We start from the raw sequence: 57,671 nt of genomic DNA on the forward strand, positions 1-57,671 counted from the left end.
GTTCGAAGAGTTCGATGGTGGTGCCGGTGGGCCACTGGGTGTCCGGGCCGGCGGCCCACTCCACCAGCAACCGCTCACGCTCCGCATCCGACAGGAACTCCACCGTGGAGAGTGGTGCCGCCGGGCTGGCGGTGAGCCCGGAGAGCAGGCGGACGTACTGGTCCGCCATGCGGGCGACGGTCGCGCGGTCGAAGAGCGAGGTGGCGAAGAGCAGTCGGGCGTTCAACGGGCCGTCCCGGACGTCCTCGACGTCCAGGGTGAGGTCGGTCTTGACGATCCGGTCGCCCGTCAGCGGCTCGACCGCGACGCCCGGTAGCCGCAGGGCGCCGTCCCGCTGCTCGCGCATGATGAAGTCGGCCTGGTAGAGCGGACTGCGGGAGAGGTCGCGCTCGGGCTGGAGCTCGTCGACCAGACGGGCGAAGGGGACGGACTGGTGGTCGTACGCGTCCAGGACCGTCCGGCGTCCTGCGGCGAGCAGGTGGTCGAACGACGGGTCGCCGCTCCAGTTGGCGCGGGCGACCAGCACGTTGATGCCGTACCCGATGAGCTTCTGCAGCTCGGGACGGTTGCGCCCGGAGACCGTCACGCCGACGGGGATGTCGGTGGTCCCCGTGTACTTCGACAGCAGGATCTGGAACGCGGTGAGGAGGACGACGAAGCGGGTGACGTCGCTCTCCCCGGCCAGTTCGCCGATGCGGGCGGACAGCTCGGCGGGGATCTCGAAGGCGATCCCGTCGGCGTTCGGGTCGCGCCTGGCGGGCCGCTGCCGGTCGGTGGGCAGTTCGAGGACCGGCAGCGCGGCCAGTTGACCGCGCCAGTAGGCGAGTTGGCGGTCGAGCCGCTCGCCGGTGAGTTCCTGGCGCTGCCATGCGGCGTAGTCCGCGTACTGGACGTCGAGGGCGTCCGGCTCCACGGTGCGGCCGGCGGTCCGGGCCGCGTAGAAGTGGCTCAGCTCGCTTGCGAACACGCCCATCGACCAGGCGTCGCAGGCGATGTGATGGAAGGTCACCGTGAGGAGGTGGTCCTCCGCCGACAGGGCGAACAACTTGGCGCGCACGGGCCAGTCCCGCGCCAGGTCGATCGGGGTGGACGTCTCCTCCAGGGCCAGCTCCATGGCCCGATCGGCCCGCTGGTCCGACGGAACCCCGGACAGCTCGACGACCGGGAGCTCCAACGGCGCCGGCGCGTCCACCACCTGGACGGGCTCCTCCCCGGCCAGGGTGTACCTGGTGCGGAGGATCTCGTGCCGCTCGACGACCTGCTCCCAGGCCGCGCGAAGCGCCGCGAGGTCCAGCGGGCCGCGCAGGCGTGCCGCCAGCGGTACGAGGTACTCGGGGCTGTCGGGCTCCATCTGGTGGAGGAACCACATCTGCTGCTGTCCGAACGACAGCGGCAGCGGCTGGTCGCGGTCGACTCGCGTCACCAGCGACCGGCGGCCGCCCCGCTGACCGGACAGCCTGCTCCGCAGCAGCTTCTCCCGCTGCTCGTCCCTGTCCTGTCCGCCGGACGGCTTGTCGCCGGTGCTCATGTGTCTTCCCCTCAACGGCCGTGTGCTGCTGGTTCCGGGTCAAAAAGGTGGGTCTGGGGGCCTCGCGCGCGATGACGCGGCCGCCGGGCGGTGACGCCGTCAGCTCGCGGCGCGCTCCGCCATCCGAAGGCGCAGGCTCAGGGGACGCATGTCGGTCCAGACCTCCTCGATGCGGGCCAGGCACTCGTCCTTGGTGCCGCTGGTGCCCTCCGACCGCCAGCCGTCCGGGATTTCGCGGTCGGCCCACCAGATCGAGTACTGCTCCTCGTGGTTGAGGACCACGAGGTAGGTCTGCGCGTCGGTGCTCTGCTCGGCCATGTCACTCCTAGATCGTGAGAGTTGATCGGGCTCACTGTGCGGACGCGCGCTATAGGGCTTCTATATCGCCGTACGGATTGATCCGGGAGGTGGATGTAGAGGGAATATAGGCGCCCTCGGCAGGGTATTTCGCGGGCGCCTCAGCGTCCCGCGAACCGACGTGAAGAGAGGGCAGGCCTTGAGTCAGGACGGTCACGGGTGGAGGCCCCTGGAGATAACTCCGGGAGATGCTCAGGTGGAACCGGGCGTCGACGGACTCCACAGCTATCTGGAGTCGTTGGAGGACCTCGCAGGCCTGCTGAGCAGGGAGAAGGCCCTGGTGTTCCGAGGGTTCGGGATCGAGGAGGGGACTCTCGGCCCGATTATGGACCGGCTGCTGGACAACCGGTTGGCCTATGTGCACGGAAATTCCCCGCGGACCAAGGTCGGTCAGAACGTCTACACTTCGACCGAGTATCCGGCGGAATTCGTCATTTCCATGCACAATGAGCTCTCCTACGCCCACCGGTGGCCGTCCAGGCTGCTCTTCTTCTGCGATCTCGCGGCGGAAACCGGCGGCGCGACGCCGGTCGTCGACGGGGCCCGGTGGCTCGCCTCGCTCGACGGCGAGGTCCGCGAGGCCTACTCCGGGGGGCTGCGCTACACCCAGAACCTGCACGGGGGCCGGGGCCTGGGCAAGAGCTGGCAGCAGACCTTCGAGACCGAGGACCGCGACGAGGTCGAACGGTTCCTCGCCGACGCCGAGGCGAGCTGGGAGTGGCTGCGGGGGGACACGCTACGGGTGACCCAGCTGCGGCCGTCCACCCTTCGGCACCCGGTCACGGACGCGGAGGTCTGGTTCAACCAGTCGGACCAGTGGCATCCCGCGACCCTGGGCGAGGACGCGGCCGCACTGGCGAAGGTCGTCCCCGCCGACCAACTGCCGCAGGCCGTCACGTTCGCCGACGGCAGCCCGATCCCCGAGGAGTACGTCCTTCAGGTGCGCGACCGAGGCCTGGACGCCGCGGTCGACGTCGACTGGCGTGACGGCGACCTGCTGCTGATCGACAACATCCTGGTCGGCCACGGGCGTCGAGCGTTCACCGGTCGGCGCCGGGTGCTCGTCGCGATGTCCGACTAGGCCGCCTGGCCTGCCTGGTCCGCCTGGCCCGCCTGGCGCGTCTGGCCCACTTGGCCCACCTGGCCGACCTGGCCCACCTGGCCCACGAGCACAGATCAGCCCACGGCTCCGCCGAGACCGTCTCCGCGAGCCGCACCGAGGAGGAGGTACACCAGCATGCTGTCGACGATCAGTCAGACCGCGACTTCGGGGCCCCACACCCTGACGCTGTCCGACGTGGAGCGGGACGAGTTCCGCGGACTGGCGGAGCAGTTGGCGACGACTGCTCCCGCGCTCATCGACCACCCGGCCTGGGTGGACGCGGCGCGGGAGCTGTCGTGCCGGATCCCGCTCAGCCTGAGAGAGGCGGTGCGCGCCTACCGGCACGATCCGGGCGAGGGCGGGACGCTCCTCCTGCGCAACCTCCCCGTCGACGAGGCGACCCTGCCGCCGACACCGGCGGTGGCCGAGTCGGTCGAGCGTGCGGCGGCCGTCCCGGCGGCGGTCGCGGTGCTGGTCACGCTGAACCTCGGCGAACTGGCCTCCTACCGGGAGGAGAAGGCCGGCGCCCTGGTGCAGAACGTGGTTCCGGTGCCGGGCAGGGAGACGTCCCAGAGCAACGCCGGCTCCCACCCGCTGGAACTGCACGTGGAGAACGCCTTCCACCCGCACCGGCCGGACTACGTCGGGCTGTTGTGCCTGCGCCATGACCGGGCCGGGACGGCCGGGACGCTGGTGTCCTCGATCCGCAAGGCCCTGGGGCTGCTTCCGGCGGACGTCCGGGAGGTCCTGCACGGCCGGCGGTTCACCACGGCCCCGCCGCCGTCCTTCCACGGGGGTGACGCCGTTCCGCTGCACGCGGTGCTGAGCGGTGACCCCGAGGACCCCAACGTCCAGGTGGACTTCCACGTCACCCACGCGGTCGACGACGAGGGGAAGATCGCACTCGAGCACCTGCGGGACGCGTTCATCGCCGCCTCGCAGTCGGTGGTGCTGAGCTCGGGTGACATGGCCTTCGTGGACAACCGGGTGGCCATCCACGGCCGTTCCGCCTTCCAGCCGACCTATGACGGCCGCGACCGGTGGCTGCACCGGACCTTCGCGCACCTGGACCGCCGCCGTACCCGTGGCCACCGGCCCGGCGACACGAACGTGCTCAGCTGAACGCTGGCCGGGCACCGACAGGAGGCCCCCCACTGGCCTCCGCGGAGTGGAGCGGCTACCCCCATGGCCGCTCCACTCCGTCCACCTGCCCCGGAGCGAATGTGCGGTGGCCGCAGGCGGGGTGAACCGTTCGCGGGCGGTCGGACGTATCCATCGGTGAGGTGGTGACCGGATGGTGTCGTCCAGTCAGCTCGGTTGCCGTGCGGCCGGGTTGGCGGTGAGTGGTGGCGGTGCGTCGCGTCCTGGAGCCCCTCCTCGCCGCACCTCGCCGCCCATCGATTCCCGGAGACACCCCTTGCGCAACAGCAGGTTCACCTCGGTCCTCCTGGCCGGTGCCACGACGGTGGCCGCCCTGGCCGTCGGCGTCGCTCCGGCGGTCGCCGCGCCGTCCGACCCGGTCGCCGCCGCCGCCTCCCCGAGGGACCAGGACGTCGAGGTGTTCGCGGAGGACGGGGCCATCAGCCGGGCCAGGGTGCCCGCGGCGTCCCCGTTCGTGGCCGAGCCGTCCATGGGGGTGGCCGCCGCCGGGGACGGTGCCGTCACGAAGATCGTCAACAACGGGAGCACGGACAGCAAGCTGGACGTGGTCATGATCGGCGACGGCTACACGGCTTCGGAGCAGGACAAGTTCCGCAAGGACGCCGCCGCGAGGTGGAAGGACATCAGCGCCGTCCAGCCCTACGCCACCTATCGCAAGCTGTTCAACGTGTGGGCCGTGAGCGCCGTCTCCGCGCAGTCGGGAGTCTCCGGGGATCCGCAGCAGAGCACCGTCCGCAAGACCGCCCTCGGCTCGCGCTTCTGGTGCAACTCCATCGAGCGGCTGCTGTGCGTGGACATCAAGGCCGTCGACACCTACGCCGCCAAGGCTCCGCAGGCCGACCTCGTGATCGTCGTCGCCAACACCGCCAAGTACGGCGGCGCCGGCTACGGGAGCACCCAGTCGCCGCTCGGGTACGAGGGCATCGCCACCGTGGCGGGCGGCAACGGCGCGTCCGGCCAGATAGCGGTGCACGAGACCGGCCACTCGCTGGGCAAGCTCGCGGACGAGTACGTCGCCGAGGGCCAGGAGCCCTACCGGGGCGCGGAGCCGGCGCAGGCCAACATCACCACCCTGAGCGCCGACCGGATGCGCCAGGACAAGGCCAAGTGGTACCGCTGGCTCGGGAAGTCCTCGCCCGACGGAGGTGCCGTCGGTGCCTACCAGGGCGCCGGCAACTACCCGTCCGGCCTGAACCGGCCGACCGACAACTCCGTGATGCGCTCCCTCGGCCGCGAGTTCAACCTCCCCGGCCGCGAGGCGATGATCGCCGGCTTCTACCGGCGCGCCTCCACCCTCTCCAGCGCCACGCCCGTCACCACCCGGCTGACCGCGACCGACCACCTCACCGTCGACCTCCCGGTGTCCGGCACCAAGCTGCGCTGGTACCTCGACGGCAAGGAGGTGACGGCCCTGCGCGACCGGAGGACGATCGCCGTCTCCGACCTCGGCCCCACCGGCCCCAAGCCCGCGGCCCACGAGCTCAAGGCCGTGGCGAACGACCCCACGTCGGCCGTCATCGACCCGGCCCTGACCCCGGCGCTGACCCGCAGCCTGGTCTGGAGCGTCACCCGGTAGTGCCGCCCGGATTCCGCTCTTCTCGCGGGAGAAGGGGAGGGTGGCACCCCCTGTGGGGGGAAGGGGTGCCACCCCTGGCCGGGCGCCCAGGCGCCCGGGTGATCAGGTGATGCCGACCACCTGGGGCCGGGCCAGTCGCCGGTAGTCGGCGGCCCGGATCGCGACCGACCGGTCCAGCCGGGCGGCGTTGAAGTACAGCTCCGGCTCGTCGAAGAGGGCCGGGTCGGCGAGGACCTGGAGGTCCGGGTGGAAGGAGAACGGGGTGATCGTCCCGCTCACCGTCGCACCCAGGGTCTCGGCCACCTGCTGGTCGGCGAACCGGGCCTTGCCGCCGCCGGCCGCCCGGGCGACCTGCTTGAGGTCGACCCGGCGGTCGCCGGGCACGACGGCGAGCACGTGGCGCGTCGGCCGGCCGCCCTTGGTGACGGTGACCACCATGCACTTGGCGGCGGCGGAGAGCTTGTGGCCCCGCAGCTCGCTGGCGAGCGTGGTCTGTCCCTCCGGCGGGTGGTCCATCAGCCGGTAGGCGATGTCACCCTGGTGGAACAGGTCGAGGAGTCGTCGATACGTGGACGTCGGAGCAGGTTCGGCCGGCTCGGCGCGGGACAGCACGCCTACCGCTGCGAACTGCTCTGACGTGTCATCGGGCATTGGTCCTCCACGCTTGGTTGGCTTGGGTCGGCCGATGGGCCGGCGCAGCGAAGGATCGACGATGATCTATCAGCACCGCCACAGTGGCGCCCGCTCCTATACCGCTCCCATATCGGGCGCCGGCCGCGGGTCCGCCGACCGCGGGTCGGCGTGCCCTAGTGCCGCGTCAGGCAACCTTCGCCCCGTCGCGACGCCCGGCACGCACTCTCGCCGCACCGGCCGAAAGCCCAAGTACGTCCAGTACGAGGACTTCCGGCCGGCACGCCGATAGCACGCACCGGACGCCGCTCCTTGACGGGCAAAAGTTGCCTGACGCGGCACTAGTCCGAGGTCGTGACCAGCCGGACGGCCAGGGCGCCGAAGACCGCGCCGCTGAAGACGTCGAGGCCGCGGGCGACCCGGCGGCTGTGGCGCAGCAGCGCCGCCAGCCTGCCCGCCAGCACGCCCACCGTGGCGTCGACGGCCAGGCCGACGACCACCAGGGTGAGGCCGAGGAGCAGGAGCTGACCCGTCACGTGCCCCCGCTCGGGGCTCACGAACTGCGGCAGGAAGGCGATGTTGAACATGATCACCTTGGGATTGAGCAGGTTGGTGACGGCGCCCCTGACGAACGCGCGCAGCCGGCCGGCCGGCGCCGGCCCGTCGTCCTCCCCGGCCAGCGGCGACCGGTCGCGGAACGCCTGGACGGCCAGGTACAGCAGGTAGGCCGCACCCGCCCAGCGCAGCACGTCGTACAGCACCGGCAGGTGGGCGAACAGCGACGACAGCCCCAGCATCGCGGCCAGGGCGTGCACCATCGCCCCGAAGGCCACCCCCAGGGCGGCCATCACCCCCGTGGCCGGTCCGCCGCGGCCGCCCATGGCCACCACGAACATCATGTCCGGCCCCGGGGTGACGCACAGGGCGAGGGCGGCGGCCACGAAGGCCAGGTACAGCGGGGTGTCGATCATGACGGGCATCCTTCTCTCCCCGTGGTTCACGGGCACCTGGGTTTCCACCGGCGGGCGCGGGCGCGGTACGGGGTCCGCCCGCCGCACGCGCGCGGCGGGCGGACCCCGTACGGTCAGGCCGGCTGGTAGGTCAGGTCCAGCACGCCAGTGGAGAAGGTGACCGAGCCGGTGAGCTTCAGCGGCACCCGGGGCGAGCCCTCGGGGAAGAGCCGCAGCCCGGTGCCCAGCACGATCGGGTGGACGAGCAGCCGCAGTTCGTCGACGAGCCCCGCCTCCAGCAGGGTGCGGGTCAGGCCGATGCTGCCGGTCAGGTTGATGTTCCCGCCCGGCTGCTGCTTGAGCTCCTTGAGGGCGGCGACGACATCGCCCTCGATGACGGCCGAGTTGTTCCACTCGGTGTCGGTCAGGGTGGTGGAGGCGACCAGCTTGCGGATGCCGTTGATGGCGTCGGCCAGCTCGCCGCTCTGCTGCGGCCAGACGGCGGCGAACGACTCGTAGGTCTTCCGGCCGAGCAGCAGCGTGTCCGCCTCGGCGTGCATCCGGCCGACCGCGGCGCCCATCTCGTCGTTCATGTACGGGAAGTGCCAGGTCTCCGGCGCCTCCACGACGCCGTCCAACGAGATGAACAGGCCGGTCACGATCCTGCGTTGTGCGGTCATGCGAATCCTCCTGGTTCGTGGGTGGTGCTTCGGGTCCCGCCGGGCCCCGCAGGGGAGGGGTCTCGGCGAAGCGTGTGGCGCTCCGCCCGGCCGGCGGCGGCGCGCCGACCGGGCGGGGGGTTCAGCGGAACGCGGGGGCGGTGCGGGCGGCCCACTCGGCGAAGGTCCGCGGTGCCCGGCCGAGGACGCGCTCGACGTCGGGGCTCGGCACCTGCTCGGCGGGCAGCGGCTCGCCGAGGATGGCGAGGGTGCCCTCCACCACCGGCTCGGGCATGAAGGCCAGCATCTGCGCGCGGGCCTCGGCACGGGTCTGCTCGGCGAACCGCACCGGGGCGCCCAGGGCCTCGCCGATCGCCTCGGCCCGCTCGCGCGGCGTGACCGGGGCCGGTCCGGTGAGCTCGTACGTCCGGCCCGTGTGGCCGTCCTCGCGCAGGACCGCGGCCGCGACCGCGGCGACGTCCGCCGGGTCGACGGTGGGCAGCCCGACATCGCCGAACGGCGCGGCGGCCGTGCGCTGCGCACGGATCGTCCCGGCCCAGGCGAAGGCGTTCGAGTTCAGGCCGCCGGAGCGCAGCACCGTCCAGTCGAGACCCGAGCGGCGCACGGCGTCCTCGAAGGCCGCCGGGTGGCCGTAGACCTCCGGCCGCGTCCCGGCGCCCTGCGAGGAGAGCAGGACGACGCGCCGCACCCCGCCCGCCGCGGCGAGTTCGAGGATGCCCTCCGGGTCGTCGCCGGCGACGAGCAGGAACAGTGCCCCGGCCCCGTCGAGGGCGGTGTCCAGGCTCTTCGGGTCGGCGAGGTCCGCCTCGACGTGCCGCACCCCGTCGGGCAGCGGGCCGGGCCGCCGGGAGACGGCGGTCACCTGCTCGCCGGCTTCGAGGAGGAGTCGCACGAGCTCCTGGCCGACGTTTCCGGTCGCACCCGTCACAACAATCACAAGAACCCCCATGGGAAAGGCGGTCGGGTGGGCCGACCGGGTAAGTTAGTTGGCTGACTTACTCGGAACAGTAGCCGACGCCGCGTCAGGCGTCTACAGTCAGTCAGGTGACTGACTCAAGGAATTCCCGGCGATCGTCGGGCAAGCGGGAGCGGCTGGCGGCCGCCGCGGCCCAGGTGCTGCACCAGAAGGGCGTCGAACAGACCACGCTGGCCGACATCGCCCAGGCGGCGGACGTCCCGGTCGGGAACGTCTACTACTACTTCAAGACCAAGAACGAGCTGGTCGAGGCGGCGATCGCCGCACACGCCCAGGGGCTCCAGGCCGTGATCGACACCCTCGACGCACTCCCCACCCCCCAGGAGAGGCTGAAGGCGCTCCTGGCGGGCTGGGTCGGGCAGCGCGAGCTCACCGCCCGGTACGGCTGCCCCACCGGAAGCCTCGCCTCGGAGCTCGACAAGCGGGCCGACGGCCTCGACGAGTCCATCGCCGAGGTCATGCGACAGCTCATCGACTGGGCGGCGGTCCAGTTCGAGGCGATGGGCCGCGACGACTCCCGCGAACTCGCCGTCGCACTGGTGGCCGCGTACCAGGGGATCTCGCTGCTCACCAACACCCTCCGTGCACCCGAGCTGATGGCTGTCGAGGGGCGCCGGCTGGAGCGCTGGATCGACTCGCTCACCTGACGTGCACCCGGTGCCCACCGGGCCGGATTCCTCCCGGGAAACGAAAACTATGGCGCGGGCGCGGCCCGGTCAATCGAGATGATGCCGTATTTCGGTGCCAAACCGGCCATATCCCGTCGGATTGTTGCAATGGAAATGCCGATGAATGCAACCGAAGCGGGCAGGGCTTTGCAATGACCTGTCGGTGAACGCACCGACCGCCACCAGCAAGGCCTCAACCCCTCGGGGCGGTCGGTCGCGCGGTCGGTCGCGCAGGGAAGCTGGGGTCGATCCGTCGGGGGCCGCGCCGGGCTGTCGTATTTCACCGACAGCCCGGCGGCGGCAATTCCCGGCGCAGGCCTTCGAGGATGTCCGTCCGATGCGGCGGCTCGCTGCCGAATGGCCGAACGCGCGATATCGCCGCGCCCGCGTCGGGAATGGCCCGACGCGAAAGCCCGACGCGAAAGCCCGACGCGAAAGGCGGAGGGTCGGCGGGCAGCGCAGGGCGTGCCCCGGCCCTCCCACCGGGGTGCCCTGCGCGGCCCGTCGTCAGCCGTCCTCGCCGGCGGTCCGCTCCAGGGCCGAGGCGAGGTCGGCGGCCCAGCGGGTGACGGTGTCGGCGTGGAAGAGGTCGGTGCTGTACTCGAACCAGAGGCGGATGCCGTCCGGGCCGGGTTCGGCGCGGATGTAGAGGTCGGTGCGGGACACGCCGGCGCTGGGCAGGGTGCGGAGCTCGGTGCGCAGGCCGGGCAGGTCGACGGCGGGCCGGGTGGGGTCGGCCACGGTCAGCATCACGGTGTCGAGCGGGGGTTCGCCCTCCTTCGGGGGCGCGACGGCGGCGAGCACCTCGTCCCAGGCCAGGGCCTGGTGTTCGAGGGCGGCGAACAGCGACCGCGTGGTGCGGGCGAGGGCTGCGTCGAAGGGGACGTGCGGGTTGGCCGACAGCCGCAGGGGCACCGGGCCGCCGAGCATGCCGACGGTGTGGAAGTGGGCCGGGTCCGGGCGGTTGGCGCTGGACAGGGCGAGGACCAGGTCGGACTGGCCGCAGAGCTCGCCCAGCCAGCGGGCGCACACGGTGGCCAGCAAGGCGGCCAGGGTGCTGCCCTGTTCGGCGGCCAGGCGGCGCAGCCGCTCGGTCGCGGCGGCCGGCAGGGTGGTGCCGACCACGGCTCCGCGGCCGGAGGGCCGGGCGGGGCGGGGGAGGTCCCGGGGGAGTCGCGGGCCGCCCGGGTCCCCGGCGAGTTCGGCCCGCCAGAAGCGTTCCAGGCCGGCGCGGGCGGTGCCGGAGGTCTGCCGGGTGCGCCAGGCCACGTAGTCGCGGTACGGCACCGGGGGCTCGGGCAGGACCGGTGCGGAGCCGGTGCGGGCCGCTGCGTAGAGGGCGGGCAGTTCGGACAGCAGGAGGGCCAGGGACCAGCCGTCGACGACCAGGTGGTGGAAGGTCAGGACCAGCGTCCACGTGTCCTCGCCGAGGCGGGCGATCCCGGCGCGCCACAACGGCGCCCGGTCCGCGCGGAACGGCCGGTCCGCCAAGCCCCGGCACCAGGCGTCCACCTCGTCCGGGCCGACCGACGCCACCCGGACCTCCGGCCGGGCCTCGGCCGGGATCTGCCGGCGGGGCCCCTCGGCGGTCTGCGTGAACCGGCTCCGCAGGGCGTCGTGGCGCCGGGCCAGCAGCCCGAGGGCGTCGGCCAGGGCCTGCGGATCGAGCTCCCCGGCCAGGTCGAGGCGGACGCTCGCGTTGCAGACCTCCGGCCGCGGATGCGTGAGGTGCCGCCGCCACATCCGCAGCTGCACACCGGACAGTTCGACGTCCTCCTCGGCCGGGGACGGCAGCCGGCGGGCCAGCGCCCGGACGGTCGGCTGCCGGAGGAAGCCGGAGAGGGAGCACTCCAGGCCGAGCTCGTCCCGGAGCCGGCCGAGCAGCCGGACCGCGCTCAGCGAGTGACCGCCGACGGCGAAGAAGGACCGGTCGAGAGGCACCGAGCCGAGGCCGAGCTGCTCGCACCAGACGGTGTGCACGGCGCGTTCCGCCGCCGTCAGCGGCTCGGGGCCGCCCTCGGCTCCTCCCGCGGCGTCCCCCTCGCCGCCGGACCAGTCGGGCTCCGGCAGGGCGGCCAGGTCGTGCTTGCCGGCGGCGTTGAGCGGCAGCCGGTCCAGCCGGACCCAGGCGCTGGGGACGAACGGGCCGGGCAGCCGGGCGGCGAGCCGGGAGGCGACCTCCGCCGGCCCGGTGCCGGGGCCGAGCGACAGGTAGCCGACCAGCCTCGGCCCGCCGTCGGGACCGGTGCGGACCACCACCTCGGCGTCGCGGACGGCCGGCAGGGCGAGCAGCGCCCGGCGGGTCTCGGCCGGCTCGATCCGGACGCCCCGGATCTTCACCTGCTCGTCGCGCCGGCCGAGGTGGCGCAGCTCCCCGGTGGCCGTCCAGCGCCCCAGGTCCCCCGTCCGGTAGAGCCGGGAACCGGGCGCCAGCGGGTCGGGGACGAAGGCGGCCGCGCTCTCGCGGGGCCGGCCGAGGTACCCCAGGGCCGGCGCGGCGCCGCCCGCGTGGATCTCGCCCACCGCGCCGAGCGGGACCCGCCGCCCGGACCCGTCCAGCAGCCGGACCACGACCCCGGCCACCGGCCGGCCGACGGCCGGGGCGTCGTCGCCCGGGTCCACCCGGTGGGAGGTCACCATCATCGACGCCTCGGTCGGACCGTACTCGTTGAAGAGGGCGCAGCGCGGGTGCGCGGCCAGGAAGCGGCGCAGGGCCGGGGTGGGCAGCAGCCGCTCGCCGACCGAGACCAGCTCGCGCAGCGCGGGCAGTTCGGGTTCGGCCTCCATCAGGTGGGCCAGGGCGCTCGCGGTGAGGCAGAGCCGCTGGACACCGTTCCCGCGGACGGCCGCGGCCATCGCGTCGGCGTCGTACCGGACCTCCTCGGACAGCAGCACCAGGGCCGCGCCCGAGCCGAGGGTGGTGAAGACCTCGAAGAGGCTGAGGTCGAAGCCGGCGGAGGCCCACTGGAGGGTCCGCAGCCGCGGACGGGTCCGGCGGAACCAGCGGAACAGGCTGACCGGTCCGCGGTGCGGCAGGAGCACGCCCTTGGCCCGGCCGGTGGAGCCGGAGGTGTAGAGGCAGAGCGCCGGGTCGTCGGGGCCGCCGGCCGGGGCCGGGGCCGGGGCCGGGGCCGGGGCCGGGGCTGGGGCGGGACGCGGGTCGGCAAGGGGTCCGGCGGTCTCGGCGGTCTCGGCGGGCTCGGTGGGCTCGGCGTCGAGGTCGAGGACCCGCAGCCCGGGGACGGCGGCGCGCAGGCCCGCCGGTTCCGCCGCGGCGGTGGTGACCAGCAGCACCGCCCCGCTGTCCGCCAGCATGTGCGCCAGCCGGGCGGCGGGCTGGGCGGGATCCAGCGGCAGCAGGACGGCGCCGGCCTTGAGCACGGCCAGCACCGCCGACACCGCGGCCACGCCGCGCGGCAGGCACACGGCCACCACCGCCCCCGTGACCTCGGCCCCGGCGCGGAGCCGGGCGGCCAGTGCCTCGGCGGCCAGGTCGAGTTCGCGGTAGCTGACCGGGGGCCCGGCGTCGACCACCGCCGGCGCCGCGGGCGTGCGGCGGGCCTGCCGTTCGAACGCGTGGTGCAGCAGCTCCGGGCGGTCCGGCAGCTCCGCGTGGTCCGGCAGCCCGCCGGGCGGGGTGTCCGGGTGGTTCTCGAAGCCGGCCAGGACGCGGGCCTCGGCCGCGGGCGGCGCCGTGAGGTCGGACAGCCTCCGGCCGACGGGATCCCCGGCGCCGAGCTCAAGCACCTGCTCCACGTAGTCCAGGATCCGGCGCACGGTCTCCGCCGCGAACAGCGCCGCGTCGTAGTGCGCCAGACAGTGCAACAGGCCGTCGCGGTACGACAGGCAGAGGCTGAGGTCGAAGGGAGCCCGTCCGTTGGGCAGATCGACCGGCTCGCCGTGCAGCGGGCCCGCGTCGAACCCCGGCTCGGCCGGGCCCTCGTACTCGACCATCACCTGGAACAGCGGGTTGCGGCCGGCCCCGCGCTCGGGGTTGACCGCGCGTACCAGCTCGTCGAAGGGCACGGCGTGGTCGTAGGCGTCGGTGCTGAGCGTCCTGATCCGGTCCAGCAGCTCCGCGAAGGCCGGGTCCCCGGCCAGGTCGAGGCGCAGCGGGACGGTCTCCACGAAGAAGCCGATCGTCCCGTCGCAGTCGGCGGGGCGGTTGCCCACGGCCGTACCGAGTACCAGGTCGTCCTGCCCGCCGAACCTCGCCAGGACGGTGCCGACGGCGGCCACGACGGCCATGAACGGCGTCGCCCCCTGGTGCCGGGCGAAGCCGCGCAGGGCCTGCCGGGTGGCGGGTCCGAAGGTGTGCGAGAGCCAGGCGGGGACCGGGGGGCGGTCCGCGCGCGGCCGGTCGGTGGGCAGCGCGGGGGCCGGGGCGTCGCCCAGCCGGTGGCGCCAGTAGGCGAGCCGGGAGGGGTCGGCCGGCTCCCGCTCCGGCGGCCGGGCGGGCAGGGCGGGGAGCGGCGCGGGCGGGTGCGGCCACGTGCACAGATGAGCGGCCAGGTCCCGCCCCAGGATGTGCAGGGAGGCGGCGTCGAACACCAGATGGTGGGTCAGCAGCAGCAGGACGTGTCGATCGGCGGACAGCCGGAGCAGCCGGGCCCGGACCAGGGGCGCCCGGGCGAGGTCCAGCGGTTCGGCACCGAGCTCGGCGAGGTGCTCGGCCACCGCGTCCTCCTCGGAGCGGCCGGAGCAGTCCAGCAGCGGACAGGCCAGGGCGGCCTGCGCCCGGACCACCTGCCGCGGCTCCCCGTCGCGTTGCCGGAACGCGGTGCGCAGCGCAGGCTGCCGCCGCACCACCAGGTCGAGCGCCGAGCTCAGGGCCGCCGGGTCCAGCGGGCCGTCCAGCCGGATCGCCCGCGGTTCCAGGTAGTCGGTGCTGCCGGGGTCGAGCTGCTCGATGAACCACACACCGCGCTGTGCGGGTGAGAGCGGGAACTCTGCCTCTGCCTCTGCCTCGGCCTCGGTCTGGGACGCGGTCGCGGACTCGGCCGGGCCGGTCGCGTCGGCGGCGGAGGAGGTGAACCGGCGCCGCAGCTCGTCGAGGCGGACCAGCCCGTCGAGCACCCGCTCGCGGCTCAGGCCGAAGTCGACGAAGCCGGCGATCTCGTCCACCCCGGCGGCCAGCAGGCGGGCCACCACGGGGGTGGCGCTGTCCACGGTGCCGATCAGCGCCCGGCCGTCGCAGTACTGCTCGTAGGCGCGGTGCAGGAGGAAGTCCAGGTCCTCGGGCGGGGTGTGCTCCAGGTCGACGGCCATCCCGAGGCTGTTGGCGAACTGGCCCAGCAGGGCCATCGACGACCGCAGGTAGGCGCAGAAGGGGTCGCGGGCCTCGGCCCTGGCCTGGTCCCGGTCGGTGCCGAGGAAGGTGTGGAGCAGGACCACCACCCGGCCGGCGGCGGGGTCCAGTCCGGCCTCGGCCCGGGCGGCGCGGTAGAGCGCGATGTTCTCGGCGAGCTGCTCCACGGACTGCGACATCAGGTTGGTGACGACCCCCAGCCCGTTCCGGGCGGCGGCACGGTAGCTGTCCGGGTTCTGCGCCACCGCCACGAACAGCGGGGGCTCGGCCTGCACCGGCCGGGGGAACAGCGCCACGTCGACGGGCTTGCCGTCGCCGGCCGTCGCGCCGACCGACGCCCCGGACCAGAGCGCCCGCACCGTGTCGAGCCGCTCGTACATCAGCTCCCGGTGCCGCCCGAAGCCCTCGGGGGCGAGTGCGAAGTCGCGTGCGTGCCAGCCGGATGCCACGCAGAGACCGGCCCGGCCGTCCGAGAGGTTGTCCACCACGGACCACTCCTCCGCCACCCGGACCGGGTGGTGCAGCGGCAGGACGACCGAGCCCGCGTGCAGCCGGATCCGGGAGGTGCGGGTGGCGAGCGCGGCGGCGAGCACCGAGGGGTTGGGGAAGAGGGCGCCGAACGAGTGGAAGTGCCGTTCGGGCAGCCAGACGGTGTGGAAGCCCTGCCGGTCGGCGTACGTGGTGGCGTCCAGGACCAGGTCGTACTTGTTCCGGCTGTCCTGGTCCGGATAGTCGCCGAAGAAGTAGAGGCTGAAGTCGCAGCCTCGCCCCGAGGGGGACGGGGTCGGGGTCGGGGCCGGCAAGGGTGAGGGCGAGGGCGGCGACGGGAGCGGGGCCGGGGCCGGGGGCGGTGGCGCCGAGGGTGGTGTCGCAGCGGCTCCCAGGACGGCGAGTTGGCGCTCGACCAGGTCGACCACCCGGTCCGTGAGCCGCAGTTGCTGGGCGATGAGCGCCTGGACCGGGTCGGCCGGAACGGAATCGGCGGCGGGAACGGCAGCGGCAATGGCGGCGGGAACGGGAGCGGCGGCGGCCGGCCGGTGGGACCGCAGCGCGTCGGCCAGCTTGCGGGGCGTGTCCAGGGAGTCGAACAGGTCGCGCAGCGCCACCCGGGTGCCGAAGCGGTCCGCCAGCTCGCGGCCCATCGCGGCGAGCGTCAGCGAGTCCGCGCCGAGCCGGACGAACGTGTCGTCGGGTGCCACCTCACCCGTGGTGCAGCCGAGATGGCGGGCCGTCAGGGCGACGACCCCGGCCAGGGACGTGTCGGGTGCGGCCGTCCCGGCGGGGCGGGGCGAAGGATCCCCGTCGTGGCGGGCGGCCTCCGGTTGGGCGGCCTCCGGTTGGGCGGCCTCCGGTTGGGACGGCTCCGGCCGGGGCGGCCTCGGTCCGGGGGAGGACGGTTCACGGGAGGAAGGCTCGCGGGAGTATGGGAAGTCCGTCCGGTGGAACGGGTAGCGCGGCAGCGGATCGGGCGGGAGCGCGCCCTCGCGCGGGAGGGCGAGCGGAGCGCCCAGACAGTACAGCGCGGCCTGTGCCATCGCGTCCCCCGACCCGGCCGGGAGGGCGCGCTGCTGGGAGGCGGTCCACGGGCGGTCCCGCGTGGTCCGGCGGCCCAGCCCGGCCAGCTCCTCGTCCGGTCCGATCGTCAGGTAGCCGCGGCAGCCGGAGGCCTCCAGCGCGGTCAGCAGCTGCCGGAACCGGACCGGCCCGCGGAGCTGGTCCGTCAGGTAGTCCGGCCCGACGACCGTGCCCGGCGGCAGGACGGTGCCGTCCAGCCCGCAGCCGAAGGAGGTGTGGACCGGCCGGTACTCGCACCGCTGCGCCTCGCGGCGGAACTCGGCCAGGACCGGGTCGAGCAGGGCCGAGTGGAAGGCCCGGTCCACCGGCAGCCTCCGCCAGGCCACCGCCTCGGCGTCGAGCAGGGCCGCGGCCCGGTCGACGTCCCCGGGCCGGCCGGAGAGCACCTGGCCGTCGGCCGCGTTCTCGGCCGCCACGGTGAGTCCGGTCGCCGCGGCGACCCGCCCGGCCAGGGCGCGATCGGCGCGCACGGCGAGCATCGCGCCGGGCTCGGTGGCCTGCATCAGCCGCCCGCGCAGCGTGGTCAGCCGGAGACCGGTCGCGGTGCTGATGCCGCCCGCGGCCCACAGCGCGGCGTACTCGCCGATGCTGTGGCCCAGCAGGTGGTCCGGTCGCAGACCGCGGCCGCGCCACAGTTCGGTGGCGGCCGCCTGGGCGGCGAACAGCGCGGGCTGGGCCAGCTCGGTGGGCAGCGGGCCGGGCGGTGCGGCCTCCAGCCGGGCCAGCAGCCCGGTGCCGGTGAGCCGGCGGAACTCCTCGTCGCACTCCGCGAGGAGGCGTCCGGAGGCGGGCCGCGTCCGCAGCAGGGCCAGCAGCGGCCTGGGGTCGCCTCCCTGGCCGGAGTAGGCGAAGGCGGTCGGGCCGAACCCCTCCGGGGGCACGCTGCCGCCGTGTCCCTCGGCGGTGGCGCCGGTGCGCTGCCAGGCGCCCAGCGCGTCGGCGAGTCCGGCCGCCGTCCGGCCGGTCACCGCGAGCCGGTGGGAGTACCTGGGGCGGCGGGCCAGTTCGGCCGCCACGGCGTCCAGTGGTGCCTGCGGCCGGGCGGCCAGCCAGCCGGACAGCTCCGAGGCCAGCTCGCGCAGCGCCTCGGGGTGCTGGGCCGACAGCGCCAGCACGACCGGCGGCCCACCGTCGGGGGTGCCGTCAGGGGCGTTGTCAGGGGCGTCGCCGGGCGCGCCGTCGCGGGCGCCGCCGGTCGGGGCGGCCTCGGGTGCCTCCTCCAGCACGACGAAGGCGTTGGTGCCGCCGACGCCGAGCGCGCTCACCCCGGCGCGCCGCGGTCCGGGACCGGCCGGCCAGGGGCGGGTGGCGGCGGCGAGGACGAACGGGCTGCCGGCCGGCTCCAGGGCGGGGTTCCAGGTGGTCGGGCCGGGCATGGCGACCAGGGTGCGGTGGCGCAGCATCAGCACCGTCTTGATCAGTCCGGCCATGCCCGCGCAGGTGTCCAGGTGCCCGATGTTCGCCTTGACCGAGCCGAGGGTGCAGAAGCCCGTCCGGCCCGTCGGGCTGCGCAGGGCGGCGGTGAGCGCGGCGAACTCGACCGGGTCGCCCAGCGGGGTACCGGTGCCGTGCGCCTCCAGGTGGCCGATGCCGTCGGCGGTCACACCGGCGCGGGCGAGGGCCCGGGTGATCACCTCGGTCTGCCCGGTCACGCCGGGCGCGCTGAAGCCGATCTTGGCCGCCCCGTCGTTGTTGACCGCCGAACCCGCGATGACCGCGTGGATCCGGTCGCCGTCCGCCAGCGCCCGGTGCAGCGGTTTGAGCAGGACGACGGCGACCCCGTTGCCGCCGACGGTGCCGTCCGCGGCGGCGTCGAAGGGGCGGCAGACGCCACTCGGGGACAGGACGCTGCCGGGGTGCAGCCGGTACCCGGAGTGCTGCGGCAGGTGCACCGCCGCCGCGCCCGCCAGCGCCAGCTCGGCATCGCCGTGCTGCAGGGCCTGGACGGCGAGGTGGACCGCCACCAGCGAGGACGAGCAGGCCGTCTGCACACCGACCGCGGGGCCGCGCAGGTTCAGCCGGTAGGCGACCCGGGACGCGAGGAAGTCCGGGGCCGCGCCCAGCGAGGACTGCATGGCGAGACCCGGGTCGGCGGGCGGGCGGCCGGCATCGCCCTGGTAGTCGAGCAGGTTCATGCCGGACCCGGCGAAGACGCCGATCCGCTCGCCCCGGGCGGGGTCGGCGTAGCCGCCCTCCTCCAGCGCGTGGTAGCTGCACTCCAGGAACAGGCGGTGGGCGGGGTGGGTGAGCGCCGCCTCGTGCGGGCTGACGCCGAAGAAGCGGTGGTCGAAGCCGGTGACGTCGTCGAGCACTCCGCCGAAGGGCCGCAGCCGGGGGTCCGCGGCCTCCTCGGGGGAGACGCCGGCCGAGGCCAGCTCGGCCTCGCCGAAGGTGGAGATGCGGGAGGTGCCGTCCGACAGGTCGGCCCAGAAGCCCTCCGGGTCCGAGGCCCCCGGGAAGCGCAGGGCCATGCCGATGACCGCGACACGCCGGTCGGGCGTCTCCGTCGGTGCTGCCGGCTGCGTTGTCGCGGCCGTGGTGGCTGCCGGGGTGGCTGCCGGGGTGGGGCCGGGGGCCGGGTGTGGCGGGGTGCCGCCGAGCAGGTCCAGCGCGGTCGCGAGGGAGGCGGTGGTGGGGTGCTCGAAGAGCAGGGTCCGGGGGAACTCGACGGCGAGGGCGCGCTCCAGCCCGACGTGCAGTCGGACCAGCGCCACCGAGTCGAGTCCCAGCTCGTGGAAGGGCGTCGCGTCGCCCGGGTCCTCGGAGGCCGGTCCGGGCCGGGCGGCGAGGACCTCGTGGACCGCTCGGCGGACGGTGTCCAGCGCGGTCCGCGGCGGCCGTGGCGCCTGCGGTGCCTGTGGCGGCGTCGGTGCCTGCGGCGGGTGCCCCGGGCCGGCGGCGAGCAGGATCTCGCGGGCGGCCCGGCGGAGCACCTTGCCGCTGGAGGTGCGGGGGAAGTCCCCGGCCGCCACCGGGAGGACGGCTGCGGCGGTCAGCCGGAGCCGGGTGAACAGCGCCGCGCGGATCTCCCGCGCGATCGCCTCGACCTCGCGCGCGGGGCCGTCGGGTACGGAGTCCTCGGGTACGGAGTCGTCGGGTGCGAACAGCAGGCCCAGGGCCTCGGTACCGCTCTGCGCACCGGGCAGGCCGCAGGCGGCCACCGCGCCGGCCAGGACGCCGTCGACGGAGGCCGCGACCTCCTCGATCTCGTGGCAGAGGTGGTTGTGGCCGTTGAGGATCACGATGTCCTTGTCCCGCCCGGTCACCACGAGTTCGCCGTTCCGGAGGAAGCCCAGGTCCCCGGTGTCCAGCCAGCTTCGGGGCGCCCAGTCACCCGTCGGGAAGGCCCGTTCGTCGGCGGCCGCGTCGTCGACGTAGCCCGGGGTCACCCGCGCCGAGCCGACCTGGAGGGTGCCGATCCGGCCCTCGGGCAGCACCGCGCCCTGCGGGTCGACGATCCGCAGCGTGGCACCCGGGGCCGGACGCCCGACCGACACGAAGTCCAGGCACTCCTCGTCCGGAGCCTCCGGTCCGGCGTACTCCAGTTCGCCCGCCAGACTGGCCCGGCGGATCCGGTGGGTGCTGCCCGGGGCGCCGAACCGGCCCATGGTGATGCCGGTGCAGGTCTCCGCCATGCCCCAGGCGGGCACGAAGGAGTCGCCCGGCAGCCCGAACCGGGCGGTCGCCGTCAGGAACCCGCGGACCAGCCCGGGAGTGATCTGCTCGCCGCCGCTGACCAGGGTGCGTACGGCGGAGAGGTCCAGGTCGGTCTCCGGACGCCTGGCCAGCGCGTCGCGGACCAGCTGGTAGCCGAACGCGGGGGCCCAGGAGTGGTTCACCCGGTGCCGGTCCATCAGGTCGAGCCAGTGCAGTGGGTCGGCCAGCACCAGGTCGGTGGGCACGTGGATCTGGGTGGTTCCGGTGAAGAGCGGCAGCAGGTGGTAGAGGAGCAGGGCGCCGCTGTGGTCGGTCGGGAGCCAGTTCAGCGCCGTTTCGCCGGGCTGCCAGCCGAGCAGCCGCCGCGAGCCGTGCCCGAACTCGGCGAGGCCCCGGTGGGTCAGCCGAGCGGCCTTCGCGGTGCCGGTGCTGCCGGACGAGAGCATCAGCAGGGCGGTCTCGGCGAGGTCCGGCCGGTGTGGGTCGGCGCCCTGGCGCCCGGTCAGGGCGCCGGGGTCGACGGCGGGTACCCCGGCCTCGGTGAGGGTGGCGACCCCGGCGGCGGAGGACAGGACCGCCGGGCGGCCGAGTCGCTGCCAGGCGGTGAGGAACCGGCCCTCTCCGGCGCGCAGGTGGGCGCTCTCCACCGGGTCGCTGATCGCCAGCGGCTGGACGCCCCCCAGCAGACAGGCCCAGAGGGCGGGGAAGAAGTCCGCCGGGGGCAGGCCGACGAGGATCGCCCGGTCCCCGGGGGCGAGGCCGTGCCGGCGCAGCCCGGTGAGCAACCGGCCGGCGGTGTCGAGGAGTTCCGGGTAGCGGACGGTGTGGGCCTCGCCGTGCCGGTCCAGGGTCACCAGTGCGGCCGAGGGGAAGCGAACCGCGGCCAGCCGCAGGAGTTCGGGCAGCGTACGGGGATCGTCGGCGGTGAGTTCGATGGGCTCGCCGTGGCTCAGCGCGAGTGGTATCCGGCTCATCAGGTCCCCCTTGGTCGGCCAGCGACCACGATGACACCACGGTGTGACCGGACCGTCAAAGGTCTGTTCGCGCCACCGAATCGGGCGTCAATTCGGCTTCTGCCCAAGAGGATCCGTGACTGTCGGCTTTGACTGGAAGCCTGTTTCCGTGACCGGCGGGACTCGTTGGTCGGTGAATTCGGCGGCCCCTTCGGCGGCCCCTTCGACGGGCCCCTCGCCGGGTGGCGGATCCGGCAGCCGGTGGCCGTGGCAGCGCAGCGCCTGCCGGAAGGCCCGGACGGCCGGTCCGTGGTCGCCGGCCCGGTGGAGCGCCGTGGCCAGCTCGGCCCAGGCGCCCGCGGCGCGGCGGCCGCTCGTCGCCCCGGCCAGCGCCTCGGCGGCCTGTCTCAGGGCGGCGCCGGCGGCTGCTGCCGCGTCCTCGTCGCCGGTGCCGGCCAGGGCCTCGGCGAGCAGCAGGAGGGCCCGGGCCCGTTCCGGGCCGGCCTCGGGCGGCAGGGCGGCGAGGGCGCGGTCGGCCAGCTCGCGGGCGGCGGCGGCCTGGCCGAGCAGCAGCTCGGCCCGGGCGGCCGCGACGGCGTGGGCGGCCCGGTCGGCGGGGGAGCCGTGATCGGCCAACGGTCTTGCGGTATCGGCCAGTTCGGCCCGGGCGGCGGCCGCGTCGGGCGGGTCCAGGCTGAGCAGGACCTCGGCGTGCAGGACGCGCAGCCGCCCGGCCACCCGCTCGTTCTCGCCCGCCGGCTGGGTCGCCAGCGCCCGCTGGAGCAGGGGCAGCGCGTCTCCCGGGTCGCCGCCCGCGTGTGCGGCGAGGCCGGCGCTCCAGTACGCGGCGCCGAGCGCTGCCGGGGTGCCGACCGACCCGGCGAGCCGGATCGCGGTGCCGGTGAGCTGCCGGGCGCGGTGGACGTCCCCCCGCTCGCAGTGGAGGGCGGCGAGGGAGGCCAGGAGCTCCACCCCCACCTGGGTCGGGACCAGCCCGAGCCGCTGCACCTCGGTCAGGGCGTCCTCGCCGAGCGTGATCGCGTGGTCGAGGTCGCCCAGCTCGCGGTGGCAGCGACAGAGCGCCACCGTGACGGCGAGCCGGGAGACCCGGCCCTGGGACTGCGCGGCGGAGGTCCGCAGCCGCTCGTAGCGGTCCACGGCCTCGGTCAGCCGGCCGGCCCGCTCCAGGGCGCGGGCGGCTCCCAGGTCGGCCGCGAGCCCGAGGTCCCGGAGGTCCGCGCCGGTGGCCCGCTCCCGTACGGACCGGTACCGGTCCAGGGCGGCCTCGGGGGAGCCGTCCCGCTCCAGCGCGGCGTCGGCGAGGCGGAGTTCGACCTCCAGCTCGCCGCGGTCGGCGCGGTCCAGGAGCCTGACGAGGTGCTCCGGGTCGGTGCCCAGCCGGGCGGCGAGCCGGATGAGGACGTCGGGTGAGGGTGTCCGCTTTCCGGCCTCCAGCAGGGAGATGTAACTGGGGGAGAAGTCCGGTCCGGCCAGGTCCGTCTGGGAGAGGCCCGCGGCGCGCCGGAGCCGCCGGATTCCCGAACCCAGTCGTTGCAGGTGTTCCACGGTGAACTCCCCCTGTGACTACGGAATGTGACTGAACCTAGTATGACCGTCTCCGTGGTCGCCCGCGCTGTTCCGCTCGACACGGATCGGCGGGAATCCGCGGGAATCCGTGCGGCCGTCCGTTGATCCGGGGGTTGAACGGATGTAGATCGCCGGGTGCGGGCGCGGGCGGCCGGTGGAGGAGGGGCGGGGGCGTCCGGGCGGCCGGGGATTCGTCCGCGGGAACCATTCGGGGACATGCCAAGTCCTGCATATATGAACGGAGAACAGGTGGACGAACGATGTTTCCAGGCACGCGAGCTCGGGTTCGGCGTGCTGGGATCCCTGCGGGCGCACTGCGGCTCGGTCCAGCTCGCGGTGGGGACCCCGCAGCAGCAGGCGATGCTGGCCGTGCTGCTCCTGAGCCCCAACGGATCCTCGACCATCGCCGGCCTGGTCGAGGCGCTGTGGGGCCAGTCGCCACCCGATGCCGCGGTCACCACCGTCCGGACCTACGCGTGGCGCTGGCGGCGGCTGATGGAACCGGACCGCTCCGTGGCACCGGTGGTCCTGGTGTCGGCCGGCGACGGCTACCGGCTGCTGATCCCGCCGGACGCTCTGGACCTCTGGCAGGCGGAGGAACTCGTGGCCAGGGCGGCCGAGGCCCGTTCGTCCGCGCGGTTGGAGCAGGCTGACGCCCTTCTCGAACAGGCCCTGGCACTGTGGCGGGGCGACCCGCTCGCCAGGATCCCCGGGCCGTTCGCGAAGCGCCAGCGGGCCCGGCTCACCGAGCTCCGGCTCACCCTGATCGAGCAGCGGCTCGACCTGGCGCTGGCGCTCGGCCGGCACGCCCTGGCCGTCCCGGACCTGACCGCCTTCGTCTCCGAGAACCCGCTGCGCGAGAGCGCCCACGGGCTGCTGATGCGGGCCCTGTTCGCGGGCGGCCGGCAGACCGAGGCGCTGCAGGTCTACCAGCGGATCCGCCAGCGCCTGATCTCCGAGCAGGGCCTGGACCCGGGCCCGGAGCTGACCGAGCTCCACCGCCGGGTCCTGGCCGGTGATCCCCTCCTGCTCGGTCCGGCGCGGGGGGAGGGCGGCGCCTTCGAGCCGGCCGGGCCGTCGGCGGCTGTGGCTGCGGCTGCGGCGGAGCCAGCGGAGGCAGCGGTGGCGCCGGAGCCGGAGGCGTCCGGGCCCGACGCGCGAACGGCCGCCCCGACCGCCCTGGCAGCCCCGCCAGCCCCGGCCGCCCCGCCCGCCCCGGCCGCCGACCGCCCGACCCCGCCCGCCGACGGACCCGGACGCGGGTTCCGGGCGCCGCTGCCCACGCCCGCGCAACTCCCCGCCGAGACCGCCGACCTGGTCGGCCGCACCGGGCCGGCGGCCCGGATGTGCGAGGCGCTGACCGGTGCCGGACGCGGCGCCCCGGCCGTCGTGGCCGTCGCCGGCATGGGCGGGGTCGGCAAGAGCGTGCTGGCCGTCCACGTCGCCCACCGCACCCGCCGGTGGTTCCCCGACGGGCAGTTGCACGCCGACCTCCGCGGTGTCGACCAGGAGCCGGCCGATCCGTCCATCGTGCTGGCCGACTTCCTGCTCGCCCTCGGCACCCCGGGGGACGCGATACCGGACGGGCTGGAGGCGCGGGCGGCCCTGTACCGGTCCTCCCTGGACGGCCGGCGCGTTCTCGTCCTGCTCGACAACGCCCGCGACGCCGCACAGCTGCGGTACCTGCTGCCGGGCTCGGCGGGCTGCGCGGTGATCGCCACCAGCCGGACCAGGCTGTTCGGCCTCCCCACCGACCTGGAGGTGGACCTCGACGTCTTCACCCCGGACGAGGCCCTCGAACTGCTCGGCCGGCTGGCCGGCCCGGAGCGGCTGCACCAGGAGCCCGAGGCCGCCGTCGACCTGCTGGCGACCTGCGGCTTCCTCCCGCTGGCGGTCCGGATCCTGGCCACCAGGCTGGCCTCCCGCCGGAGCTGGACGCTGGAGTCGCTGATCAGGCGGCTCTCGGACGAGCGGCGCCGGATCTCCGAGCTGCGGGTCGGCGACCTGGCCATCGAGGCCGCCTTCGAGCTGGGCTACCGCCAGTTGACCCCGGACCAGGCCCGGGCGTTCCGCCTGGTCTCCCTCGCGGACGGGCCCGACGTGGGGGTGTCCGCCGCCGCGGTGCTGGTCGACGCGGACGGGCCCGACACCGAGGAGCTGCTGGAGTCGCTGGTCGACGCGGCCATGCTGCAGAGCCCGGCCGCCGGGCGGTACCGCTACCACGACCTGCTGCGGGTGTTCGCCCGGCAGCGGGCCCGGGGCGAACGGCCCGGCGAGGCGGTCGCGGCCCGGACCAGGTGGCTGGACTTCCTGCTGGCCACCGCCTGTTCCGCGTTCCAGCAGGCGGTTCCCGGCGACCCGGTCAGCGGGATGCTCGGTCCGGCCCGCTCGGCCGGCGAGCCGCTGGCCGACGCCCGGGCGGCCCGCGCGTGGGCGGTCGCCGAGTTCGAGGGCGTGGTCGCCGCCGCCGAGGAGACCGCCCGCGGCGGGGACGAGTACGGCCGCCGTGCGCTGAGCGAGGCCACCGACCTGCTGATCGCCCTGACCCCGTTCGGCTGGGAGGTCCGGCACGGACTGCTGGCCCGCGGCGCCCGGGCCGTGCTGACGGCGGCGGCCCGGGTGGACGATGCCGGGACACTGGGCCGGGCCCGGTTCCTGAACGGCAACCTCGCCCTCCAGGCCGCCCGGCTCGCCGAGGCCGAGACCCACGCTCGGCAGGCGGTCGACCTGTGCCGGATCGCGGGGGACACCGCGATCCTCCGCCAGGCCCTCAACGACCTCGGGATGGTGGCGCAGTTCCAGCACCGCTACGACGAGGCGGTGGCCTGCTTCGACGAGGCGATCACGCTGGCCCACGAGCTCGGCCACCGCTCCGGGGCGATCGCGACGACGTTGAACGCCGCGCTGGCCCGGTCCTGCAGCGGGCGGGCCGACGAGGCGGTCGAGGCCTGCGAACAGGTGCTCGCGGAGCCGGACACCCGGTCCGACCCGGCCTCCGCCGGCTACGCCCTGTACGTGCTGGGCCTGGCGCTGCACCAGCTGGGCCGCCACGACGAGGCCGTCGCCCGGTACCGGGAGTGCATCGCGCTGTCCCAGCGGACGGGCATGCGGGGGCGGGAGGCCCGGGCCCGCTACCAGCTCGCCGACAGCCTGCGGGCGGTCGGCCGCACCCAGGAGGCCGTCGGCCACGCCGACACGGCGCTGCGGCTCTGCCGGGAGACCGGCGCCCGGCGGGACGAGGGCCAGGCCCTGCTGGCGCTGTCCCGGGCGCTGACCGCCCTCGGCCGCTCCGAGGAGGCCCGCCTCACCTGCCGGCAGGCTCTCGACCTGCTCCGGCGGCTGGACCTCCCGGAGGCGGCGCAGGCGCAGCGGCTGCTCGATGGGATGGGCGGCCCCGGGCGGACGGACGGACGGCCCGGGGCGGGCGCCGGCCCGTCACGCGCCGGCGAGCCGTACGGCTACTGCCGGAGCTGTCCCGGGGAGCAGCCGCGACCAGGCCCGGTCGAACCGGCCCAGGTCCAACCGGATCTGGTCGACCCGGCCCCGGCCGTCGAGGCCCCGGGTCACTTCTCCGCGGCCCTGCCGGTGCAACTCGCGCAGGAGCCCGTGGTGTTCCATTCGAGCGGGACCCCGCTGCGTCCCGGTGCCGGGGCGGCGGACACCGCCGAACCCCCGTCGACGGGGCCCGGGGCGCAGTACGCGGTGCCGAGGAGGAGCACGGCGCCGGACAGCAGGAGCGCCGCGGTGAGCCGGGTGCGGCGGGAGGGGATCGGGGAGCCGGCGGACATCGACGGGCACCTCTTTTCCGGGCAGGGGGCGGTGGACAGGAGGACTGTCGCAGAGTCCGCCTGACCGTCGATCAACTTCCGTTCAACGCGACGGACGCGGCCGGCGCCGGCCGACCCCTCGCGGCGGCCCGGCCACGCGCGCCGGCGCCGCCGGCCGGGGCGGCTGTTGAACGCGCGTCGATCCCCCGGAGGACCGCCGCCAGCACAATCGTGGCCATCGGGGGCCGCCGGAGCCGGATCCGCCGCCGCGGGCCCGCCCCGCAGCGTGCCGGGCCCGCCGCCCCCGGAACCCCGGCAGCATCGGCAGCACCCAGGAAGGACTGTGCGTGAACACCGCACCGCAGCACATCCCGCTCTCCGTTGGGCAGCAGGCCATGTGGGTGGCCTGGAAACGCGACCCGGCCCAGTGGACGCACATCATCCCGACGCCCTTCCTGGTGCAGGGCCGGATCGACCCCGACCGCCTGGCCCGGGCGGTGCGCGTCGTCGGCCGGGCCTGGCCGCACCTTCGCGGGCGGGTCGCCGAACACGGGGGCCGGCCGGTTCTGGACTGGTCCGGCGCACCGGAGATCCCGGTCCGCGAGTCGCACACCGAGGAGGCCCGCGAGGAGGCGGCGCGCCGCACCTGGCAGTCCCCGTTCGACCTGCGCACCGGACCGCTGGCCCGGGTGGACCTGCTGCACTGCCCGGACGGGACGGTGCTGCTGCTCGCCGTGCACCACCTCGTCTACGACGGCGCCTCCATCCTGCTGCTGCTCGACGCGCTGCGCCGCGCCTACGCGGACCTGCAGCCGCTGCCCGAGGCGCCGACCGGGCCGTCCGCCGCGTACGCGGAACGCTCCGGGGAGCTGGCCGACGGCCCGGCCGGAGACGGCCACCGGGCCTACTGGCGGGAGGCCTTGGACGGGGGCGCCCGGGACTTCCGGCTGCCGGCCGGCACCGAGCGGCCGCAGTACACCGTCGTCGCGCAGACGCTCCCGGCGGACCTGGCGGCCCGGCTGCGCGAACGCGCGGCCCAGCTCGGCATCTCGTACACCGCCGTCCTGCTGGGCGGGTACTTCGCGCTGCTCTCGCGCTGCACCGGATCGGCCGAACCGCTGGCGTTCGTCCCGTACCACGGGCGGTCCGACGCCGCGCTGAGGGACAGCGTCGGCTACTTCGTCAACACCCTGCCGGTGCGCTGCCGGGTCGGCGGGTCCGACTCGTACGCGCAGCTGCTGCCCCGGGCGTACCGCCGGCTCAAGGAGGCGCTGTCGCACGGGGACCTGCCGCTGCCCGCCATCATGCGGGCCGCGGGCCTGACCGGCCCGCAGGCCCAGGCCAGCACCCACCAGACGGTGTTCCAGCTGTGGGACGCCACCACCCGGGACGGGGTGGACGTGCAGCGGGTGCGGCTCACCGGTCCGGACACGGACGCGGTGCTGAGCCTCCAGCCGATGGAGAGCACCGCCGGGTTCACCCTGGCGGCGATGGTGCGCAAGGACAGCGCCGGAACGCACCTGCTGTGGAAGGACCCGCAGGGGGCCTGCGGGCCGACGCTGGTCTCGGCGATGGTGGACGACTACGTCCGGATCCTGCGGGACATCGCCGACGATCCGGGCACCGCGGTGGCGGCCACGCCCGTCCGGGCCACCGGGGCCGTACGGGCGGCGGGCGACTTCGGCAATGGCGGCCAGGAAACTGACGGTCAGGGTGACGGTGGCCCGGGCGTCGACGCCACCGGCCTGGACACGGCGACGCTGGCCGCGGTCACCGCCATCTGGGAGGAGGTGCTGGGCTTCGGCCCGATCCGTACCGAGGACTCCTTCTTCGAGCTGGGCGGCCATTCGCTGCTCGCCGACGCGCTGGTGGCCAGGGTCTGCGAGCAGTTCGGGACGGACCTCTCGCTGAAGACCCTGTTCGACTCCCCGCGGCTGGGGGAGTTCACCGCCGAGGTGCAGCGCGCGGCGGAAACGGCCGGGGCCGGGGCCGCGGCTCCGGAGCCGCAGGCGGATCCGGAGCCCGGGCCGTCGGACGGCTGGGCCGCACTGCCGCACCGGATGAGCCTGGGCGTGCGCCGGGGCGACCTCGTCGGCGGCAGCGCACCGGTCAGCGTCATCTGCAAGGTCTTCCGGTTCGCCGGGGCCTCGGTCGACCCGGCCCGGCTGGAGCGGGCGGTGGCGCTGGCGGTCCGGGTCAACCCGGCGCTGCGCAGCGGCTACCGGGACGACCCGGCGGCCGGCCCCCAGTACCGCGAGGAGCCGTGGACGCCGACGCTCGACCTGGTCGACCTGGGCGACGCGGACTGGGACGGGCTGTGCGCGGCGGCCCGCCGGATCGCGGACCGGGAGCTGGCCGAGGCCGGTCCGGCCGAGGCAGGCCCGGACGGCGACGGGCGGCGGCGCCACCTGCGGGTGGTCTGCGTCCGCCGGACGGAACCGGGCTTCGCCGTGGTGCTGAGGATCGACCACGCGGTCTGCGACGGCCTGTCCTACACCCGGTTCCTGGAGGACGTCGGCGCCGCGTACACCGCCGGGGAGGAGGCCTTCCTGCGGACCCGCGACCGGCCCTCGCTGGCGGCGGTCGCGGCCGCCGAGCGGCGGGTGCTGGACAGCGACCACACCCGGGACCTGCTCGACCTCTGGCGCAAGCGGCTGCCCACCGGGGTCCCGCCGGTGCTGCTGGGCGACGACTCCCCGTGGCCGGCCGGCCCGGTACCGGCGGCCTCGGTGCCGTTCACGGTCGGCGGCGAGGCCTACCGGCGGCACACCGAGCAGGCCCGGCGCCACCGGGTGACGAGCTTCGTCCTGGCGGGCGCCAAGGTCCTGCACGCCATGCGGCCCAGCGTCCGCAACGAGGAACTGGCCTTCTACTGCCCGTTCCCCGGCCGCTACGTGCCCGAGGCCGGGGAGGTGATGGGGAACTTCGTCAACCTGCTGCCGGTCCTCGTGGACACGCCGCGCGAGGGGAGCCTCGAAGCGACCGTGCAGGCCGTGCACGAGGGCGTGCGCTGGGCCCTGATCCACCAGAACGTCCCCTCGGACCGGGTGACGGAGGCGCTGCGCGGCGTCGGCCGGCCCGGCGCCGACCCGGCCGTGCCCGCCCGGGCCCTCTTCCTGGCCGGCAACCCGCCGGAGGCCTTCACGCTCGGCGGCCGGACCGGTGAGGCGGGCCTGCCCGAGCTCGACCGGGCGCTGTTCGACCTCAGCCTGTGGGTCACCGACACCGGCCGTGAACTGCGCGGCCTGGTCGTCCACCGGCGCGACCTGATCTCCCGGCCGCAGGTCGAGGAGTGGCTGTCCGCGCTGCACGAGCCGGTCCGGCCGCCGACGGGGCACTGACCGCCACCGGGCCGCGCAGGCCCGCCCTACGCCGACACCTCGTCGCTTGGAGAGCCAGGATGTTCGTGGAAGAAGTCGACCGGCAGCCCGGGGCCCGGCAGCCGACCGGAGCGCACACCGGGTCCACCGGACCGGCCCTGGTCGGGCGGGAGCTCCAACTCGCCGAGGTGGAGCAGGCCCTGACCCGGGCCGAGGGCGGCCGCGGGGCCGTGGTGTGCCTGGCCGGGCTGCCGGGCGCGGGCACCTCGGCCGTCCTGGAGGCCTCGGCGGACCGCGCCCGGCGGCGGGGCTTCACCGTCCGCGAGGCCGCCGCCGGGCCGCACCAGCAGGACTACCCGTACGGTGTCGCCCGGCAGCTCCTCGGGCACCGGGCGGCCGGCCCGTCCCTGCCGGACACCCCGGTGGACCCGGCCGCGGAGCGCGCCGCCGTGGAGCGGCTGCAGGAGGCGGTGCAGGAGCTCGTGTCCGACGCGCCGCTGCTGCTCGCCGTCGACGACGTCACCTGGGCCGACCCGCAGTCGCTGCGCTGGCTGCACTACCTCAGCCGCTGCCCCGTCACCACCCCGGTGGTGCTGCTGGTGACCCGCTGCCCGGCCGAGCGCGGGTCCGCAGCCGGGCCGCTCGCCGACCTGCTCGCGCGGGCCCGGCACGTCCCGGTCCCGGAGCTGACCGGGCCGCAGGCGGCCCGGCTGGCGGCGGCCCGCGGCGGCTCGGCCGGGCCCGCCCCGGAGGCGCTGCGGGACGCCGGCGGCAACCCGGCCCTGCTGCGGGTCCTGCTGGACTCGGAGGAGAGCGGGCCGCCGCTGCCGCCCGGGGCCGGCGTCCGCGCGGTGGAGCCGGCCGTCCGGATGGTCGAGCGCCTGCGGCGCCAGTCGCCGGACGCCGCGGAGTACGCCCGCTGCCTGGCCGTCCTGGAACCGGCCGCACCGCGCCTCGTCGGCGAGGTCGCGGCGCTCTCCGGGACGGACGCGGAGCCGCGGCGGGTGCTGACGGCGATGGGCGTGCTGGCGGCGGACGGTACGGGGTTCCGGCACCCGCTGCTGCGGGACGGCGTCCGCGCGCTGGTCCCCGACGCCGAACGGGCCCGCTGGCAGGCGGAGGCGGCCGTGCGGCTCTACCAGCAGTGCGCGCCGCCCACCGAGGTGGCCCGGCGGCTGCTGGCGGGTGCGCCGGTGCGGCTGCCCTGGGTGGCGCCGCTGCTGCGCCGGGCCGCCGCGGACGCCCCGCTGGACGACACCGCCCTGCCGGTCGCCTGCCTGCGCGCGGCCCTGGAGCAGCCGCTGGAGGACACCGAGCGGTCGGAGGTGCTCTGCGAGTTGGCGTTGGCGGAGGCCGGGGAGGAGCCGGTCCGGGCCCTGGTCCGACTGGACCGGGCGCTCGACGCCTCCGCCGGGCGGGCCCACGCCGAGCGGTTGGCCGCCACCGCGGCCCTGATCGTCTACGAGGCCCAGGCCCCCGAGGGCGTCGCGGTGCTGGCCCGCACGGCCCGGACCATGTTCGGGGACGCCTGCGGACGGCCGCGTGACCGTACGCCGGCACCCGCCCCGGGCGCCGACCCGGCCGCGGGCGCGGTGGCCGGGCTCCGGCTGCTGACCCGGGGCGCCGCGAACGGCGCCGGCGTCGGCGCGTCCGGCCGACCGCACGGCGCCCCCGCACCGTACCCACCGGTGGACCTCGGTGGGACGGGACCGTCCGCCGTGCAGCGGGCGCTGGCGCTGCTGACGGCCGCCGATCCGGCGCCGGCCGCGGGCCGGCCGGCGGACTGGGCGCGGCTCGGCCCCGGTGCGGCCGGCTGGGAGCACGAACTGCTGGTCAACGCACTGCTGTTCACCGGCGACACGGACACCGCGCTGGACCGCGCGCAGCAGGCGCTGGAGCACGCGCTGCGCCACCGCGCCGAGGACGACGCGGCGGCGGGGCACGTCCTGGTGGCGCGGGTGCGGCTGGCCCGCGGCGAGGAGGGCCCGGCCGCCGAGCACGCCCGGATCGCGCTGGACGCGGTGCTGGAGTGCCACGGGCTGCGCTCCCGGACGCCGTGGGCGCTGCGGAGCCTCGCGCTCTGGACCGACCTGGAGGTCCGCGGCGGACGGCCCGACACCGCCCGGGCGGTGCTGGAGCGCTACCGGCTGGCCGGGCGGCTCCCGTCGACCGCGGGCGGGCTGGCGCTGCGGCTGGCCCGGGGCGGACTGCTGCTGGCCGAGGACGCGCCGCAGGAGGCCCTGACCGATCTGCTGGACTGCGCACGGCGCCTGACCTCGGTGCATCCGGCGCACCGACCCCTCCTGCGCTGGCGGCCGTCCGCGGCGCGGGCCCTGCGCGCGCTCGGCCGGGCCGAGGAGGCCGCCGCCTGCGAGCGGGAGGACCTGGACGCCGGGCCGGCGCCGACGGGGGCGCACCCCGGAGCCGGGAGCCCGACCCTCCTCGTGCCGCGGGTCCGGTCGGGCGAGGGCCGCACGCCCGGCATGGTCGGGCACGGCTGGGCGCTGACCGCGCACGAGCGCCGGGTGGCCGAGCTGGCGGCGAACGGCCTGTCCAACCGCGAGATCGCCGAGCGGCTGACGGTGACCCAGCGGACGGTCGAGTTCCACCTCACCAACGTCTACCGCAAGCTCGGCATCTCCCGGCGCACCCAGCTGCACGCCTCCCTGGGGGGCCGGCCGGTGGCCGCGGAGCGTCCGGCGATCCGGCGTCCGCCCTGGTCGGCGGTCCCGGCGGACGCCCCCGCGGGCCCCGGCTTCCGGGGGGCGGCGCGGGGTCGCTCGGCCCTCCCGCGCCCCGTCCCGGCCCGACCCCGCCGGGCCGCGGGCTAGGGTCCGGCCGGATCCGCCGCGGCCGGGGTCAGGCGGGCTTGGTGCCGACCGCGAGCACCATCGGGGCGTGCGTCGCCTCGGGCGCCGCGTCGCCGCCGGGCAGCGGTACGACGGGCGCCCCCAGGGCCAGGGCGTCGGCCAGGACGGGCGTGCGGACGTCGACCCCGGCGAAGCCGGCCCCGGTCAGGACCTCGCGGTAGACGTCGAGCGGCCAGTGGTAGTCCTCGATCTCCAAGGTGTCGGCCGAGCCGAAGAGCTGGACCCGGCGGGTCTCGCCCGGGGCGTAGCGGCGCCCGGGCTCGCCGGTGCGGAAGGTGGCGAAGCGGATCCCGACGGTCTCCGGGTTGGAGTCCAGGACGGCGTAGCGGGCGCCCGGCCGCAGCACCCGGTACACCTCGGCCGTGACCTCCCGGACGGTCTCCAGGTCGCCGATGTTGATGAAGACGAAGCAGGACATGGCGGCGTCCACCGAGTCGTCCGGCAGGAACGACAGGTCGGCGCTCTCGATCCGCCGGTAGTGCACCCGCTCGTGGGTGCGCCGCTCCGCGGCGATGCCCAGCATGTGCGGGGAGATGTCGACGCCGGTGACCCGCAGGGCCGGGTGGGCCCGCGCGGCGAGCAGCGACACCCGGCCCGGGCCGCAGCCGTAGTCGAGGAGGTGGCCGGGACCGGAGGGGTCGAGGCCGGACGGGTCGAGGCCGAGTGCGCGGAACACCAGCGGGAAGCCGACGGCCTGCTCGGTGAGGTCGTCGTAGGCGTTGAAGTCGGTTGCCAGTTCGGCGTCCGAGGACCAGTTCTGGCCCATGGGGATCCTCTTCTCAGTCGGATGATGGAACCGGGTCGCCGGCCCAGGCCCGTACGGTCGGGTCCGGCGAGGCACGGAGGGCGGCCAGGACCCGTTCGGGAGTGAACGGGGCGTGGTCCAGCTCGGCGCCAGTGGCGTCGCGCACGGCGTTGGCGATGGCGGGGACGATGCCCATCGTCGGCGACTCGCCGAGGCCCTTGGCGCCCAGCGGGCCGACGGGGTGGGGCTCCTCGACCAGGTGCACCTCGACGGGGATCCGCCACGGCGGCCGGGGCACGCCCTGGGCCAGCAGCGCGGGCTGCTCGACGGCGCCGTCCGGGCCGAACCGGACGCCCTCGGTCAGCGCCATGCCCACGGCCTGCACCACACCGCCGCGGACCTGTTCCTCGGCCTGCGCGGGCTGGAGCACCCGGCCGGTGTCGTGGGCGGAGTCGATGCGCAGCACCCGGATCACCCCGGTGGCGCAGTCGACCTCCACCTCGGCCGCCTGGGCCCCGGCGGCCAGGGCGTTGTCCGGCGCGGCGAAGGCGCCGTCGACGGCCAGTCCGTCCAGGTCCGGCCTGAGCAGTCCGTCCGGGCCGAGCAGCCCGTCGGGGGCCTGCTTCCGGGCCAGGCGGAGCAGTTCCGCGGCGGCCTCGGCGACGGCGCCGGCCGTCAGGTACGACCCGCGCGAGGCGAACAGCCCGGCGTCGGCCTGTCCGAGGTCGAGCTCGACGTCGACCAGCTCCGCGGGGATGCCGAGGCGTTCCGCGGCGACCGAGGCGAGCACGGTGTGGATGCCCTGTCCGACGTCGGGGCAGGCGGTGAGGACCCGGAGGCGGCCGCGGTCGATCCGGCAGCCCGCCTCGGCCCGGTCGGTGCCGATCACGCCGGTGAGACCGCTGAGGTTCAGCAGGGCGGCGACCCCGGTGCCGCGCCGCAGCCGCGCGCCGGCCGGCTCCTCCCGGGGCTCCGGCACCGGGAGGGCGCGGAGGCAGGAGGGGAGGCCGAACGAGCGGACCGGCCAGCCGTGCAGGGGGTCGCGGTCGCCGGTGCGCAGGGCGTTCCGCTCGCGCAGGGCGACCGGGCCGATCCCCAGGCTCCGGCCGATCACGTCCAGCTGGCTCTCCACCGCGAACAGCACCTGCGGAGCGCCGTAGCCCCGGAACGCCCCGGACGGCACCCGGTTCAGCGCCACGCACACCCCCGTCGCCCGGGTGGCCGGGGCGGGGTACAGGGTCAGCGCGAGCGAGAGCCCGTTGGCGGTGACGCTGGGGGAGTGGCCTGCGTACGGCCCGCCCTCGAAGACCGCGTCGACGTGACGGGCGAGGATCCGGCCGTCGGGGCCGACACCGGTCACCACCCGCACCGTCGCCGCGTGCCGCAGCCGGAACGCGCCGGTCATCTCCCGGCGGTCGGTCTCCACGGTCACCGGCCGGCCGCCCGCCGCCCGGCTGCACAGGGCGGCCACCGCGTCCAGCAGGAACTCCTCCTTGCCGCCGAACGATCCGCCGACGGCGACCGGTTCGTACTCCACGTCCGCCTGGTCCAGGCCGAGCAGCCGGGCCAGCAGCGGACGGCTCAGCTTGGGGCACTGGGTGGCCGACCGCACCAGGCAGCGGCCCCGGCCGTCCCAGCGGGCGATGGCGGCGACGGGCTCCAGGAAGTGGTGCGGACCGGCGTCGATCCTGAAGCTGTGGTCGAAGACGTGGGTGCTGTCCGCCAGCGCCTGCGCGAGGTCCGCCTCCTCGCAGCCCATGGCGAAGCGGGCCAGCTCGTTGCCGGGGTGGCCGCGGTGCGCCGCCGGGGTGGCCGGGTCGAGCGCGGTGGCCGGGTCCAGGACGGCGGGCAGCGGCCGCTCGTGGACGGTCACGGCCGCGGCCCCGGCCCGGGCGGCGGCCCGTGACCCGGCGACCACGACACCGACCACGTCACCGGGGAACCGGGCCTCGCGGGTGAACACCGAGGTGTCGTCGCGGCTGCCGTGCGGGTTGGTGGAGTGGAGGATCCCGGGGTCGTCGTCCGGGGTGAGGACGTGGAGCACGCCGGGGGTCGCGAGGGCCGCCGCGCAGTCGAGGGTGACGACGGAGTGCGGCCCGCGGGCCCGCACCAGCCGGGCGAACAGGCCGCCGGGCGGCGTGCCGTCCGCCACGTACCGGACGAGCCCGGCGGCCCGGTCCCGGGTGTGGGTGTGACGGGTACTCATGCCGTCACCTCCCGGTCGTTCCCGGCGTCGACGTCGACGTCGGGGCCGGCGCCCGGGCACACCCCGCACAGGGCCCGGGCGGCGGCGGCCAGGCCGCCGCAACGGCAGAGGTGGCCGGCGAGCATGCCCCGGATCCCCTCCTCGTCGGCGGGCAGGGCGCCGTGCCGGTCCATCCAGGAGCCGCAGGACACCAGGACGCCGGGGGTGCAGAAGCCGCACTGGACGGCCGCCGCCCCGGCGAGCGCGCCGATCACCGCCCGGCCCCCGGGCCGGCCGGCCACGGCGGCGGCGGTGTCGACCCGGTCGCCGTCGGACAGCCGGGCCACCGGGACCAGGCAGGAGGGTACGGGCTCGCCGTTCAGGGACACCGTGCAGGATCCGCAGGTCCCCTCCTCGCAGCCGACCTTGACGGCGAGGTGGCCGCGGTCGCGCAGCCACCAGGCGAGGCTGTCGGTCGGCCGCGAGCCGTCCGGTGCGGGCCGCGCCTCGCCGTCGACCAGGACGGCGGCCTCGGCGGAGGGGGACGGCGACGGCGAAGGCGATGACGGTGACGGTGACGGTGACGGGGTGCGGTGCGGCCCGGGGCGGTCCCGCGTCGGGCGTCCCGTCAGGTCGGCCGGGTCGAGGTCGGCCGGGTCCGGTTGGTCGGTGCGGCCGGCCGCCAGCGCCTCGCAGGCCTCGGCCACCAGCAGCCGCATGATCCGGTGGCGGTACCCGGCCGAGGCCTCGCCGTCGTCCAGGAGTTCGCCCGGGCCGGGCAGCCGGTCCGGGTCGACCAGGCGGGGGCGGGGCAGCGCCGCCCCGACGCAGACCGCGACCCGGCCGTCCGGCCGCCGGACGGCCGCGACGGACACCAGGCTCGGCGCGATCGCCTGGTGCCCGGTGAACCGGCGGTAGACGCCGGGCATGCCCGGCCCCAGGTCCACCGCGAGCACGGCGAACGGGCCGGGAAGGTCGAACAGGTCCAGCGCGGGCAGCTCGCGGACGGTGCCGTCGGCCGCGTCCAGCACCGAGACCGTGGCCCCGGCGGCGGCCAGCGCGACCGGCAGGTCGGCGCGCGGCGAGCGGGCGCCGAGGACACCGCCGAGGGTGATCAGCCGCCGTACCCCGGGGTGGCCGGTGGCGGCGAGGGCCTGGGCGATCGCCGGGCGCCCGTCGCACAGCGGCGCCAGGCGGGACAGCCGGACCATCGCGCCGACCCTGCCGTCGGCGGCGCCGTCCAGCCCGAGTCCGTCCAGCCCGAGTCCGGCCAGGTCCACGGCGGTCCGGCCCCTGGCGTCGGCGAAGGCCGCCGACATCAGGCCCGCGCCACCGCCCAGCGGTACCGCCCCGCGCCGCAGGGCGTCGAGGAGGGCCTCCAGGTCCGCCGGGCGGAGCAGCTCCACCTCGTCACCTCGACTGTCCTGCACCTGGCGTCCCCCCGTCTTCCCCTGCCGCTGCGGTCGATTACCGCTCGAACGCTCCCAGGCGGCCGGTGGCGCGTCACTGCGGGAACCCGCAGCCCGCCGCGGCTGCGGGTTCCCGCAGCCGCGGGAGCGCCCGCGGTTGCCAGGCTTCGAGCAGCGCACCGCGAAGGAGCCCTCGATGTCAGACCCGTCGCCCGACCGTGACACCCTGCTCGCCACCTGGTACGACGCCACTCCCCGACGGCTCGGGGAGCACCTGCGGCTGACCGGGACGCCGTCCTGGCTGGACTCCCCGGCCGTCGCCTCCCGACTCGCCCTCGGCGTCGGCGGCAACGCCGGACGGCCCCGCCCGGACACCTGGGTGGCCGCCGGCCCCTGCCTCGGGGACTGCGCCGCGGGGCTGACCCTGGAGGCGCTGGCCGTCGTCTACGGCCTGTTCGCGACCGCCCGGGCCGCCGGGCTGCGGCCGCTGCTGCACATCGGCACCGCCGAACTGGAGATGACCGACCCGCAGTTGGCGTCGACCTGGCGGAGCGTGGCCGAGGAGGTCCGGGCCGTGGCCGAGCACTGCGCCCGGCTGCTCGGCGTCACCGAGTACCTCGTGTGCGAGACCGGCGAGCACAGCGGGCACCCGGCCGTGCGGCAGGCCGTCGAGGACTCCCGGGGCGTGGTGGCGGACGCGCGGCTGAACGGTGTCTACGACCTGTTCGGCACTCCCCGACCGCCGTCGCGGCGGCACATCGAGGCCGCCCGCTCCTGCCTGGCCTTCCATGCGCCCGACGTGCTGGCGCAGGTGCTGGGGGCGCCGGTCGGGGGGCTGGTGGTGCTCACCGACGTCCAACAGGCGGCGCTGATGGGCCTGGTGGCGGATTTCGACGCCGCCCGGTCCGGCGGCGGCCCGCTCGCGCCCGGTGAGATCGGGCCGGCTGCGCCCGGGCCCGGGGAGCTCGCGGCCGGGCAGGGCGGCCGCCTCACCTGGCTGGTGCAGTGCCCGTTCCCGGCCGTGGACGGCAGCGCCCGGATGTTCCGCGCCGCCCCCGACCAGAAGCTGCACGTCCGCGCCGACCCGGCCGTCCTGGAGTACGACCTCGCCCGGATGCCCGACGCGGTGTTCCGGGTCTGGGCGGCGTTCTGGTCGGCCGTCGACCCCGCCTTCCACGCCGAGGACCCGGCCGGACTGGCCGACGTCCTGCGGCAGTTGACGCCCGCGGGCGCCCGCAACCCGCTGGGGGCGGTCGCATGCTGAGGCCGCTGTCACGGGAGCTGCTGGACGCGCTCCCCGCCCGGCTGGTGCAGGCGCGGGTCCTCGCCGGACGGCTGGGCGCACCCGACTCCGCGCTGGCGGGCGGCGCCGGCCTGGTGGCCTGGTTCTGCGCGGCCCCGGACCGGCCGGACTCCGCGGAGGCGCTGCTGGTCGACGAGCTCGCCGAGGCACTCGGCAGGCCGGCGACCGTCGTCGTCGACACCGCGGATATCGCGGCCACCGCGGACACCGCCGACGGCGGGGCGGGCGCGCCGACCGGCCCCGAGCGGCCCGGCGCCCGGCCCGGCCGGACGGTCGTCCCGCGCGCCGGACTGCCGACCGTCGAGGCGCTGCTGGCCTGTGCCGGCCGGCTTGGACCGGCCGAGGCGGCGCACGCCGCCGAGCGCGGCCGCCTCCCCGAGGCACTGGCCCTGGCCGCCGCCGTCGCCGCGCTGGCCGAGGCGGCCGGCGGCGGGCGCCTGGCGCTGGTGTTCGCGCAGGAGCGGCAGGACGACGTCGAGGCGGCGCTGCGCTGCCTGCCCGACCGGGCCCGGCGGCGGACCACCGCACTGTTCCTGTCGGCCCCGGCCGCCGCCCTGCGGCAGCTGCCGCACCCGGAGCACACCCCGGCCGAATCGCTGGCGCGGGCGGTGCGGCGGCTGCCCTCCGGCACCCCGGACGGCGAATCCGGGGCCACCCGGGCCGGCGGCTGCACGGCGCTGGCCGGGGCCGTCCGCTACGGCCAGCGCCGCCGCGACGGCGCCGACCTCGGCCGGATCGTGCGCGACTGCCGCTCGGGGGCGTCGTGCTCGGACTGCAAACCGACCTTGCTGCGGCTGATCGCGCCGGAGTGACAGCCGGGCCGCCGACCGGCGGCCCGTGGACGAAAGGGCATCTGTGACACGCATCGTGGCCACGGCCGAGCCGTACGGCTTCGGCCCGGTTGCCAAACTGATCGGCATCGTGCGGGCGGCCCCGCTCGCCGTGGAGGGCCGGTGGGAGTTCGTCGGCCACGGCTCGGCCCTCACCGCGGCGCGCGCGGCCGCCGACCGCTTCGGGTCGGTCACCGAGCTGGACACCTCCGACGCGGCGGCGGTCCTGGAGGTGCTGCGCGGCGCCGACCTGCTGGTCGACGTGATGGAGCCGACGGCCGTGGTCTGCGCCGCCGCGCTGGGCGTCCCGGTCGGGTACGTCGACAGCCTCCCGCACGTCTGGCGCCCCGAACTGACCGCGCGGCGGGTCGCCGCACTGGCGGACGAGGTCCGCGGCGACGAACGGGCGGCCCTGCGGGTCTGCGCCGAGCTCGCCCCGCACGACCTCCAGGCCGTGGCGCACGCCCTGGCCGAGCGCTCCTACCTCCAGCAGGGCCCGAACCCCCCGCTGTCGGCGCTCACCCCGCGCCGGCCCGTCCCGGTCGGCGGCATCGTCTCCCGGGTGCGGCCCGGCGCGGACAGCCCGGACGTCCTGGTCTCCCTCAGCGGACAGCGTTCGGCGCTCGTCCCGCTGGAGTCGGCCGTGCGGTACGCGGAGCTGGCCGCCCTGCTCGTGCGCGGCTGCGCCGAACACCTGCCGCCCGACACCTCGATCTGGCTGACCGGCAACCCCGAGGTGCTGGACTCCCTTCCGGCGCAGGTCCTCGCCGCGCTGCCCGGCACGGTGCGGGTGCGCCCGCTGGGCCCCGACGCCATGTCGGCCGCCCTGGCCGGGGCCGGGGTGGTGCTCGCCCCGCCCGGGCTGACCACCTACCTGGAGTGCGCGGACCAGCGGGTCCCGCTGCTGCTGCTCCCCGACCAGCACGCGGGGCACCGGATCAACCGGAGGCAGATCGACCCGGACGACGCCTTCGGCCCGTGGAACCTCGACACGCCGGAGCCGCCGGCCGTCCCGTCCTTCGCCGAGATCATCGCCGACACCGGCGAACTGGCCGCCGCCACCGAGCGGGCCCTCGCGGACGCCGCGCAGCCGGCGACCGCCGGGGAGCTCTTCGGCACGGCCGTGGCCGGTCTGCTGCGCAGTCCCACCGCCCGTGACGCCCTGGCCGAGCGGCAGTGCCGCCAGGTCGCGGCCGCGTTCGGCGGCACCGACGGCGCCCGGGCGATCGTCCGCGACCTGGCCCGGCTGGCGGACCGGCCGGCGTCCGACCGACCGGCGTCGGGCCGTCCGCGGCCGGACCGGCTGCGGCCCGCCGTCGCCGGAGGCACCCCGGTGCGGGCCGAGCCGGTGGTGCTGCGCCCCGAGCTGAAGGAGGCCGAACGGCGCCACGTGGCCGCCGTCCTGGACAGCGGCGAGCTGTCGGCCGTCGGCGGCGGACGCTTCGTGCGCGCCCTGGAGGACGCCGTCCGCGCGGTGACCGGCGCCCGCCACGCCGTGGCGGTGTCCTCGGGCACGGCGGCACTCCACATCGCGCTGCGGGCGGCCGCCGAGGTCGCCGGGGCGCCGCTCGCCTCCGGCGTCGCGCTGCCGACGCACACCTTCGCGGCCAGCGCCAACGCCGTCCTCGCGGCCGGGGGCACCCCGCTGCCGCTGGACGTCGACGGCCGGACGCTGCGACCGGTCGACGGCGCCCTGAAGCAGGCCGGCGCCGACGGCGCCCGGGTGCTGCTGTGCGTCCACATGTACGGCGTCCCGCTGCCCGCCGCCGGCCTCGCCGCCGACGTCGGACCGGGCACGCTGCTGGTGGAGGACTGCGCACAGGCCCTGGGCTCCCGGCTGGACGGCCGGCACGTCGGCCTCGCCGGGCTGGCGGGCACGCTCAGCTTCAGCTCGGAGAAGGCCGCCTCCAGCGGCGAGGGCGGCATGGTGATCACCGACGACGAGTCCGTCGCCGACTACGCCCGGACGTTCCGCGACAACGGCATGACCGGCTGGAACCAGCTGCGCACCCCGGCACTCAACCACCGGATGACCGAGCTGCAGGCCGCGGTGGCGCTGGGCCAGGTCGAACGGCTGCCCGAGCTGCAGGCCGCCCGGGACGCCGCCGCCGCCCGCTACGCCGAGCGGCTGGCGGGCACCGCGCTGGAGGCCGTGCCGCCCCCGGCGGGAGCCCGCTTCAGCTGGGCCAAGTACCCCGTCCGGGTGCCCGACTCCTGGGGCGTCGACGCCGACGACGTGGTGGCGGCACTGCGCGCGGAGAACGTCCCGGTCCAGGCCGGCTACCGGGGGATGCACGGCTACCGGCAGCTCTCCCGGGCCGGCCGGCCGGCCCACTGCCCGGTGGCCGACGGCTGGCAGCCGATGACCTTCCACCTGCCGACCGGCCCCGCCGTGAGCACCGCGCTGGCCGGGGAGGTCCTGGCCGCCCTGGAGAAGATCACCCACTGGTTCGACCGCGAGCGGCCGAACCCCGCCTGACATCCACAAGAGCATCCCCCGACTCCCCTCCACCCCGTCCGCGGCGGCCGACCGAGGCCGCCGCGGACACCCGACCCGCCCCGAGGAGACCCCGTGCCGCCGACGACGAGCCGCACCACCGGCCCCCAGATCCTGTACATCCGCCTGCTGGAGGCGTGCAACGCCCGCTGCCGCATGTGCAAGTTCGCCGGATCCACCGACGCCTACCGGCCGGACCCGGACCGGCTGCGCCGACTCGTGGACGACCTCCACGAGATGGGCACGCAGGAGGTCCGCTTCACCGGGGGCGAACCGCTGCTGTACCCGGAACTCCCGGACATCGTCGCCCATCTGACCGAGCGCGGCATGCGCTCCTCCTTCGTCACCAACGGCGAGCACCTGGCCGCGCGCGCCAAGGAGCTGGTCGACGCCGGGCTGACCAAGCTCATCTGCTCGCTGGACTCCCCGCGCCCCGAGGTGCACGACGAACTGCGGCGCACCGAAGGGCTGCTGGCCGCCGCCACCGAGGGGATGGAGCTGCTGCGCACGGCCGCCGCCGCGGCCGGCACGGACGTGACGCTGATCGTCAACACCATCGTGTCCAACCGCACCTGCGGCCACCTGGACGAGTTCCTCCCGCTGCTCGCCGGGCTCGGCGTGCGCCGCTGGAACCTGATCCCGCTCAAGGGCGTGCGCGGCCTCTACCTGAACCGCGAACAGATCGACGCCACCCACGCGTTGCTGCGCACGCTGCTGCCGGCCATGGCGGCGGCCGGCGTCGACGCCAACACGCTCGGACCGGACATCTTCGGCGCCACCGAGGAGCAGATCCAGAACAGCAGCCGCGGCCGGTCGGTCACCTACGCCACCTGCAGCGTCCCGCTGACGGTGGGCTACCTGGACGCGAAGGAGGGGCTGCTGACCGCCTGCAACTGCCTCCCGCACTACCGCGGCCGCCCGCTGACCATCGCCAACGCCTGGGACCGGCCGTTCGCCGAGGTGTGGAACGACCCGGTGTTCGCCGAGGAGCGGCGCAAGTTCGCCGTCGAGGCACCGAGCCTGTGCCACGGCTGCGAGCCGTCCAACGTCCGCTTCAACGCCCGGGTCGCGGAGGCCCTGACCCTCCTGCCGAGCCGGCCGGCGACCGCGGGCCCGGCGGCGGAGAGCGGCGAACGGGCACGCCTGCGGCAGGTCGAGGACAGCCTCTTCGAACTGGGCGTGGAATGGCTGTGAGCCCCGCGCCGACGCACACCGAGGCCGACGCCGCCGTCGCCGCGCTGGACCCGCTCGGCGCGGACGCCCTGCTGTCGGACCTCCCCGCGCTCAACCGGGACCGCGACGCCGCCCGGCTGCAGCACCGCGCCGACCAGCTCACGGAGCGCGCCGGCGACGTGCACGACCCCGCACCGGCCCGGGCCGCGCTGCGCGACCTCGGCATCGTCGCCGCGTCCTGGTGCCGGCTGCACCCCGACCGGCCGCCGGCGGACCACGTCGCCGCCGAACTGCTCCGGCTGGGGGCGCTGACCGGGGAGCCGCCCCGCGACAGCCTCCCGTCGTACACCACCCGCAACCCGGCCGGACGGCGCCGGCGGACCTTCACCGGCACCCCGGAGGAGGAGCTCTTCATCGCCGGCCTCGCCACCGGCGCCCGGGTGCTGGACGAGGCGGTCGGCCACTGCGTCGTCCTCGGCGCGGCCGTCGACGAGGGCCGGTACGCCGACGGGGTCGCCGCGGCGCGGGCGACCGGCGACGCCTTCGCCGCGTTCACCCGGCTCTTCCACTCGGTGCGCCGGGGCATGACGGGCCGCTTCTTCGCCGAGCAGCTCCGGCCCTTCTTCCCGCCGATCGACCTCGGCGGGGCGTCGTGGCAGGCACCCAGCGGCGCCCACCTGCCGATCCTCACCCTGGACGTCCTGCTGTACGCGGGAACGGCCGTCGCGGAACCCGCCGCGGAGCCCGCCGACGGCACGCTCACCGCGCACGCCACCGACGCCCTGCCGTACCTGCGGCCCGACCACCGGGAGCTGGTGTCGGCCCGGCTGGGCGGCCCCGGCCTCGTCGCCCGGCTGGCCGCCCGCCCGGCCGCCGGGGCCGACGCACCGCTGCGCGCCGCCGTCGCCGACCTGACCCGGGCCTTCCTCCGGTTCCGCTACCCCCACCGCAAGCTGGCCCGGGACGCGCTGGAGGCCCGGCTCGGCCCGCCGGCCGACGGGCCCTACCGGATCGAGCCGCTGGAAGGGCTGATCGACCTGGTCCGGGCGGCCGGGGACAGCCTCGCCCCCCGCCCCGACGGAGACCGACAGCCGTGACCGCTCCCCTCTTCCACGCCTGCGCGGACCCGCAGGAGTACCGGGACCGCGCCCGGGACCGCGCCGAGCGGCCGGAGGCGCCCGTGCCGCTGCTCACCACCGGCCGGCCCGACCTGGCCGCGGCGGCCGCGAACGCCGCCCCGCTGTACGCGGCCGGCCGCACCCCGCCGTGCAGCGACACCGGCCTGCTCCTCGCCCCGCCCACCGGGTCCGCCCCCGGCGCGGCCGACGGCCCCGGGGCACTGTGGCCGCTGCTGTCGCCACTGCTGCGCCCGCTGGCGCGGCACTGGGTGCACACCGCCGAGGAGGTCCCGCCGTCCGCCGGGTCGGTGCTGGTGGTCGCCGCCTATCCGCAACTGCGCCACGAAGCGCTGCGCCCGCTGCTCCGGCCCGCTCCGGCGGACGGCCCCGGTGGCCCGGACGGCCCGGACGGCGAGGACGGCGAGGGCGGCCCGGACCGCTCGCTGACCCTGCTCACCGGCCGGGACCTGCCCTCGCTCAGCTGGATGCTCGCCAAGCAGTACGTGGGCGTGCGTCCGGAGGTCGTCGGCCGGGCCCTGTTCTCCGAGACCGGCACCCCGCCGGCGGCCGGCCGGGGCGAGGTGTTCGGCGAGGCGGAGCTGCGGGCCGACGACCTGCGGGGAGCCCTGACCGGGCGCCCCTGGCGCCGGGTCATGGTCCAGGGCCACGGCAGCGACGACCACGTGAACCTGGGCACCTGGACGCTGTGCGGGCGGGCGGCGGCCGACGTGCCGTCGGGCCCGGTGCGCACCCTTCCGCGCTGCGGCCACGGCCACGCCTGCTTCAAACCCGAGGACCGGCTGATCGGCCCGGCCGACGTGCTGACCGCCGAACTGGTGCTGTCCTCCTGCGCCAACGGCCCCTTCGCCGACACCGCGGCCTACGACAGCCGGTACCAGGTGATGCTGGCGGCACTCGACGGCCCCGCCCAGTCGGTGGTCGCCGCGCCCGGCGTGCACGACAGCGACCGGCCCGAGAACCTGGTGTACCTCGCGCACCGGCGGCCCGGCGGCCTCGCCGGCCCGCTCAACCGCAGCCTGGCGGACGTCACCCCGGGCCCGGTCTACCTCCAGTACGGCTTCCCGACGGCACCCGGCGGCGGCGCCGGCGAGCAGCCGGAACCGCCCGGCCGCACACCGGCCCTGCCGACCGAGCGGCTGGCCGTGCCGGTCGACCGGGCCGTCGCCTACCTGTCGGGCGGGCTGCTCCCGGCCCGGCACCCGCTGCGGCCGAGACTGGAGCGGTTCGCCGCGAAGTACCTGGCGCTGCTCGCCCGGGCCGGCCGGCCCTACCCGCCGGCCGTCGGCGAGGGGCTGCGCAGCGACCTCCAGTCGCTGGACCACGCGATCGCCGAGCAGCTGCGCCGCGACCCCCAGGACCCCCTGGCGCAGTACCCCGAGTACTGGGCCCGGCGCAGCCGGATCGCCGGGGAGCCGGAGGCCGTCACCTGTGTGTGCGGGCTGGAGGCGGCGCGGACCGTCCTCACCGGGCTGTCCCGGCTGGTCCCCGACACCGAACCGGTGCTGTGCCCGCGCTGCGGGGACGTCGCGGTCCGGCAGTCCGGGGCCCTGTGGGTGCGGACGGACGGGCCGCAGACCCTGGAGGCGGGCGCCGAGGCGGTGCTGACGGTCGCCCTGAGCGCGGGGCGGCCCGGGGCGCCGGTGCAGCTCGGGGTGTACTTCCCGCCGTTCCTGCGCAGCGCCTGCGCGGTGGAGCCGCCCGGTGCGCGGGTGCGGCTCTCCCCGGCGGGCGACCACACCGCCGAGTTCACCCTGCGGGTGGCGCCCGATGCGCTGCCGCAGCTGCACTACTACCGGGTCTTCGCCGTGCAGGACCTCGCGGTGTCCGGGGCCCGGCGGCAGTTCGCGGTCGTCCCCGCGGGGACCTGACCGCCGTGTCGACCCGGGGCCCGTACGGACCCGGGCCCTGAACGGACCCGGGCCGGGCACCGGGACGAGACATCGAGAGCGGGAGGGCGACAGTGCTGGAGATCGCCGACGGACTGCGCGCGTGGCGCGAGCGAGGGGAGCCGTTCGCCGTCGCCACCGTGGCCGCGGTGCACGGCAGCGCCCCCCGGCGGCCGGGGGCGGCCATGGCGGTGGACGCCGCGGGGTCGGTGCTCGGCTCCGTCTCCGGCGGCTGCGTCGAGAGCGAGGTCTACGAACTCTGCCGCGAGGTGCTCGACGGCGGTCGGCCGGGGCTGCACCGCTTCGGGTACGACGACGACTCCGCCCTGGGCGCCGGGCTGACCTGCGGCGGCTCGGTCGAGGTCTTCGTGCAGCGGATCGACCCGGCACAGCCGGCGGCCGGGCGCGCGTTGGCGCAGGCCGCCGCCCGACGCCCGGCCGCGCTGGTCCGGGTCGTGTCGGGGCCGGACCGGTTGCTCGGCGGTGCCCTGGCCCTCCTCGCGGATCCGCCGACAGCGGCCGTCCTTGGGTCCGTCCCCGGGTCCGCGCCCGGCGCGGCTGCGGCCGCGGACCCGGGGCCGGGGCTGGTGGGGACGCTCGGCGACCGCGCCGCCGACCTGGCCGCGGCGCAGGAGGCGCGGCGGCTGCTGCGGGCCGGCCGCACCGCCACCGTCCGGCTGCCCACCGCGGACGGCCCGGCCACCGCGCTCGTGGAGGTCTGCGTCCCGGCGGCGCGGCTGCTGATCTTCGGCAGCACGGACTTCGCCGTCGCGCTCGCACCCCTCGGCGCGCACCTGGGCTACCGGGTCACGGTCTGCGACGCCCGGCCGGTGTTCACCACCGCGGACCGCTTCCCCGGGGCGCACGAGGTGGTGGTCGGCTGGCCCGACCGCTATCTGCGCGACACCGCCACCGACGCCCGCACCGCCGTCTGCGTGCTCACCCACGACCTCCGCTTCGACATCCCGCTGCTGCGGGCCGCCCTGCGGATGCCGCTGGGCTACGTGGGCGCGATGGGCTCGTGGCGCACCCACGACGAGCGGATGGCGGCCCTGCGCGCGGAGGGGCTGACCGAGGCGGAACTGGACCGGCTGCACTCGCCGATCGGCCTCGACCTCAACGCGTGCTCGCCCGAGGAGACGGCGCTGGCCATCGCGGCCGAGATCGTCGCCCACCGCAACGGCGCCACCGGCGCGCCCCTGCGCGGTTCGGCGCTCGCCCTCCACCGCGCCCCGGCCCTGTCCTGACCCCGGCCCCGCCCCCGGTCAGTGGCGGCCGAGGCGGCGCGGGGACGGCGCGGGCAGCGGCGGCGGCGTGTGGGACGGGGTGGTCCCGAGGGCGGTGAGGGCGAGCCCGACCGCCGTGTCGAGCTGGGGATCGCGCCCCGCCTGCCAGTCCTGCGGAGTGCGGACCGACTCGACATCCGGGTCGACGCCGCGGTTCTCCACGTCCCAGCCGTACTCCTGGAGCCAGTTGGCGGACTTCGGCTGGGTCACCCCCGTCCCGTCCACCAGCGTGTAGCGCAGGTCGATGCCGATCACGGCGCCGGAGGTACGGACGCCGACCAGCGGGCCGACCCCCAGAGCCTGCAGGGCCGCGGCGGCGACCTCGCCGTCGGAGCCGGTGAACTCGTTGACGACCACGGCCACGGGACCCCGGGGCGCGGTGCGCGGGTAGCCGACCGGCTGCGCCCACCGGGCACGGCTCCACCCCACGGTCCGGCGGGCGAGCTGTTCCACGATCAGTTGCGAGAGCGTGCCGCCCCGGTTCTCCCGCAGGTCCACCACCAGCCCCTCGCGGGCCGCCTCGGTCCGCAGGTCGCGGTGGAACTGCGCCCAGCCGGCGCCGAGCATGTCCGGCACGTGCAGGTAGCCCAGCCGTCCGCCGGAGGCGCGGTGGACCAGCGCCCGCCGGCCGGCCACCCAGTCGTGGTAGCGCAGCGGCTCCTCGTCCGCCAGCGGGACCACCACGACCGACCGGTGCTCGCCGGACGCCGTGCGCACGGTCAGCTCGACCGGTCGGCCGGCCGTGCCGAGCAGCAGCGGGGCGGGCCCGGTGACCGGGTCCACCGGCCGGCCGCCCACGGCGACGAGCACGTCGCCCGGGGCCACCGCGACGCCCGGCGCCGCCAGCGGGGAGAGCGCCCGCGGATCGGAGGACTCGGAGGGCAGCACCCGGTCGATCCGCCACCGGTGGCCGGCGTCGCGGACCAGGTCCGCGCCGAGCAGGCCCGGGCGGAGCCGGGGGTCGCCGCCGTCCGGGGGCGGACTGACGAAGGCGTGCGAGGTGCCCAGTTCGCCCTGCACCTCCCAGAGCAGGTCGGCCAGGTCGTCGTGGGAGGCGATCCGGTCGAGCAGCGGCCGGTAGCGCTCCAGCACGCCGTCCCAGTCCACGCCGGACATGTCGGCGCGCCAGAAGTTGTCCCGCATCAGCCGTCCGGCCTCCGCGTACATCTGGCGCCACTCGGCCGCGGGCTCGACCCACACCCGGATCCCTTCGAGGTCGACCGGGGCCGTGGGACCGCCGTCCACCGGCCCGGCGTGCAGTCCGCCGCCGCGGCGCAGCAGCAGCCCGGTGCCGTCACCGCTCACGGCGAAGCCCGTGACGCCCTCCTCGGGTGCCAGCGGCGCCCGGCGGGCGAGGTCGTAGCCCTCCAGGGCCGGCGGGGCGGGCCGGGCTCCCGGCGTGGCGGCCGCCGCCCCGGTGAGACCGGCCGGCGGCTCCCGCAGCCAGAGGACCTTCGAACCGGCGGTGCGCAGCGCCGTGCAGCGGCCGGCCTCGACCGGGAACGGCACGGTCCGGGCGGCCAGGCCCTCGGGGTCGATCCCGATGGCCGCCGCGGCGGCGGGGCCGCCGCCCGGGGCCGGGCCGGGCGCCCACGGGTCGAACGGTGACGGGGTGCCGACGGCCAGGGCCATCAGGTACGGGCGGCAGGCGAGCGGGAACGACATGTCGAGCGAGTGCGTGTCCGGCACCGGGTCGAAGACCCGCTCGGAGAGGAACGCCAGGTAGGCCCCGTCGGGGGTGAAGGCCGGGGAGTGGTCGTTGAAGCGCGGTGCGGTGGCGTCCAGGACCTCCCCCGTCCGGGTGTCGGCGAGCCGCAGCCACCGCAGCGGGCGGGGTCCGGCCTGCGACCAGGCCAGCCGGCGGGAGTCGGGGGAGAAGGCCAGCCCGGTCGCGTCACCGTGGTCGCCGGCGGCCAGCTCCCGGACCTCGCCGGTGGCCCACTCCACCAGCAGCACCCGGCCGTCGTGGGCGGCCACCGCGGCCAGCCGGCCGTCCGGGGAGACCTCGAGTTCGAGCACCCGGCCGAGCCGCCCGGCCGCGACCCGGCGCCGCTGTCCGCCGACGCCCGCGTCCCCGCCGCCCGCGTCCCCGCGGCCGTCCCCGTTCCCGTTACCGTCTCCGCCGCCGTCCCCGGCGGGAGCGCACTCCAGCGCGTCCTCGCCCTCGGCATCGGTCACCCAGCCCGCCATGGCGCACCCGTCGGCGCGGAAGGAGCGCGGGAGGCGGGCCCGGACCCCGGGCTCCGCGGTCAGGACGCGAACCGGCCCGCGCCGGTGCGGCAGCAGCTGGACGGTGCCGCGCACCTCCACCACGCTGCTCCGGCCGGTGTGGTCGGGGCGGGCGTCCCCGAGGCGGTCGGCGGCGCGGACCGGGTACGGCCCCAGCCGGGCGCGGCCGCCGCCCAGCCGCACCTCGACCGGGGACGGCTCCGCGTCGAGGTGCTCCAGCAGGTGGAGGCCGCCGGCGCGGGCGTGGACGACGCGGCGGCCGTCGGTGGCGGCCTGCCGCGCGTAGCAGTCCCGCAGCCCGGTGTGCCGCCGCAGCTCCCTGCCGTCGGGCCGGCAGGAGTAGAGGGCGCCCGAGCCCTCGTGGTCGGAGAGGAAGGCGATCCGGTCGCCGACCCACATCGGGCACTCCAGCGAGCCGTCCAGTTCGGCCAGGATCCGCCGGGGCCCGCCGTGGCCGCCCTGGTCCGACCAGAGCTTTCCGGCGAGCCCGCCCCGGTAGCCCTTCCAGTCCACGGACTCACGGATCATCGTGGCCGACGAGAGCACCACCCGGCCCTGCGGTCCGAAGGCGATGTCGCCGAGCGGCCCGTACGGCAGCCGCTCGCCCGGACCGCCGTCGAGCGGGAGTGCGTACGCCCAGGGGCGGCGCTGGGTGGGCTGGCCGTGGGTGGTGGTGGCCACCACCCGGCCGTCCGGGGTCCAGCCGGAGACGGCGGTCCGCCAGACGCCCCAGTGGGTCAGCCGGCGCACCGGGCCGCCCTCCACGGGGGCGAGGCACACCTCGGTGCCGGAGCCGGAGCCCGCGGTGAAGGCGATGTGCCGGCCGTCCGGGGAGATCCTCGGCCGGGCCACGGGCTGCCCGCCGTCGGTGATCCGCCAGGCGCGCCCGGTCCGCACGGCGCCGGAGCTGCCGCCGGGTTCGAGCGGGGCGACCCACACGCAGTCCTCGGCGGTGAAGGTGAGCAGGTCGCCGCGCAGGTGCGGGAACCGGAGGTAGGAAGCCTGCATCGATCTCGTCCCGTTCACGTCCGCCGACGCGCTCGCGTGCGCGCCGGTCGCCGGAGCAGGACCGTGTCACGGGCACGCGCGGGCCGTCACTGCGGAAAGCCGCAGCGGCCGCGCCGCCGGGGCGCTTGCGGCTTCCCGCAGTGGCCCGGGCCGCCGGGACTGCCACGCTGCCACCGAGTGCGGTTGACCGAGGAGGGGCATGTCCGGAATAGCCGGTTGGGTGGATCGTGGGCGGGACCTCGCGGCACAGGAGCTGTCGGCGGCCCGGCTGGCAGCCGGGCTGGCGGCCCGGGGCCAGGCCGGTGAGGGCTGGCTGACCGATCGCCACGCGGTGTTCGCACAGCGGGTCGACGCCGCCTGGACCGGCCCGGCGCACCCGGCCGCGGTGCACCGGGACGGGGTGCTCGTGGCGATGGCCGTCTGTGACGGGTACCTGCACAACGGCGAGGAGCTGTGGCGCGCGGCGGCGGCCAGGAGCGCGGCCCCCGCAGCCCGCCGGCCGGGTGCGCCGGACCGGGGGGAGCCCTCCGTCTCCGAGGTGCTGCTGCGCGCCTACCTGGCCTGGGGGCAGGACGCCCTGCCCCGGCTGGAGGGCTGCTTCGCCTTCGCGATCTGGGACGCCCGGAGGTCCGAACTCCTGCTCGGCCGGGACCGGTTGGGCGTGCAGCCGCTGAGCTACCTGCCGACCCCGGACGGCGCCGTGTTCGCCTCCGACGTGGCCGTCCTGGCGGAACACCCCGTGGTCACACCAGAGTTGGACGCCGACGGACTGTGTGGAGTGCTGACCCAGCTCCGGCCCTGGGGCCGCGGCGCCCTGCGCGGGGTGCGCGAGGTGCCCCCCGCACACCTCGTCCGGATCGGCGTGGACGGCGAACGCGCGCACCGCTACTGGTCGTTGGAGGCGCGTCCGCACACGCTCGACCGCAACGCCACCATCGAGCGGGCGGGTGAACTGCTGCGCAGCGCCGTCGAACGCGACGCGCGGGGCACCGATCCGGCCGTGCTGCTCTCCGGCGGGCTCGACTCCAGCGCGCTGACCGGCCTGGTCGCCTCCGGGACGGGCAAGCCGCCGCGGACCTTCACCGTCGTGTTCGGCTCCACCGCCGCGGCCGTCCCCGACCGGCCGTTCGCCCGCGAGGTCGCCGAGTTCTGGGGCTGCGATGCCCGGGAGGTGACGGTCCGCCCGGAGGAGCTGTCCGACCCGGTGGCCCTGGCCGACGTGCTGTCCGCCAAGGACTACCCCTCGCCGTTCGGGGACAAGGACACCACGCCGTACCTGTTCAGCCGCCAGGTCGCCCGCCGGGTACCGGTGGTGCTCAGCGGCGAGGCCGCGGACTCCGTCTTCGGCGGGATCGGCGGGGCGATCGACGGGGGGCGCAGGCTGGACAGCTTCCCGTGGATCGAGCGGGCCCGCCGGTTCGGCGTGGAGCACGGCATCGGCACCGGGCTGTTCGCCCCCGAGCTGCTGCGCGACATCGACGTCACGGGCTACCTCGACCGGCGCTTCCACGAGGCGAGCGCCGAGGTGCCCTACCTGCCCGGCGAGCCGGCCGTGCACGCGCTGGCCCGCCAGGTGGACTACCTGGTGGTGACCCGGCTGCTGGAACAGGGCGTCGGCCACTCGGAGCGGCTGTCCGCGGCGGCCGGGCTCCAGGTGCGGTTCCCGTTCCTGGACCACCGGCTGCTCACGTTCCTGTACAACGTCCCCCCCGAGGTGAAGAGCTTCGACGGGCGGGAGAAGAGCCTGCTGCGGGCGATCGCCCGGGACCTCCTCCCCGACTCGGTGCTGGCCAGGGCGAAGGTCCCCTATCCGATCACCTACGCCGGGCAGTACAAGGCGGCCCTGCTGCAGCGGTTGAGAGACCTGCTCGACGACCCGGGCGCGCCGGTGCTGCCGCTGGTGGACGCCGCGGCGGTGAAGCGCCTCCTGGACACCCCGGACCTGATGGACCGGGGCGGCTGGATCGGCCGGGCCGACGTCGAGATGGTGCTGAAGTGCGACGCCTGGCTGCGGCGGCTCCGGGTGGGCATCCGCCTGTGACCGGCGCACGCGGCCCCGCCGCGACCCGCCGCCACCCCACCCGTCTCCGCACCTGTCTCCGCAACCCGGTGCACCTCCCCGGAAACCCGACGCACGGAAGAGGACGAACCTGATGCCGATCACACCGCCGACGGGCTCCGCGCTGTACCGGCTCTTCGCCGACCGGGCCGCCCGCGGCCCCGGGGGCCAGGCGGTCCGCGACGAGTACGGGACCGTCCTGACCTACGGCGAACTGGCCTCCCGCGCCGAGGCGTTGGCCGCCGCCGTCCGCGAGGGCTGCCCGGGCACCGGCCGCCGGGTCGGACTCCACCTCGGCCGGACGGCCGACCTGGTCACGGCCGTGCTCGCGGTGGTCGCGGCGGGCCACGTCTACGTCCCGCTGGACCCGGCCTACCCCGGGGACCGGCTGCGCTTCATGGCCGAGGACAGCGATCTGGCGCTGGTGCTCTCCGACCGGGAGCCGTCCGGGGCGCTGGACGGCCTGCAGGTGCTGCGCGTCGACGCCTTCGACTGGACGCGCCCGGCGGACGGCGGTGACGGCGCCGGGGACGGTGCTGCGTCGGGCTCGACCCCGCTCGTCGCCGAGGTGCCGGAGGACGCGATCGCCTACGTCATCTACACCTCCGGGTCCACCGGGCAGCCGAAGGGCGTCGAGGTGCGCGGGCGCAGCGTGGTCGCCATGGTGGAGTCGGTCCGGTCCTGCTACGACTTCACCGAGCGCGACGTGTGGACGCTGTTCCACTCGTACTGCTTCGACTTCTCGGTGTGGGAGATGTGGGGGGCCCTGGCCACGGGCGCCTGCCTGGTGGTCGTCCCGGTGGCGACCGCGCAGTCGCCGCGCGCCTGCGCGGAGCTGCTGGTCCGCGAGCGCGTGACGGTGATGAGCGTGGTCCCGACGGTCTTCCGCTACCTGGTGGCCGCGCTCCGCGCGGTGCCGCGGCACGGGGTCGCGCTGCGCCGGGTCATCTTCGGCGGCGAGGCGGTGGTGCCGTCCGACATCCGCGCCTACCGCGAACTTCTCGGCAGCGGGTGCGAGTTCGTCAACACGTACGGCATCACCGAGACCACCGTCTTCGTGAGCACCCGGACCCTGACGGACGCCGAACTGGACCGGCCGGGAGGGGACGACCGCTTCGCCACCGAGCTGGGCCGGCCGCTGGACGGCTGGGAGGTGCAGGTGCTCGACGAGCACGGACTCCCGGTGCCGGTGGGCGGCTGCGGCGAGATCCACGTCGCGGGCGCGGGCGTCGCCGTCGGCTACCTGGGCCGCCCCGACCGCACCGAGGAGTGCTTCCGCCCGCTGGCCCTGCCCGGCCGGCGGCCCGAGCGGTACTACCGCAGCGGGGACCTGGCGATCCGCACCGGCGAGGACGTGTACTGCTACGCGGGCCGGGTCGACGACCAGGTGAAGATCAACGGGTTCCGGATCGAACCGGGCGAGGTGGAGGCGTTGCTGCGCGGCATCCCGGACGTGGCGGACGCCGCCGTCGTCCCCACCCCCAGCCGGACCGGCGGGCGGATGCTGACCGCCTTCTGCACCGCCGGATCGGGCATCGCCGCCGAGGAGTTGCAGCGCCGTGCCCGCCGCCTGCTGCCCGGCCACCTGGTGCCCGGCCGCTTCGTCCTCCTGCCGGAGCTGCCGCGCAACCCGTCCGGCAAGACGGACCGCCGGGCGCTACGCAGCCTGGGCGAGGGGTAGGCCACCGGGGGGCGACCCCACGACCAGAACCACTACAGCAGCGACAGCGACCACAGCGGCGACAACGACCACAGCGGCGACAGCGACCACAGCGGCGACAACTCTCCAGACAGGTGACGAAGATGACGAATGTTTCCCCGGCGGACTTCGGTGCGGCTCCGCGCGCCGACCTGGGCGTGATCGGCGGCTCCGGCCTGTACGCGCTGCTGGACGACGTGGCCGAGGTGCGGGTCGACACTCCGTACGGGCCGCCCAGTGACGCGCTGTTCCTGGGGGAGGTGGCCGGGCGCCGGGTGGCCTTCCTGCCCCGGCACGGGCGGGGCCACGGCCTGCCGCCGCACCGGATCAACTACCGGGCCAACCTGTGGGCGCTGCACTCGCTGGGCGTGCGCCAGGTGCTGGCGCCGTGCGCGGTGGGCGGGCTGCGCCCGGAGTACGGGCCCGGGACGCTGCTGGTGCCGGACCAGTTCGTCGACCGCACCTCCGGCCGGGTGCAGACCTACTACGACGGCCTGCCGCTGTCCGACGGGACGCTCCCCGAGGTGGTGCACGTGTCGATGGCCGACCCGTACTGCCCGGCGGGCCGGTCGGCCGCCCTGGACGCGGCCCGCGACGCGGCCTGGGAGCCGGTCGACGGCGGCACCCTGGCGGTGATCGAGGGCCCGCGCTTCTCCACCCGCGCCGAGTCCCGCTGGTTCACCGCCAACGGCTGGTCGGTGGTCGGCATGACCGGCCACCCGGAGGCCGTCCTGGCCCGCGAACTCGGCCTCTGCTACACCTCGTTGGCGCTGGTCACCGACCTCGACGCCGGGGTGGAGAGCGGCGAGGGCGTCACCCACGCCGAGGTGCTGAAGGTCTTCGCCGGCAACGTTGACCGGCTGCGCACCGTGCTCTTCAAGGCGCTGGAGAGGCTGCCCGCCGACCGGGACTGCCTCTGCTCGCACGCCCTGGACGGCCTCACGACGGGCCTGCCGGGCGTCACCGGCGCCTGACCCCGCGGGTGCCGCCACCGACACCGCCACCGACACCGCCGCCCCGCCCGCGCCGAATCGCGCGAGCGGGGCGGCGGCGGTATCACCGGGACCCGCGTCGTCCTAGGAGCTCAGCAGGCCGATGACGTGGCCGTCCTGGTCCACCACCGGCCAGGCGTCCAGGCCGCGGGCCCGCATGGCGGCGGCCGCGTCGGCGGCGGGCATCCCGGCGGTGGCGAACGGGGCGCGGTCGAGGACGATGTCGCGGACCGGGGTGCGCTCGGTGTACCAGGACCGGGCCTGGAACGGCGCGAGGTGCAGACGGGTCAGCAGACCGGCGCAGCGGCCGGCGTCGTCGCGCACCAGGAGGTGGTCCGCGCCGGAGCTCTGCAGGATGTCCATCGCCGTGTCGACCATGACGTCGTCGCTGATCTGCAGCTCCGGGCGCTTCATCAGGTCACCGACCGTGGCGCTGGTCGCGGGGCGTTCGACGGTGGCGGTCATGGCGGACTCCTTCGTGTCGCTCCCGCCGGTGATGGCGGCGATCAGGGTGTCGGTGATCGGGGGTGTCGGTCATCGGGGGTGCCGGCGGCATTCCTGCCGCCGGCACCAGCCGGTGCGTGCTGCGGGCCGGGGCGGCGTTCCAGGACGTCCGGAGGTCCTGTCCGGCCTGCGCCTGCGCCTGCGCTGCCCCTATGCGCCTACGCCTACGCGGCGAGGGCGACGCGTCGCGGCGCCCGTCGGCGGGAGCCGGAGCCGGAGCCCGAGCCGGTGGCGGCCTGCGGGTTGCGCTCGCCGTACGGGGGACGGCTGCGGCGGTTGCGGCCCGCGCTGCGGCGGGGCCGCTCGACCACGGGGTCGGCGATCACGACGGGCACGCCGGTGGGCGTGCGGGCGCCGGTGATCCGGGCCAGCTCCTCGTCGCCGGAGCTGACCCGGGTGGTGACGGGGGTGATGGCGGCCGTGGCCATCATGCGGGCCATCTCGCGGCGCTGGTTGGGCAGCACCAGCGTGACGACGGTGCCGGACTCGCCGGCCCGGGCCGTGCGCCCGCCGCGGTGCAGGTAGTCCTTGTGGTCGCTCGGCGGGTCCAGGTTGACGACCAGGTCGAGCCCGTCGACGTGGATGCCGCGGGCGGCGACGTTGGTCGCGATCAGCGCCGTCACCGCGCCGGTCCGGAACTGCTCCAGGGTGCGGGTGCGCTGCGGCTGGGACTTGCCCCCGTGCAGCGCGGCGGCCTTGACCCCGTTCGCGAGCAGGTCCTCCACCAGGCGGTCCGCGCCGTGCTTGGTGTCGATGAACATGATCACCCCGCGCTCGCGGGAGGCGATGTGGGCGATCGTGGCGTTCTTGTCGAAGTTCTGCACGTGCAGCACGTGGTGCTCCATGGTGCTGACCGCTCCCGCGGACGGGTCCACCGAGTGGGTGACCGGGTCCTTCAGGAACCGGCGCACCAGGCGGTCGACGTTGCGGTCCAGGGTGGCGGAGAACAGCATCGTCTGGCAGCCCTCGGCGACCTGCTCGAGGAGCTCGGTGACCTGCGGCAGGAAGCCCATGTCGGCCATCTGGTCGGCCTCGTCCAGGACGGCGATGCCGACCCCGTCCAGCTGGCAGTCGCCGCGCTGGATCAGGTCCTTGAGCCGGCCGGGGGTGGCCACCACGATCTCGGCGCCGCGGTTCAGCGCCTGCGCCTGGCGGCCGATCGACATCCCGCCCACCACGGTCGCCATCTTCAGGCGCACCGAGTGCGCGTAGGGGGTGAGCGCCTCGGTGACCTGCTGGGCGAGCTCCCGGGTGGGGACCAGCACCAGGGCCAGCGGCCGGCGCGGCTCGGCCCGCTGTCCGGCGACGCGGGCCAGGACGGCGAGACCGAACGCGATGGTCTTGCCCGAACCCGTACGCCCGCGGCCCAGCACGTCGCGGCCGGCCAGCGAGTTCGGCAGCGTCGCGGCCTGGATCGGGAACGGCGAGGTGACGCCCTGGCGGGTCAGCGTCGACAGCAGCGCCTTCGGCATGTCCAGCTCGTCGAAGGACTCGGCGGCCGGCAGCGCCGGAGTGGTGCTCACCGGCATCGCGAACTCGGTCTGCCGGGACGAGCCCTGGCGGCCGCCCTGGCCGGAGGGGCGGCGGCCGCCGGCCGGTCGCGAGCCGTAGAAGGAGCTGCCGCCGGAGTTGTTGCCGGAGCTTCCACCGGAGCGGCTGCCGCCGGACCGGGAGCCCGCGGCGGAGCGGGAGTTGGCGTTCTGGTACGAGGAGCGACTGGAGCGATTCATGCGAAAACCTTCCTCAGGGCGGCACGTCACGAGGATGGCTCTGCAGCGCGGGGCGCCGGCGGAGACCGCTGGGGAACGGGCCGGAAGTGTGGCGGGTGGAGCGTGGACGGTAGAACCGTGCGGCACGTCACCTACGGTCGGCGCTCACCTGAAAGGACGGGAGCGAAGAACCTCGAACCGTGAGTCGTCACGGCAGGGCGCCGATCCGGACGCGACGCCGTGCGTCTCGCGTGGGGATGGCCGCCGGTGGCGGAGCCAGGGGGCCTGAGCGGCCGGGGGTGGGTCGTGGCGCAATGCCGAGGGGCCCGCACCGGGCATGTACGCGGTGCGGG

The 57,671-nt window shown here is 76.1% G+C and carries 31 protein-coding genes; 17 read left to right on the forward strand and 14 right to left on the reverse strand.

Translation table 11 applies throughout. The annotated features are described in order from the left end of the window. Together ACFVVX_RS34090 and ACFVVX_RS34095 are read right to left on the reverse strand one after the other, a co-directional pair. Positions 1–1,528, reverse strand: a 1,528-nt coding sequence (locus ACFVVX_RS34090; RefSeq protein WP_387951461.1) for a condensation domain-containing protein, incomplete at its 3' end; no start/stop codon positions are given. Positions 1,529–1,627: 99 nt separating this feature from the next. Then, positions 1,628–1,846, reverse strand: a complete 219-nt coding sequence (locus ACFVVX_RS34095; RefSeq protein ID WP_387951463.1) for an MbtH family protein — start codon at positions 1,844–1,846, stop codon at positions 1,628–1,630. Between the two features lie 235 nt (positions 1,847–2,081). Here ACFVVX_RS34095 and ACFVVX_RS34100 point away from each other — a divergent pair, with 235 nt between their 5' ends. From ACFVVX_RS34100 to ACFVVX_RS34110, 3 genes are all read left to right on the forward strand, one after another. Further along, positions 2,082–2,966, forward strand: a complete 885-nt coding sequence (locus tag ACFVVX_RS34100; protein WP_387951464.1) for a TauD/TfdA family dioxygenase — start codon at positions 2,082–2,084, stop codon at positions 2,964–2,966. Between the two features lie 156 nt (positions 2,967–3,122). Further along, the gene (locus tag ACFVVX_RS34105; RefSeq protein ID WP_387951466.1) at positions 3,123–4,109 is read left to right on the forward strand and encodes a TauD/TfdA family dioxygenase; all 987 of its coding nucleotides are present in this window, start codon (positions 3,123–3,125) and stop codon (positions 4,107–4,109) included. 295 nt (positions 4,110–4,404) lie between these two features. Further along, positions 4,405–5,724, forward strand: a complete 1,320-nt coding sequence (locus ACFVVX_RS34110; protein WP_387951468.1) for a M64 family metallopeptidase — start codon at positions 4,405–4,407, stop codon at positions 5,722–5,724. Between the two features lie 102 nt (positions 5,725–5,826). Here ACFVVX_RS34110 and ACFVVX_RS34115 read toward each other — a convergent pair whose 3' ends face one another. The 4 genes from ACFVVX_RS34115 to ACFVVX_RS34130 form a co-directional block, all read right to left on the reverse strand. Next, a complete protein-coding gene (locus ACFVVX_RS34115) occupies positions 5,827–6,375 on the reverse strand; it encodes a YbaK/EbsC family protein (RefSeq protein WP_387951470.1) in 549 nt (182 codons plus the stop codon). A gap of 320 nt (positions 6,376–6,695) precedes the next feature. Beyond that, positions 6,696–7,325 (reverse strand): LysE family translocator, encoded by a 630-nt coding sequence (locus ACFVVX_RS34120; RefSeq protein ID WP_387951472.1) that lies wholly within the window; start codon positions 7,323–7,325, stop codon positions 6,696–6,698. A gap of 113 nt (positions 7,326–7,438) precedes the next feature. Next, complete coding sequence (locus tag ACFVVX_RS34125) at positions 7,439–7,984, reverse strand: dihydrofolate reductase family protein (RefSeq protein ID WP_387951474.1); 546 nt, start codon at positions 7,982–7,984, stop codon at positions 7,439–7,441. A 121-nt stretch (positions 7,985–8,105) separates the two neighbouring features. After that, positions 8,106–8,921, reverse strand: a complete 816-nt coding sequence (locus ACFVVX_RS34130) for an NAD(P)H-binding protein (protein WP_387951526.1) — start codon at positions 8,919–8,921, stop codon at positions 8,106–8,108. Positions 8,922–9,028: 107 nt separating this feature from the next. On the opposite strand from ACFVVX_RS34130, the gene ACFVVX_RS34135 reads away from it, so the two are divergent. After that, positions 9,029–9,607: a TetR/AcrR family transcriptional regulator gene (locus ACFVVX_RS34135; protein ID WP_387951476.1), complete on the forward strand. Its 579-nt coding sequence runs from the start codon at positions 9,029–9,031 to the stop codon at positions 9,605–9,607. 528 nt (positions 9,608–10,135) lie between these two features. Here the strand turns inward: ACFVVX_RS34135 and ACFVVX_RS34140 are convergent. Both ACFVVX_RS34140 and ACFVVX_RS34145 read right to left on the reverse strand, forming a co-directional pair. Further along, entirely contained in the window at positions 10,136–21,142 is an 11,007-nt protein-coding gene (locus ACFVVX_RS34140) for a MupA/Atu3671 family FMN-dependent luciferase-like monooxygenase (protein WP_387951478.1), read from the reverse strand. Between the two features lie 87 nt (positions 21,143–21,229). Next, entirely contained in the window at positions 21,230–22,687 is a 1,458-nt protein-coding gene (locus ACFVVX_RS34145; RefSeq protein ID WP_387951480.1) for a helix-turn-helix domain-containing protein, read from the reverse strand. Between the two features lie 270 nt (positions 22,688–22,957). Here ACFVVX_RS34145 and ACFVVX_RS34150 point away from each other — a divergent pair, with 270 nt between their 5' ends. The 3 genes from ACFVVX_RS34150 to ACFVVX_RS34160 all read left to right on the forward strand — a co-directional run bounded on the left by ACFVVX_RS34150 (position 22,958) and on the right by ACFVVX_RS34160 (position 32,626). After that, positions 22,958–26,560: a BTAD domain-containing putative transcriptional regulator gene (locus tag ACFVVX_RS34150; protein ID WP_387951482.1), complete on the forward strand. Its 3,603-nt coding sequence runs from the start codon at positions 22,958–22,960 to the stop codon at positions 26,558–26,560. Positions 26,561–26,822: 262 nt separating this feature from the next. After that, positions 26,823–29,816, forward strand: a complete 2,994-nt coding sequence (locus ACFVVX_RS34155; protein WP_387951484.1) for a condensation domain-containing protein — start codon at positions 26,823–26,825, stop codon at positions 29,814–29,816. A gap of 59 nt (positions 29,817–29,875) precedes the next feature. Then, on the forward strand, positions 29,876–32,626 hold the full coding sequence (locus tag ACFVVX_RS34160) for an AAA family ATPase (RefSeq protein ID WP_387951485.1): 2,751 nt from the start codon (positions 29,876–29,878) through the stop codon (positions 32,624–32,626). 28 nt (positions 32,627–32,654) lie between these two features. Here ACFVVX_RS34160 and ACFVVX_RS34165 read toward each other — a convergent pair whose 3' ends face one another. Genes ACFVVX_RS34165 through ACFVVX_RS34175 form a run of 3 tightly spaced genes read right to left on the reverse strand, consistent with a single transcriptional unit; the run spans position 32,655 to position 37,025 of the window. Then, positions 32,655–33,431: a class I SAM-dependent methyltransferase gene (locus tag ACFVVX_RS34165; protein ID WP_387951487.1), complete on the reverse strand. Its 777-nt coding sequence runs from the start codon at positions 33,429–33,431 to the stop codon at positions 32,655–32,657. Between the two features lie 13 nt (positions 33,432–33,444). Beyond that, positions 33,445–35,616 (reverse strand): xanthine dehydrogenase family protein molybdopterin-binding subunit, encoded by a 2,172-nt coding sequence (locus ACFVVX_RS34170; RefSeq protein WP_387951488.1) that lies wholly within the window; start codon positions 35,614–35,616, stop codon positions 33,445–33,447. Further along, positions 35,613–37,025: an FAD binding domain-containing protein gene (locus ACFVVX_RS34175; RefSeq protein ID WP_387951490.1), complete on the reverse strand. Its 1,413-nt coding sequence runs from the start codon at positions 37,023–37,025 to the stop codon at positions 35,613–35,615. The genes ACFVVX_RS34170 and ACFVVX_RS34175 overlap by 4 nt, the downstream gene beginning before the upstream one ends. 175 nt (positions 37,026–37,200) lie before the next feature. Between ACFVVX_RS34175 and ACFVVX_RS34180 the strand changes: the two genes are divergently transcribed. The 7 genes from ACFVVX_RS34180 (at position 37,201) to ACFVVX_RS34210 (ending at position 47,079) form a co-directional block, all read left to right on the forward strand. Then, positions 37,201–38,268 carry a hypothetical protein gene (locus ACFVVX_RS34180; RefSeq protein ID WP_387951492.1) on the forward strand — a complete coding sequence of 356 codons (1,068 nt, stop codon included), beginning with the start codon at positions 37,201–37,203 and terminating at the stop codon, positions 38,266–38,268. Next, positions 38,262–39,119, forward strand: a complete 858-nt coding sequence (locus ACFVVX_RS34185) for a hypothetical protein (protein ID WP_387951494.1) — start codon at positions 38,262–38,264, stop codon at positions 39,117–39,119. The genes ACFVVX_RS34180 and ACFVVX_RS34185 overlap by 7 nt, the downstream gene beginning before the upstream one ends. Before the next feature lie 43 nt (positions 39,120–39,162). After that, a complete protein-coding gene (locus tag ACFVVX_RS34190; protein ID WP_387951496.1) occupies positions 39,163–41,616 on the forward strand; it encodes a DegT/DnrJ/EryC1/StrS family aminotransferase in 2,454 nt (817 codons plus the stop codon). Between the two features lie 93 nt (positions 41,617–41,709). Further along, a complete protein-coding gene (locus ACFVVX_RS34195; RefSeq protein ID WP_387951498.1) occupies positions 41,710–42,828 on the forward strand; it encodes a radical SAM protein in 1,119 nt (372 codons plus the stop codon). After that, the gene (locus ACFVVX_RS34200) at positions 42,825–43,904 is read left to right on the forward strand and encodes a monodechloroaminopyrrolnitrin synthase PrnB family protein (RefSeq protein WP_387951499.1); all 1,080 of its coding nucleotides are present in this window, start codon (positions 42,825–42,827) and stop codon (positions 43,902–43,904) included. The genes ACFVVX_RS34195 and ACFVVX_RS34200 overlap by 4 nt, the downstream gene beginning before the upstream one ends. Beyond that, entirely contained in the window at positions 43,901–45,814 is a 1,914-nt protein-coding gene (locus tag ACFVVX_RS34205; protein WP_387951501.1) for a hypothetical protein, read from the forward strand. The genes ACFVVX_RS34200 and ACFVVX_RS34205 overlap by 4 nt, the downstream gene beginning before the upstream one ends. 92 nt (positions 45,815–45,906) lie before the next feature. Continuing rightward, positions 45,907–47,079 carry an XdhC family protein gene (locus ACFVVX_RS34210; RefSeq protein ID WP_387951503.1) on the forward strand — a complete coding sequence of 391 codons (1,173 nt, stop codon included), beginning with the start codon at positions 45,907–45,909 and terminating at the stop codon, positions 47,077–47,079. An 18-nt stretch (positions 47,080–47,097) separates the two neighbouring features. On the opposite strand, the gene ACFVVX_RS34215 is transcribed toward ACFVVX_RS34210, so the two are convergent. Next, on the reverse strand, positions 47,098–50,355 hold the full coding sequence (locus ACFVVX_RS34215; RefSeq protein WP_387951504.1) for a PDZ domain-containing protein: 3,258 nt from the start codon (positions 50,353–50,355) through the stop codon (positions 47,098–47,100). Positions 50,356–50,554: 199 nt separating this feature from the next. Here ACFVVX_RS34215 and ACFVVX_RS34220 point away from each other — a divergent pair, with 199 nt between their 5' ends. The 3 genes from ACFVVX_RS34220 (at position 50,555) to ACFVVX_RS34230 (ending at position 55,087) form a co-directional block, all read left to right on the forward strand. Then, on the forward strand, positions 50,555–52,396 hold the full coding sequence (locus ACFVVX_RS34220; protein WP_387951506.1) for an asparagine synthetase B family protein: 1,842 nt from the start codon (positions 50,555–50,557) through the stop codon (positions 52,394–52,396). Between the two features lie 112 nt (positions 52,397–52,508). After that, complete coding sequence (locus ACFVVX_RS34225; RefSeq protein WP_387951508.1) at positions 52,509–54,095, forward strand: amino acid adenylation domain-containing protein; 1,587 nt, start codon at positions 52,509–52,511, stop codon at positions 54,093–54,095. A 122-nt stretch (positions 54,096–54,217) separates the two neighbouring features. Continuing rightward, entirely contained in the window at positions 54,218–55,087 is an 870-nt protein-coding gene (locus tag ACFVVX_RS34230; protein ID WP_387951510.1) for an S-methyl-5'-thioadenosine phosphorylase, read from the forward strand. A gap of 102 nt (positions 55,088–55,189) precedes the next feature. On the opposite strand, the gene ACFVVX_RS34235 is transcribed toward ACFVVX_RS34230, so the two are convergent. Both ACFVVX_RS34235 and ACFVVX_RS34240 read right to left on the reverse strand, forming a co-directional pair. Continuing rightward, complete coding sequence (locus ACFVVX_RS34235) at positions 55,190–55,570, reverse strand: CBS domain-containing protein (protein ID WP_387951512.1); 381 nt, start codon at positions 55,568–55,570, stop codon at positions 55,190–55,192. A 203-nt stretch (positions 55,571–55,773) separates the two neighbouring features. Continuing rightward, on the reverse strand, positions 55,774–57,339 hold the full coding sequence (locus tag ACFVVX_RS34240) for a DEAD/DEAH box helicase (RefSeq protein WP_387951514.1): 1,566 nt from the start codon (positions 57,337–57,339) through the stop codon (positions 55,774–55,776). Positions 57,340–57,671: the final 332 nt, after the last annotated feature.

Source organism: Kitasatospora sp. NPDC058170 (assembly GCF_042883905.1).
GTDB lineage: Bacteria > Actinomycetota > Actinomycetes > Streptomycetales > Streptomycetaceae > Kitasatospora.

Excerpts from the sequence above, each read along its gene's own strand:
- ACFVVX_RS34230 (WP_387951510.1), top strand. The coding sequence starts at position 54,218 with ATGACGAATGTTTCCCCGGCGGACTTCGGTGCGGCTCCGCGCGCCGAC.
- ACFVVX_RS34165 (WP_387951487.1), bottom strand. The coding sequence starts at position 33,431 with ATGGGCCAGAACTGGTCCTCGGACGCCGAACTGGCAACCGACTTCAAC.
- ACFVVX_RS34215 (WP_387951504.1), bottom strand. The coding sequence starts at position 50,355 with ATGCAGGCTTCCTACCTCCGGTTCCCGCACCTGCGCGGCGACCTGCTC.
- ACFVVX_RS34125 (WP_387951474.1), bottom strand. The coding sequence starts at position 7,984 with ATGACCGCACAACGCAGGATCGTGACCGGCCTGTTCATCTCGTTGGAC.
- ACFVVX_RS34170 (WP_387951488.1), bottom strand. The coding sequence starts at position 35,616 with ATGAGTACCCGTCACACCCACACCCGGGACCGGGCCGCCGGGCTCGTC.
- ACFVVX_RS34180 (WP_387951492.1), top strand. The coding sequence starts at position 37,201 with ATGTCAGACCCGTCGCCCGACCGTGACACCCTGCTCGCCACCTGGTAC.
- ACFVVX_RS34240 (WP_387951514.1), bottom strand. The coding sequence starts at position 57,339 with ATGAATCGCTCCAGTCGCTCCTCGTACCAGAACGCCAACTCCCGCTCC.
- ACFVVX_RS34120 (WP_387951472.1), bottom strand. The coding sequence starts at position 7,325 with ATGATCGACACCCCGCTGTACCTGGCCTTCGTGGCCGCCGCCCTCGCC.
- ACFVVX_RS34160 (WP_387951485.1), top strand. The coding sequence starts at position 29,876 with ATGTTCGTGGAAGAAGTCGACCGGCAGCCCGGGGCCCGGCAGCCGACC.
- ACFVVX_RS34235 (WP_387951512.1), bottom strand. The coding sequence starts at position 55,570 with ATGACCGCCACCGTCGAACGCCCCGCGACCAGCGCCACGGTCGGTGAC.
- ACFVVX_RS34185 (WP_387951494.1), top strand. The coding sequence starts at position 38,262 with ATGCTGAGGCCGCTGTCACGGGAGCTGCTGGACGCGCTCCCCGCCCGG.
- ACFVVX_RS34140 (WP_387951478.1), bottom strand. The coding sequence starts at position 21,142 with ATGAGCCGGATACCACTCGCGCTGAGCCACGGCGAGCCCATCGAACTC.
- ACFVVX_RS34115 (WP_387951470.1), bottom strand. The coding sequence starts at position 6,375 with ATGCCCGATGACACGTCAGAGCAGTTCGCAGCGGTAGGCGTGCTGTCC.
- ACFVVX_RS34220 (WP_387951506.1), top strand. The coding sequence starts at position 50,555 with ATGTCCGGAATAGCCGGTTGGGTGGATCGTGGGCGGGACCTCGCGGCA.
- ACFVVX_RS34105 (WP_387951466.1), top strand. The coding sequence starts at position 3,123 with ATGCTGTCGACGATCAGTCAGACCGCGACTTCGGGGCCCCACACCCTG.
- ACFVVX_RS34095 (WP_387951463.1), bottom strand. The coding sequence starts at position 1,846 with ATGGCCGAGCAGAGCACCGACGCGCAGACCTACCTCGTGGTCCTCAAC.
- ACFVVX_RS34225 (WP_387951508.1), top strand. The coding sequence starts at position 52,509 with ATGCCGATCACACCGCCGACGGGCTCCGCGCTGTACCGGCTCTTCGCC.